44 protein-coding genes (2 of these 44 only partly in view) are annotated in these 57,671 nt (G+C 70.1%); 25 read left to right on the top strand and 19 right to left on the bottom strand.

Translation table 11 applies throughout. The features are described 5' to 3' along the window. A protein-coding gene (locus tag ABD817_RS32125; protein WP_344922031.1) for a glycosyltransferase crosses the window boundary here: on the top strand, positions 1-388 show its 3' portion. Its footprint begins 668 nt before the window's first position; the window shows 388 of its 1,056 coding nt (coding positions 669-1,056); its start codon lies beyond the left edge, outside the window; it ends in the stop codon at positions 386-388. A gap of 235 nt (positions 389-623) precedes the next feature. Next, positions 624-2,108 carry a glycoside hydrolase family 130 protein gene (locus tag ABD817_RS32120; RefSeq protein ID WP_344922030.1) on the top strand — a complete coding sequence of 495 codons (1,485 nt, stop codon included), beginning with the start codon at positions 624-626 and terminating at the stop codon, positions 2,106-2,108. Between the two features lie 105 nt (positions 2,109-2,213). On the opposite strand, the gene ABD817_RS32115 is transcribed toward ABD817_RS32120, so the two are convergent. After that, positions 2,214-3,320: a M12 family metallopeptidase gene (locus tag ABD817_RS32115; RefSeq protein ID WP_344922029.1), complete on the bottom strand. Its 1,107-nt coding sequence runs from the start codon at positions 3,318-3,320 to the stop codon at positions 2,214-2,216. A gap of 124 nt (positions 3,321-3,444) precedes the next feature. Between ABD817_RS32115 and ABD817_RS32110 the strand changes: the two genes are divergently transcribed. Further along, entirely contained in the window at positions 3,445-5,673 is a 2,229-nt protein-coding gene (locus ABD817_RS32110; RefSeq protein ID WP_344922027.1) for a LuxR C-terminal-related transcriptional regulator, read from the top strand. A 67-nt stretch (positions 5,674-5,740) separates the two neighbouring features. On the opposite strand, the gene ABD817_RS32105 is transcribed toward ABD817_RS32110, so the two are convergent. Continuing rightward, positions 5,741-8,368, bottom strand: coding sequence for a CHAT domain-containing protein (locus ABD817_RS32105; RefSeq protein ID WP_344922026.1), 2,628 nt, complete (start codon positions 8,366-8,368; stop codon positions 5,741-5,743). A 171-nt stretch (positions 8,369-8,539) separates the two neighbouring features. Here ABD817_RS32105 and ABD817_RS32100 point away from each other — a divergent pair, with 171 nt between their 5' ends. The 4 genes from ABD817_RS32100 (at position 8,540) to ABD817_RS32085 (ending at position 11,834) form a co-directional block, all read left to right on the top strand. Continuing rightward, positions 8,540-9,988 carry a S8/S53 family peptidase gene (locus ABD817_RS32100; RefSeq protein WP_344922025.1) on the top strand — a complete coding sequence of 483 codons (1,449 nt, stop codon included), beginning with the start codon at positions 8,540-8,542 and terminating at the stop codon, positions 9,986-9,988. Positions 9,989-10,054: 66 nt separating this feature from the next. Next, a complete protein-coding gene (locus ABD817_RS32095) occupies positions 10,055-10,633 on the top strand; it encodes an RNA polymerase sigma factor (protein WP_344922023.1) in 579 nt (192 codons plus the stop codon). Continuing rightward, the gene (locus ABD817_RS32090) at positions 10,630-11,064 is read left to right on the top strand and encodes a hypothetical protein (RefSeq protein WP_344922022.1); all 435 of its coding nucleotides are present in this window, start codon (positions 10,630-10,632) and stop codon (positions 11,062-11,064) included. The genes ABD817_RS32095 and ABD817_RS32090 overlap by 4 nt, the downstream gene beginning before the upstream one ends. A gap of 179 nt (positions 11,065-11,243) precedes the next feature. Then, complete coding sequence (locus tag ABD817_RS32085; RefSeq protein ID WP_344922021.1) at positions 11,244-11,834, top strand: hemerythrin domain-containing protein; 591 nt, start codon at positions 11,244-11,246, stop codon at positions 11,832-11,834. Between the two features lie 310 nt (positions 11,835-12,144). Here ABD817_RS32085 and ABD817_RS32080 read toward each other — a convergent pair whose 3' ends face one another. Continuing rightward, positions 12,145-13,515, bottom strand: coding sequence for an iron-containing redox enzyme family protein (locus ABD817_RS32080; protein ID WP_344922020.1), 1,371 nt, complete (start codon positions 13,513-13,515; stop codon positions 12,145-12,147). Positions 13,516-13,717: 202 nt separating this feature from the next. Here ABD817_RS32080 and ABD817_RS32075 point away from each other — a divergent pair, with 202 nt between their 5' ends. Then, positions 13,718-17,353, top strand: coding sequence for a BTAD domain-containing putative transcriptional regulator (locus ABD817_RS32075; RefSeq protein ID WP_344922019.1), 3,636 nt, complete (start codon positions 13,718-13,720; stop codon positions 17,351-17,353). Between the two features lie 237 nt (positions 17,354-17,590). Here ABD817_RS32075 and ABD817_RS32070 read toward each other — a convergent pair whose 3' ends face one another. Further along, positions 17,591-19,156: an FAD-dependent oxidoreductase gene (locus ABD817_RS32070; protein ID WP_344922018.1), complete on the bottom strand. Its 1,566-nt coding sequence runs from the start codon at positions 19,154-19,156 to the stop codon at positions 17,591-17,593. Positions 19,157-19,221: 65 nt separating this feature from the next. After that, a complete protein-coding gene (locus tag ABD817_RS32065) occupies positions 19,222-24,651 on the bottom strand; it encodes a non-ribosomal peptide synthetase/MFS transporter (RefSeq protein WP_344922017.1) in 5,430 nt (1,809 codons plus the stop codon). Positions 24,652-25,010: 359 nt separating this feature from the next. Between ABD817_RS32065 and ABD817_RS32060 the strand changes: the two genes are divergently transcribed. Together ABD817_RS32060 and ABD817_RS32055 are read left to right on the top strand one after the other, a co-directional pair. Beyond that, positions 25,011-25,466 (top strand): hypothetical protein, encoded by a 456-nt coding sequence (locus ABD817_RS32060; RefSeq protein ID WP_344922016.1) that lies wholly within the window; start codon positions 25,011-25,013, stop codon positions 25,464-25,466. Positions 25,467-25,823: 357 nt separating this feature from the next. After that, positions 25,824-26,294: a MarR family winged helix-turn-helix transcriptional regulator gene (locus tag ABD817_RS32055; RefSeq protein WP_344922015.1), complete on the top strand. Its 471-nt coding sequence runs from the start codon at positions 25,824-25,826 to the stop codon at positions 26,292-26,294. A gap of 120 nt (positions 26,295-26,414) precedes the next feature. Here ABD817_RS32055 and ABD817_RS32050 read toward each other — a convergent pair whose 3' ends face one another. Continuing rightward, on the bottom strand, positions 26,415-27,350 hold the full coding sequence (locus ABD817_RS32050; RefSeq protein WP_344922013.1) for an anti-sigma factor RsbA family regulatory protein: 936 nt from the start codon (positions 27,348-27,350) through the stop codon (positions 26,415-26,417). A gap of 336 nt (positions 27,351-27,686) precedes the next feature. Between ABD817_RS32050 and ABD817_RS32045 the strand changes: the two genes are divergently transcribed. Further along, on the top strand, positions 27,687-28,664 hold the full coding sequence (locus ABD817_RS32045) for an NAD-dependent epimerase/dehydratase family protein (protein WP_344922012.1): 978 nt from the start codon (positions 27,687-27,689) through the stop codon (positions 28,662-28,664). Positions 28,665-28,923: 259 nt separating this feature from the next. Here ABD817_RS32045 and ABD817_RS32040 read toward each other — a convergent pair whose 3' ends face one another. Together ABD817_RS32040 and ABD817_RS32035 are read right to left on the bottom strand one after the other, a co-directional pair. Next, positions 28,924-29,283 (bottom strand): DUF3140 domain-containing protein, encoded by a 360-nt coding sequence (locus ABD817_RS32040; RefSeq protein WP_344922011.1) that lies wholly within the window; start codon positions 29,281-29,283, stop codon positions 28,924-28,926. 430 nt (positions 29,284-29,713) lie between these two features. Further along, a complete protein-coding gene (locus tag ABD817_RS32035) occupies positions 29,714-31,051 on the bottom strand; it encodes a serine hydroxymethyltransferase (protein WP_344922010.1) in 1,338 nt (445 codons plus the stop codon). A gap of 486 nt (positions 31,052-31,537) precedes the next feature. On the opposite strand from ABD817_RS32035, the gene ABD817_RS32030 reads away from it, so the two are divergent. From ABD817_RS32030 to ABD817_RS32005, 6 genes are all read left to right on the top strand, one after another. Then, complete coding sequence (locus ABD817_RS32030) at positions 31,538-32,149, top strand: TetR/AcrR family transcriptional regulator (RefSeq protein ID WP_344922009.1); 612 nt, start codon at positions 31,538-31,540, stop codon at positions 32,147-32,149. A gap of 292 nt (positions 32,150-32,441) precedes the next feature. Beyond that, positions 32,442-34,175 carry an ABC transporter ATP-binding protein gene (locus ABD817_RS32025; protein ID WP_344922008.1) on the top strand — a complete coding sequence of 578 codons (1,734 nt, stop codon included), beginning with the start codon at positions 32,442-32,444 and terminating at the stop codon, positions 34,173-34,175. A gap of 104 nt (positions 34,176-34,279) precedes the next feature. Further along, positions 34,280-36,172, top strand: a complete 1,893-nt coding sequence (locus tag ABD817_RS32020) for an ABC transporter ATP-binding protein (RefSeq protein WP_344922007.1) — start codon at positions 34,280-34,282, stop codon at positions 36,170-36,172. 496 nt (positions 36,173-36,668) lie between these two features. Beyond that, on the top strand, positions 36,669-37,529 hold the full coding sequence (locus tag ABD817_RS32015) for an NAD(P)H-binding protein (RefSeq protein WP_344922006.1): 861 nt from the start codon (positions 36,669-36,671) through the stop codon (positions 37,527-37,529). A gap of 238 nt (positions 37,530-37,767) precedes the next feature. Next, positions 37,768-38,139: a ClpX C4-type zinc finger protein gene (locus ABD817_RS32010; protein ID WP_344922005.1), complete on the top strand. Its 372-nt coding sequence runs from the start codon at positions 37,768-37,770 to the stop codon at positions 38,137-38,139. A 100-nt stretch (positions 38,140-38,239) separates the two neighbouring features. After that, on the top strand, positions 38,240-39,094 hold the full coding sequence (locus tag ABD817_RS32005; RefSeq protein ID WP_344922004.1) for an NAD-dependent protein deacetylase: 855 nt from the start codon (positions 38,240-38,242) through the stop codon (positions 39,092-39,094). 67 nt (positions 39,095-39,161) lie between these two features. Here the strand turns inward: ABD817_RS32005 and ABD817_RS32000 are convergent, their stop codons facing one another. Next, complete coding sequence (locus tag ABD817_RS32000) at positions 39,162-39,437, bottom strand: alpha/beta fold hydrolase (protein WP_344922003.1); 276 nt, start codon at positions 39,435-39,437, stop codon at positions 39,162-39,164. 10 nt (positions 39,438-39,447) lie between these two features. On the opposite strand from ABD817_RS32000, the gene ABD817_RS31995 reads away from it, so the two are divergent. Continuing rightward, positions 39,448-39,855 (top strand): TetR family transcriptional regulator C-terminal domain-containing protein, encoded by a 408-nt coding sequence (locus ABD817_RS31995; RefSeq protein WP_344922002.1) that lies wholly within the window; start codon positions 39,448-39,450, stop codon positions 39,853-39,855. Between the two features lie 75 nt (positions 39,856-39,930). Here the strand turns inward: ABD817_RS31995 and ABD817_RS31990 are convergent, their stop codons facing one another. From ABD817_RS31990 to ABD817_RS31975, 4 genes are all read right to left on the bottom strand, one after another. Next, positions 39,931-40,665 carry an HAD family hydrolase gene (locus tag ABD817_RS31990; RefSeq protein ID WP_344922001.1) on the bottom strand — a complete coding sequence of 245 codons (735 nt, stop codon included), beginning with the start codon at positions 40,663-40,665 and terminating at the stop codon, positions 39,931-39,933. A 90-nt stretch (positions 40,666-40,755) separates the two neighbouring features. Further along, positions 40,756-41,769 carry an endonuclease/exonuclease/phosphatase family protein gene (locus ABD817_RS31985; RefSeq protein ID WP_344922000.1) on the bottom strand — a complete coding sequence of 338 codons (1,014 nt, stop codon included), beginning with the start codon at positions 41,767-41,769 and terminating at the stop codon, positions 40,756-40,758. Positions 41,770-41,943: 174 nt separating this feature from the next. Then, complete coding sequence (locus tag ABD817_RS31980; RefSeq protein ID WP_344921999.1) at positions 41,944-42,402, bottom strand: hypothetical protein; 459 nt, start codon at positions 42,400-42,402, stop codon at positions 41,944-41,946. 620 nt (positions 42,403-43,022) lie between these two features. Beyond that, on the bottom strand, positions 43,023-43,391 hold the full coding sequence (locus tag ABD817_RS31975; RefSeq protein ID WP_344921998.1) for a winged helix-turn-helix transcriptional regulator: 369 nt from the start codon (positions 43,389-43,391) through the stop codon (positions 43,023-43,025). 56 nt (positions 43,392-43,447) lie between these two features. Between ABD817_RS31975 and ABD817_RS31970 the strand changes: the two genes are divergently transcribed. Continuing rightward, positions 43,448-43,843 carry a YybH family protein gene (locus ABD817_RS31970; protein ID WP_344921997.1) on the top strand — a complete coding sequence of 132 codons (396 nt, stop codon included), beginning with the start codon at positions 43,448-43,450 and terminating at the stop codon, positions 43,841-43,843. A 17-nt stretch (positions 43,844-43,860) separates the two neighbouring features. Here ABD817_RS31970 and ABD817_RS31965 read toward each other — a convergent pair whose 3' ends face one another. From ABD817_RS31965 to ABD817_RS31955, 3 genes are all read right to left on the bottom strand, one after another. Beyond that, on the bottom strand, positions 43,861-44,790 hold the full coding sequence (locus ABD817_RS31965) for an ADP-ribosylglycohydrolase family protein (protein ID WP_344921995.1): 930 nt from the start codon (positions 44,788-44,790) through the stop codon (positions 43,861-43,863). 172 nt (positions 44,791-44,962) lie between these two features. After that, the gene (locus ABD817_RS31960) at positions 44,963-45,730 is read right to left on the bottom strand and encodes a MerR family transcriptional regulator (RefSeq protein ID WP_344921994.1); all 768 of its coding nucleotides are present in this window, start codon (positions 45,728-45,730) and stop codon (positions 44,963-44,965) included. A gap of 464 nt (positions 45,731-46,194) precedes the next feature. Next, positions 46,195-46,905 (bottom strand): dihydrofolate reductase family protein, encoded by a 711-nt coding sequence (locus ABD817_RS31955; RefSeq protein WP_344921993.1) that lies wholly within the window; start codon positions 46,903-46,905, stop codon positions 46,195-46,197. A gap of 243 nt (positions 46,906-47,148) precedes the next feature. Here ABD817_RS31955 and ABD817_RS31950 point away from each other — a divergent pair, with 243 nt between their 5' ends. Then, positions 47,149-47,928: a CAP domain-containing protein gene (locus ABD817_RS31950; protein WP_344921992.1), complete on the top strand. Its 780-nt coding sequence runs from the start codon at positions 47,149-47,151 to the stop codon at positions 47,926-47,928. A 169-nt stretch (positions 47,929-48,097) separates the two neighbouring features. Here ABD817_RS31950 and ABD817_RS31945 read toward each other — a convergent pair whose 3' ends face one another. Together ABD817_RS31945 and ABD817_RS31940 are read right to left on the bottom strand one after the other, a co-directional pair. Continuing rightward, positions 48,098-49,129 carry a hypothetical protein gene (locus tag ABD817_RS31945; protein WP_344921991.1) on the bottom strand — a complete coding sequence of 344 codons (1,032 nt, stop codon included), beginning with the start codon at positions 49,127-49,129 and terminating at the stop codon, positions 48,098-48,100. Positions 49,130-49,357: 228 nt separating this feature from the next. Beyond that, positions 49,358-49,675, bottom strand: coding sequence for a hypothetical protein (locus ABD817_RS31940; protein WP_344921990.1), 318 nt, complete (start codon positions 49,673-49,675; stop codon positions 49,358-49,360). A gap of 281 nt (positions 49,676-49,956) precedes the next feature. On the opposite strand from ABD817_RS31940, the gene ABD817_RS31935 reads away from it, so the two are divergent. Then, entirely contained in the window at positions 49,957-51,258 is a 1,302-nt protein-coding gene (locus ABD817_RS31935) for a restriction endonuclease (protein WP_344921989.1), read from the top strand. A gap of 92 nt (positions 51,259-51,350) precedes the next feature. On the opposite strand, the gene ABD817_RS31930 is transcribed toward ABD817_RS31935, so the two are convergent. Then, the gene (locus ABD817_RS31930; RefSeq protein ID WP_344922106.1) at positions 51,351-51,815 is read right to left on the bottom strand and encodes a very short patch repair endonuclease; all 465 of its coding nucleotides are present in this window, start codon (positions 51,813-51,815) and stop codon (positions 51,351-51,353) included. 224 nt (positions 51,816-52,039) lie between these two features. On the opposite strand from ABD817_RS31930, the gene ABD817_RS31925 reads away from it, so the two are divergent. From ABD817_RS31925 to ABD817_RS31910, 4 genes are all read left to right on the top strand, one after another. Continuing rightward, entirely contained in the window at positions 52,040-53,179 is a 1,140-nt protein-coding gene (locus ABD817_RS31925; protein WP_344921988.1) for a DNA cytosine methyltransferase, read from the top strand. 79 nt (positions 53,180-53,258) lie between these two features. Then, entirely contained in the window at positions 53,259-54,242 is a 984-nt protein-coding gene (locus tag ABD817_RS31920; RefSeq protein ID WP_344921987.1) for a NaeI family type II restriction endonuclease, read from the top strand. Between the two features lie 324 nt (positions 54,243-54,566). Continuing rightward, positions 54,567-55,208, top strand: a complete 642-nt coding sequence (locus tag ABD817_RS31915; protein ID WP_344921986.1) for a hypothetical protein — start codon at positions 54,567-54,569, stop codon at positions 55,206-55,208. 231 nt (positions 55,209-55,439) lie between these two features. Further along, a protein-coding gene (locus ABD817_RS31910) for a DEAD/DEAH box helicase (RefSeq protein WP_344921985.1) crosses the window boundary here: on the top strand, positions 55,440-57,671 show its 5' portion. Its footprint extends 2,475 nt past the window's final position; 2,232 of the gene's 4,707 nt are visible here — the first part of the coding sequence; it begins with the start codon at positions 55,440-55,442; its stop codon lies beyond the right edge, outside the window.

Below are 57,671 nucleotides of genomic sequence, written 5' to 3'. Positions count from 1 at the left end.
CCTGCGGATGCTGACCTGGCTCCGCGACATCCAGACCAGGGACGGGCGGCTGTCCGTCGTACCCGTCGCCGGGTGGCGGCGGCACGCGCCGCGGGACCGCTACGACCAGCAGCCGATCGAGGTCGCCGCGCTCGCCGACGCCTGCGCCACCGCGGGCGCCGTCACCGGCGACCCCTCCTGGCGGGCGGGGGTGTGGCAGGCGTCGGCGTGGTTCCAGGGCGCCAACGACCGGGGGACGGCCATGTGGGACATCGCGACCGGAGGGGGTTACGACGGCCTCACCCGGGACGGCCCCAACCTGAACCAGGGCGCGGAGTCGACCCTCGCGCTCATCTCCACCCTGCAGCAGGCCGAACGCCTGACGAGCGAACGGAGTGAGGTCCTCTGAGGGCATCGTGCCCTGGTCACGCAACCGATCGGGATGATGTCATGGATGTCATGGACGTCATGACGGGATACGGCGTGACCCCCACCCGGCGTCGCGGGCCGCCCGCGCCCCCCGGAGGGCGCCGCGCCTCCGCCGTCTCGGCCGCGCGTCCCGGGAGACACCGCGTCTTCGCCGTCTCGGCCGCGCGTCCCGGGAGGCACCGCGTCCCGGCCGCGAGATCGGCGGACGAGGTGCCATGACCGTCCGGGACCTGGCCACCCGGCTCGACCAGAGCCTCGCCCCCGACCCGCGAAGGGTGATCGTCAAGCTGTTCGTGCCCGGCGAGGACGCCGCCGTGGCGCGCGGCCGGGCCTCCGCCCTGATCGAGCGCGTCACGCTCCTCGGCCATGACGAGACCGCCGCGCTGCTGGAGGAGACGCTGCGGGGGTTCGGCGACCGGCACCGCGACCTCGCGACGACCTTCCTGCACCACTACGACCTGGTCCGCGACCGGGTTCCGAGCCACCTCGACCTGCGGCCTGCGGCCCGTCTCCTGGTCGGCGCCTATTTCAGCCACGAGTACGCGGTGGAGGGCGCCGCGCTGTGCAACCCCTCGATGGTCGCCCACCCCGACCAGTCCGGCCTGAGCCCGGGACGGCTGCGCGCGGTGATCAGCACGCGGCAGATCGGCGAGGGCCACCTGTCGTCCATCGGCTTCGCCACGGCGGTGCTCGGCCCCGGTGACGAGCTCGTCGTCGCCGACCGCTCGGGACCGCTGACCACCGGCTCCCGGCACGGCGTCCTCCACCGGCGCGACCTGTTCGCCGCCGCGCTCGCCGACGAGGACCGGGACGACGAGGTCTCCGCCACCGTGCTGGGCTCGCTGCCGGAGCTCTTCGGCGACGATGACTTCGAGCGGGCGGTCGCCCGGCTCCCCGCCGACCTGCTCGCCCGTACCACCACGCACGGCACCGTGGAGGAGCTGCGCCGGGCGACGGCCTCCGACTACGCCGTGACCTTCCCCGCCGACGTCCCCCTTGAGCGGCGGGTGCTCTGGCCCGCCACCGCGGCCGAGAGCAACGGGATGGAGGACGCCCGTTTTGTGAGGTTTGTCGACGAGGACGGCACGCCTTCGTACCGCGCCACCTACACCGCCTACGACGGGCGGCACATCCGCTCGCGCATGCTCACCAGCGACGACCTGCGCACCTTCGAGGTCACCCCGCTGCGCGGGCCCGCCGCCGCCAACAAGGGGATGGCGCTGTTCCCGCGCCCGGTGGGCGGGCGCCAGCTGGCGCTGTGCCGCTCCGACGGCGAGACCATCGGCCTGACCTCCCTCGGCGAGGACAGCAGGTGGCGGCGGCCGGTGCCGCTGCACACCCCCCGCAGCGGCTGGGAGCTGGTCCAGGTCGGCAACTGCGGCTCCCCTCTGGAGACCGAGTCGGGCTGGCTCGTCCTGACCCACGGCGTCGGCCCGATGCGCCGCTACGCCATCGGCGCGCTGCTGCTCGACCTGGACGAGCCGCACCGCGTCGTCGCCGAGCTCCCGGGTACGCTCCTCACCCCCGGCGACACCGAGCGCGAGGGGTACGTGCCCAACGTCGTGTACTCCTGCGGCGGCCTGCTGCACGCGGACGCCCTCTGGTTGCCGTACGGGGCGAGCGACGCCCGGATCGGGTTCGCCCGCGTGGCCCTCGCCACCCTTCTGGGGGCGATGCGGTCCCCGCCGGGAGCCGGGTGAGTCATTCATCCGGAGCACCCGGATGAGGACGCGCGCTCTCCCGCTCCGGGAGGCTCTTCACGAGAACCCCGCGGATCCGGCCACGGTTCCCGGGCGGCGCTGGCCTCACCAGCACATGACGGCGGCCTGGCCGGGTCCCCAGCAGGAGTGCACCCGCGCGCGGAGGACGTAGCGGCGGTCCCTGAGCAGATGGACGCGGAGCGACGCGTTGCGCGGGTGCCCTCCGTCGTCGTCGCCCGCCAGGTAGCGCAGGTCACCGCCGACCTCCTCGAACAGCACCAGCACCGTGTCGCACTCGCCGAAGACACCGACGGTGTAGTCACGGGTCGCGCGAGGGGCGATCACGAAGTCGCGCTGCTCCCCCGTCTCGGTGCCGAGCGGGGCGGAGCGGAACGGCGACAGCTCGGGCGGCTCGGCGCCCGGAAGTGGGTACCAGCGCCGGGCGAACGCGGCGTCGAGCTCGGAGACGGTGCCCGGCGGCGCGATCCCCGCCCGGTAACACGGGGGCTCCAGGATGAGCCCCGGGCCGAACCGGTATCCCATGACGGAGAGCGGGTCCCACACCGGGCCGTTCGTCTCGCTCTCGTCGAGCCTGCGGATGACGTTGTGGAACGTCCGCGACCTCGGCCAGAGGTTCGGCGGCCCCGCGAGGTCCTCGTAGACGGCCTCCTCGTCCCAGAGGATGCCCGAGTACGGGCTCTGGTGCTCGTGGACCATGCCGATGACGTGGCCGATCTGGTGCAGCACGGCGCCCCGGCCGTGCGGCCCGGTGAGATCCCAGCCGAAGTTCACCGTGCGGGAGGCGGTCCCGACGCGGAGCGCGTCGCGTCCCACGGCCGACCACGATCCGGCGTCCCGCCGGAACCCGATCCGCACCTCCGCCTCGGTACGGTCGGCGACCTCGGCGAACTCCAGCCCGATGCCGAGATCCTTCCACTCCTGGAAACCCCGGCGCACGGCCTCGCGCTGCTCTCCGTCATACCGCCCGCCGTCCCCCTGCCCGCCGTCACGTTGCCGGCTCAGGAAGCAGTAGTGCAGGACCGTACCGTTCAGCCACGCCCGCCGCCCCGAGAGCAGGGCCTCGCGCCGCCTTCCCTCAAGCCCGTCCGGCGGCGTGTGGGCGGGGTACGGCGGGAGCGAGCAGTGCCGGACGCGGGTGTCGTCCGCCCTCATCGGCATTCCCGCGGCCTGGAGACCCCCGCCTTCGGGCATGGTGAGGAGATCAAGGAAACCGTGTCCACATGCCACGAGACTGGAGATGGAATCCCGGGCGCGCATGAGTAGGGGGTACTCAATTCCACGTGTATCAAGGACGGGCGGCCCGGCTCATACCGCTGTGAGAAACCCACGGTCCCCCTGGCCGTTCACGGCCAGGACTGAGGAACTCGATCTCGTACGGCGACACCTGGCGGCCGGTCGCCGGGGCGTCGTCGTGACCGGCGCGGCGGGGAGCGGCAGAAGCCGCCTGGTCGCCGAGGCCGTCCCCGAGGCTGTGACCGAGCCGCTCCACGCGCGGATCACCGGAACGCCCGGCATCCAGCACATCCCGCTCGCCGCCTTCGCCCCTCTCCTTTCCCGTCCCCCGCGCCTCGCGGAGCTCTCCACCTCCCCGGGGCCGGCCCCGTACCTCACGAAATCCTCCCCGCGCCCCACGGGGCTCCTCTGCCCACCGGACCCCGTCGAGGCGCTGGACGGGGTGCGCGTGCTCGTCGTGGACGACGCCCACCTCCTCGACGACTCCTCGGCCGCGCTCGTCCTCCGTCTGGCGCTCAGGGGACGCACCCGCCTGCTCGTCACGGTCAGGGAGGGCGAGCCCGTCCCGGAGGACGTCTCCAGGCTCTGGGAGGAGAACCTCCTGCCGCGCATGGCACTGGCCCCTCTGACGGAGAGCGAGTGCGGCGAGCTGCTGTCCCGGGCGGTGGGCGGCTACGTGGACACCCTCACCGTCCGGCGCCTGCACCGGGCGAGCCGCGGCGACCTGCGGCTCCTGCGCGAGCTGGTCGTCGCCGTCCACGCAGGGGGAGACCTGAGCCACGTGTCGGGCACGTGGACCTGGCGCGGGACTCCTCCGGTGACGGCGCGCGTCAGGGAGCTGGTGGAGGACACGATCCGCGACGTCGGCGGGGAGGAGCGGAGGGCACTGGAACTCATCGCGTCCGGCGGGCCCCTCAAGCTCACCACGCCCGGCGGATCCCCGAAGCCCAACGCGTCCGGCGGGCCGCTGGACGCGGACACGGGCACGGGCACGGACGCGGGCACGGACGCGGACACGGGCACGGACACGGGCACGGGCACGGGCACGGGCACGGACGCGGCGGGCGCCGGGGTGGCCTTCGCCGTCCTCGAACGGCTGCGGGCGAAGGGGCTGGTCACCGTGGACGACCGGCTGTCGATCCGGCTCGCCCACCCGCTGCACGGCCCGGTGCTCCGGGCCGCCGCGAAGCGCCCTCGGACGGGCGGGCCGTCCGGCGCGCGACGGCGCCCCCGGGCCACGGCGCTGGAGGCCGAGTGCGAGGAGCTGGCCGTACGCGCGTACGCGGGAAGGCTCTCGGGGATCCCGCGCGGCATCGGCGAGCGGATGGCCGAGGAGGACACCGGCTGGGACGAGCCCGCGATGCCGGAGTTCTGCGCGCGGCGGGCCCGGGTCGCCCGGCTTCGCGGGGAGACCCGCGAGGCCATCGCCTGGAGCCGCGAGGGGCTGCGCCGCGCCCCCCACCACCGCGGCTGCCTGGCCGAACTCGCCCACGCCTCCGCCTACATCGGCGACCTGACGACGGCGTGGCAGGCCCTGTCGCGCGGTCCGGCCCCCGGCGGGGACGTACGAACGCGCGTGTGGCCCGCCCCCCAGGACCGCCCCCCGGCACCCCCGATACGCCCGGCACCTCCCGCACGCCCGGCACGCCCGCTGCTCGCGGTGGCCCCGGGGGACACGTCGTCGTGGGCCCTCGCCACCGAGCGGGCGCGGACCTGGACGCTCGCCGCCGAGGGGGACCTCGACGGTGCCCTGCGGTCCGCGCTGCGCGCCGCCGGAGACGGCCCGCTCGAAGACGACCTCTTCGCCCTGCACGACGTGGTGCGGCTCGGTACCCCCGAGCTGGTCGTCGGACGGCTCGGGGAGCTGGCCGACCGCACGGAGGGGGACCTCGCCGCCCTGCTGGCGTGGCACGCCCGTGCGCTGGCCGGGCGCGACGGGGAGGCCCTGGACAAGGTGGCGCGGGGTCTCGCCGACCTCGGCCTGGTACTGCACGCGGCGGAGGCGTTCGCGCACGCGGCCCTCGTCCACGACGACCGGCGTGCCTCGCAGTCCTCCAGGAACCGGGCCTCCACGCTGGCGGGCGCCTGCCAGGGGGCCCGCAGCTCCGCCCTGGTCAACCTCGCGCTGCCGAAACTGACCGCACGCCAGCGGCAGATCGTCAGCCTCGCGGCGGCGGGCCTGACCAACCGGCAGATCGCCGAGCAGCTCACGGTGTCGATCCGTACGGTGGCCAACCACCTGTGCGACGCCTACGCGCGGCTCGGCAGCAGCGACCGCGCCGGCCTGGGAAGGCTCTTCACCGTCGGCTGACACAACTCACCATCGGCTGACGCACCTCACCGGCGTCCGGCACGACGATTCCGCCCGGCCGGGGGCCTCAGGCCCCGCCGATGGCGGAGAAGGACCAGCCGGTCGCCCGGTTGAGGTCGTCGCCGGGCATCGCCAGCCGCGCGTCGCGCAGGGCCTCGGCCATGCTCAGGCCGCGCCGCAGCCCCTCGTGCAGGGCGAGCATCAGCGGCACCACGGCCTCGTCGTCGACGGGCGACGAACTCGCCACGATCCCGGCCGTGCCCAGCGGCAGCAGCGCCGTGGCGAGGCCGAGCAGCTCGTTCGCGCCGACCGGCTGCAGCCTGCCGGAGTCGCAGCTGGACAGGACGATCCGGTACGGGGCACTGTGCAGCCGTTCGAGGTCGTGCACCGTGAGCGGGCCGTCGTCCATCCTCAGGGAGGAGAACATCGGGCTGTCGGAGCGGAAGGTGCCGTGCGCGGCGATGTGGGCGAGCCTGCTGCCGTCGAGCGCCGCGAGCACGGCCGGGGCGACCGCGGTCCCGGACTCCAGCACGGTCGCCTCCCCGTACCGCGCGGCCAGGAGCGGGACCTCGGCACCGCCGGTCGCCAGCCCCGGCCCCCTGACCAGCACGACCCGCTCCGTGGACGGCGACGGCTCGATCCGCCGGGCGCGGAGCCAGGCGCTCGCGGACGGCGACACGCTCAGCACCCGCTCGCCCAGCACCGGCAGCAGCGCCCAGGGGACGCCGTGCAGCCTGCCCGGTGGTACGACGACCACGGGGCCGTCCCCGAGGTGGCGCACGGCGGGGCCGAGCAGCGACTCCTGGAGGCGGCGCCCGCCCGCCTCCAGGACGGGCAACCTGCCCTCCGAGCCCCCGTACGCGATGCGTCTGAGACCGGCGCGGGCGTGGTCGGCGTCGATCGCCGCGTCGGCGAGCTGCCCCGCGGCGAACCTGCGCACCCTGCCCCGGCCGCAGAGCACGACGTGCAGCTCGCCGTCGACGGCGACGATCTCGATCAGCCACCCGTCGCCCAGCCCGTCGAGCAGCGGACCCGCGTCGAAGCGGTGCCCGTCGAAGCCGCCCGCGCTGCGGGTGCGGAGCGTCCGGGCCCGGATCTCCTTCTCCAGCCGCCGCTGCTCGCGTTCCAGCGCGGGGACCGGCGCGCCTCCCGGCCGTGCCGTCTCGACCCGGCTGCTGATCTCGCGGAAAGCCGTCACGTCGCGCAGCAGTTCGGGATCGTCCGGGGGCCGGGTGGGCGGGACCGCGAGCACGGTGGCGCGCCAGCGTTCGCTCCAGCCGAGGAACCGGCGGGGGCTCCCCCCGGCGAGGGTCGCCCGCTGCGCGAGCACGGCCAGCTCGGCCCCCTGCGCGGTGGCCCGCGCCCGCAGCTCCGAGGCGCCCAGGGTCATCCTGTGCTCGTCCAGCAGGTCGAGCCCCCGGCGGCAGGCGTCCAGCACGCCGCGCGTACGCCCCGCCGCGGCCGCCCTGAGCGCCTGCGCCACCCAGCCGTCCACGCGGGCGAAGGCGGGCCCGCGCGCCCTGGTCCTGGCGGCGGCGGCCAGGTGGCGTTCCGCGTCGGCCTCCCAGCCGAGGGCGAGGGCGGTGCGCCCGGCCAGCAGCGAGGCCTGGACCGCCTCGGGGGAACGCAGCTCCGCCAGCCGTACCGCGACCTCGGCGGCGTCGCGCACCGAGCGGCCGGAGACCTGACCCGCCGCGAACCTGGCCTGGACCAGCACCAGCCGGGCGTGGGCCTGCCACCAGTCGCGGCGCTGGCTGGAGAACAGCCGGATGGCCGTGCTCGCGCGGGCGATCGCCGCGTGCGGCTCCCCCGCCGCGATCGCGGCCCGCGCGGCGATCAGGAGGAGCTCGGCGCTGCGGGTCGTCTGCCCGCCCATCCGGTTCAGCTGCTCCGTGGCGGCGTCGGCCTCCTCCAGCGCCTCGCGCGCCAGCCCTGCCGCCAGGAGCACCCCGCACCGCCGGATGTGCAGGACGAACATGGGCGTGCCGAGGGCCTCGTACCGGCTCGCGGCCTCGTCGAAGAGATGAAGCGCCGCGGGGAGGTCACCGGACCGGAACGCCGCCAGCCCCCGGCTCTCCACGGCGTCGGCCTTGTCGTGCTCCTGGTCGGTGGTGTCCCACAGCTGCTCGGCGGCGACGAAGTCGGCCTCGGCCCGCTCGACGGATCCCATGGCCAGGTGGACGGTCGCCCTGAGCGTGAGCGCCCGCGCGGTCCAGATCGTGTCCTGGGCCCGGCGCAGGGTGGGAATGGCCCGCCGCAGGTCGTCGAGCGCCTCGCGGTGCCCCCCGAGCACCCACCAGGCGTAGCCTCTGCGGAACAGCACGCGGGCCCCGGTGACCCCGCTGCCCCTCTCGACGGCCGCCTCCAGCGCGGCCATCCCCTGCCTGGTACGGCCCGCGTGGATGAGGGCGGCTCCCAGGGTCGCCAGCACGTCCGCCTCGCGGTTCGGGAAACCGGATTTGGCGGCCAGGGCGCGGGCCTGCCGGAGGTGGCCGATCGCCACCACGAGGTCGCCGAAGTCGCGCTGCCAGATGCCGATCACCTGGTGGGCGACGGAGGCGTCGTGCGGGGAGGGGGACGCCGACAGCACGGCCCTCGCCCCGGCCAGCGCGTCCGCGGGGCGGGCGAACACCAGGGGCAGGAGATCGAGAGGGTCTCCCGCGAGCGGCGGGAGCCGCGAGCTTCCCCCGGTCACGGATCGATGTTAGACGTGGTGTGTTCAGGGCGTCCATGCCGAGGAGCCCTCCGAGGACGACCCCCGCTCCCGTCCGCACCGGGAAACTCGCCCGGGGGTGTATCAGCGAGGCGTCCGGTGGCTCTTAACCCGGGGCGACGCCAGGACATCTCTGAGACAAGGATGGCGAATATGGCACCAGACAGGTTCCAGGAGCAGTTCGACCAGATCCAGGACGCCATGGGAGAGGACATCGTGCTCGCGGCGGGGTTCGAGGGCTCCCAGCCCATGTACCTCTACCAGAAGGGCTACGTTCTCGCCCGAGCCGAGGACGCCGGAGAGGTCGTCCGCACGGTCCGGGACGCGTTCTACCGGGAACGCGGGGGCAACCAGACCGAGATCGTGAGGGCGGAGGAGGAGGAAAGTCCGGGCGGCGTGCTCAGGATCCGGGTCGGGGAGCCGGACAGGAGCGAGCGCTACGGCGACCGGGACGTGTCGGACGCGTTGAGGGCCGTCGAGGACCTGGAGCGTGACAACAACCGCCGCATGGTGTCCAGGAACCACATCGTGTCCATCGCGGTGAACTGCTGCCCCGGCGACGAGCCGGTGCCGGTGTCCCGGTGCGAGCCGCCCAACCCGGCGGTGGCCGAGCCCTACGGCCAGGAGGGCACGCCGGTGTCCGTCCTCGTCGTCGACACCGGCCTGGTGGAGAACTACAGGTCGCACCCGTGGATGCACCGCGTCGAGGGCGACGGCAAGGAGGTCGAACTCGACAAGGAGGGCATCCTCAAGCAGTACGTCGGGCACGGCACCTTCATCGCCGGGCTGGTCAGCGCCGTCGCGCCCAACACCGACGTCACGGTGCACGGGACACTCGTCGACGCGGGCGCCATCTCCGAGAAGGACCTGGGTGACAAGCTGCTCGGGGGAATGCTGCCGGCGGGGAGGTGGCCCGACATCATCAGCCTGTCCGCGGGGACGCCGAGCATGCACTCGGAGACGCTCCTGGGGCTCGAACGCTTCATGGACACGCTGATGACCCACCCCGAGACGCTGCTCGTGGCGGCAGCGGGAAACAACGGCAACGACGTGAGGTTCTGGCCCGCGGCCTACTCCGACCACCCCGGCTACGCCGGTGCCGTCGTGTCGGTGGGGGCACTGCGGAAGGACGGCGCGGACCGCGCCTGCTTCAGCAACCACGGGCCGTGGGTGACGACGTACGCACCCGGTGAGCGCCTGGTCAGCGCCTTCACCGCGGTGGACCCCACTCCCGTGGTGTACGACTACCAGCACTCCACCTTCTCCCACTGCCGGTACGGCTTCCAGTACGACTGCACCTGCCAGTTCCCCCCGCACCGGGGCGAGCTCACCGAGAGGATGAAGGAGTCGCCGACCGCGATCCGCGACCGTGTCGTGTTCGACGGCCTGGCGGAGTGGAGCGGCACCTCCTTCTCCACGCCCCTGGTGGTCGGCATGATCGCCAACTACATGACGCGGAACACGGGGATCGACTCCCGGGAGGCCGCCAGAAGACTGCTGGACGAGACCTCCGTCGGCATACTGCGGAGCGTTCCCACCCCGGCCCTCATTCCCGCCACCTGGACACCTCAGAGCGTGCAAAGTGTTCCGGTCACTCGCTGAAAACCAGTGCGGGCGCATCGGCCCTCCGACGTACGATGACAGTCCCGAAAGCAAGGGGACGTCACCGTGGATCGAGACTCGATCGGCATCCTCTTCCGCGCCGCGGTGGAGGGGGACGACGCCGCCGCGTGGAAATCCCTGGTGGAGGGCCTCAGCCCCCTCGTGTGGTCCGTCGTGCGCGCCCACGGGCTGAGGGACGCGGACGCGCAGGAGGTCTACCAGACGACCTGGTTCCGGCTCGCCCAGAACCTCACGCGGATCCGCGAGCCCGACAGGGTCGGCGCGTGGCTGGCCAGCACCGCGCGGAACGAGTGCGTCAAGGTGATCAGGGCCGCCCGGCGGGTCTCGCCGAGCGGCGACGCGGAGATGTTCGACCGCGTCGCCGACGACCGCACGCCGGAGCAGGCGCTCATCGACTCGGAGGACGCCGCGAGAGAGCGGGAGCGGGCGCGGGCGGCCTGGCAGGCATTCCAGGAGCTCGGTGAGAGCTGCCAGCGGTTGCTGCGCCTGCTCACGGCCTCGCCGCCGTTCAGCTACCAGGAGGTGTCGGCGACACTCGGCATCGCCGTCGGGAGCATCGGGCCGATCAGACAGCGCTGCCTGCGACGGCTGCGCGTCCTGCTGGGCAGGCGGGGTTTCCAGTGAGCGACGACGAGCTGGAGGCGGAGCTGCGCCGCGCCATCGAGCTGTTCGATCCCGTTCCCTCGCATCTCCAGCAGATCGCGGTCGAGGCCTTCACGCTGCGCACGCTCGACGCCGAGCTGGCCGAGCTGGTCTTCGACTCCCTGAGCGGGCCCTCGCAGGTGCGGGGTGAGGGGCAGCCGCGCATGCTGACCTTCCAGGGCGCCGGGCTCACCGTCGACCTGGAGGTCACCGTGACCGCCACCGGCGGCCGGGTGGTGGGCCAGCTGATGCCGCCGCGCCACCTGGAGGTCGAGGTCCTCGGGGGCCATCCGGTCACGCTGGCGGCCGACGACCTGGGCAGGTTCATCTACGAGGACGTTCCCCCCGGGCCGTTCAGCCTCCGCTGCCGTCTCGGGGACGCGACGGTCGTCACCGAGTGGATCACCGTCTGACGGCGGCTCACCCGGCGCCCGAAGCTTTTGCGGCTTTTGGATCGCGTGTCGCGGGGCGGCACGCGTACGGCCGGGTGGGGGCGGCTCCCGGCGTGCGCCCGTCCGTGGCACCGCCATGCCGGTCCCCGGGTTTCGGTGCCCGGGTGGGGGTAATCGGCCTGGTAGACGAAGGGGGAGCCATGAACGACCGCCAGATCGTGTCCGAGCCGATGAACGAGAACGACGTCGTGGACCTGCTGGTGCGCCAGCACGCGACGATCAGGGATTTGTTCGACGAGGTCGAGGAGGCCCCCACCGGGGTACGGCGGAGCGATGCCTTCCAGCGCCTCGTACGGATGCTGGCCGTGCACGAGGCCGCCGAGGAGAAAGTCGTGCATCCCTACGCGCGCCTCAAGATCGAGGACGGGAACGAGGTGGTCGACGAACGCCTCGCCGAGGAGAAGGAGGCGAAGCAACTGCTCGCCGACCTGGAGACCCTGGGCACCGAGCATCCCGGGTTCTCCGGGCGTCTCCAGATGTTGCGGGCGGCGGTGCTGGCCCACGCCCGCGCCGAGGAGCGCTACGAGTTCGCCCGGTTGCGCGCCCGGACGAGCGTGGCCGAGCGCCGGGCCATGGCGGCCGGGGTGAGAGCGGCCGAGGCGCTGGCACCGACCCACCCGCACCCGGGTACGGAGTCGATGGTCATGAACCTGCTGTTCGGGCCGCCCCTGGCGATCGTGGACCGGACCCGCGACGCGATCCGCCAGGCCATGCGCGGGCAGGGCGGCTGAGGTACGCCCCTCCTCCGCCGCCCTCGTCGGTGGCGGTCGACCGCGAGACCGGGGGGCGGGCTCGGGGGTGGGGCCGGGGCCAGGGCCGGAGGGCGTGGTCAGGGCCAGGACTGGGGGCCGTGGCCAGGGCCAGGACTGGGGGCCGTGGCCAGGGCCAGGACTGGGGGCCGTGGCCAGGGCCAGGACTGGGGGCCGTGGCCGGGGCCAGGACTGAGGCTGAGGCCAGGGCCAGGGGGCGTGGCCAGGGTTGGGGCTGGGGGCCGGGGGGCCGGAGGCCGTGGCCGGAAGCCGGGGTTGGTGCCGGGGTCGGTTATGACCCCGTCGCCGCGCCCGCCTCCCGCAGCGACGAGGTGCCACGACGCCAGTGGCTCATGACGTGCTCGGCGAAGAGCCGGTCCAGGGTCAGCGCGCAGGCCGCCCCGTACAGGACATCACCGGCCCGCGAGGGGTGTCGCGTCGCGAATTCGCCGCACATGTCGTACGCGGCGACCTGCTCGTGCGCAGCGATCTGCTCATGCGTGGCGACCTGTTCGTGGACGACGGCCTGCTCGTGGACAGCGCGTTGCTCGCGCGCGGTGACCTGCTCGTGGACGGCGTCGGCGCGTACGTGCTCGTCGCGGAACCGGCTCGCCGCCTCGTCCCCGCCCAGCCCGCGCAGGCCCAGGGAGCAGAGGCGGTTGGGCGCCGAGGAGGTCATCTCGAACGCCGCCAGGTGGCCCAGCAGCGCTCCGAGGTGGCGCCGGTGCAGCCCGAACAACGACATCGTGTTGGAGATCGCCAGTGTGATCGCCGGGACCCGCTCCAGGTAGGCGCCGTAGGAGTCGTCCATGCCCAGCTCGCGCATGGTGGGCCGGAACAGGTCGGCACCCCCGCCGCCGTACGCGTCCGCCTGGATCTCCACCGGCGCCGCCTTGGAAGCACCGCTCAGGCGGGGAATCGCCAGGGTGTACGGGTCGGCATCCTTGAGGTGGTGGATCGACCGGTGCGCGACGAACTCGCGGAACTGCGCGAGGTCGGCCTGCCGCTGGAGGAACCCCGCCAGGTCGGGCCCGTCGACGGCGTCGGCCACCAGCTCGGCCAGGACCTGTCGCGTCTGCTCGGGCCGGAAGGCGGGCGGGTACGGTACGGCCCGCGCCAGCCCCTCCTCGAAGCGCGCCTCCAGGATCTCCCGTACCTCCAGCAGGGAGGGGTTCCACTCCCACCGGTCGTCCACGCCCTCGAAGCCCCGGTGGTGCAGCTCGTAACAGACGAAGAGCGCCAGCTGTACGTCCTCGTCCATGAGGACCGGACCCGCGAAACGGGCCGGGAACGACAGGAGCGGGAGCGAGAGGAGGCCGAAGCGGTGCGGCGGGCGTGCCAGCCGTTCGAAGAGCAGGGAGGTGATCGGTCCCCGCACGGCGGGCAGCGCCGGAGCCCTGCCGGGAACCCCCGGGTCCTTGGAGTCTTTGGGGTTCGGGAGGCTCCGCTTCGAGCGCGATGGAGGCGATGGGGGCGATGGGGGCGATGACGAGGACGGGGACGGGGACGGCGGGAATCCGGGGAGTTCCGAGGGCGCCGGGAAACCGGAGGCCGCCAGGCGCCCGTCCGCGCCCCCGGGTGGATCCTTCACCGTGATGCCGTCGTCGTGGACGTCGGCGATGCGCCGCCCGTAGTGAGCGGACGCGTCGAACCCGCGCGTCATGCGTCCCCCCGTTCGATGACCCCAGACCGATCCGATGCCCGCCCCGGAGCCCGCGAAACGCCGCCAAGATCATTGCTTTCTCCCAATGAACTGCGGAAACAGCTAAATACTCAGATATTCCAGGGGTCCTGGAGGTACCCCTGCCGTCCGATCGGAGGGGACCGCACCCGGGGTCATCGCGCGAGAGGAGAATGGAGGACTGATGAGAGTCGGGATCCTGGGGCCGCTGCGCGTGGACGGCGGGCCGCCACACGCGCACGGCACCGAGATCCATGGCGCGCGGCTGCGGATCCTGCTGGTGAGGCTCGCTCTCGACCCCGGCCGCGTGGTCACCGCCGAGCGGCTGATCGACGACCTGTGGCCGGAGGGATCACCCGATCACCCGTCGAACGCGCTGCAGTCACTGGTCTCCAGGATCCGCCGCCGGTTGCCCGGCGCGGTCGCGTCCCATCCCGCCGGTTACCTCCTCGACCTGCCGCGCGAGGGGGTCGACGCCTGGGCCTTCGAGCGGCTGGCCGCCGAGGGCCGTACCGCATCGGGCGATCCCGTCGCGGCGGGGTCCCTGCTGCGCGAGGCGCTGTCCCTCTGGCGCGGCCCGGCTCTCGCCGACGCGTCCGCCCTGCCCTTCGCCGCCGCTCCCGCCACCCGCCTGGAGGAACTGCGCCTGTCGGCGCTGCTGGCCCGCTTCGACACCGACCTGGCCCTGGGACGCGGCCCGGTGGCGGAGCTGGAGGAGGCGGTCGCGGCGCATCCGCTCCGCGAGCCCTTCCACACCCGGCTCGTGCTGGCCCTGCTCACCGAGGGACGCCGTACGGAGGCGCTGGCGGCGTACGAACGGATCAGGCTGCGCCTCGCCGAGGACCTCGGCATGGACCCCGGCCCCGAGCTGCGCGCCGCGCACCTGACCGCCCTGCGCGGTGGATCTCCCCATACGACACCCGGATCCCGGGAGGCCGTCGCGGGCACCCCCGGCCTCGCGGGCGCGCGATCCCCGCGTTCCCCGGAGCGCGGGGAATCCCGGGAGCGCGGGGATCGCGCCGCGCACCGGGACGGCGAGGAGCACCGGAAGCGTGGGGATCGTGTCGAGCACCGGGACAATCTGCCCGCGCGGCTGACGAGTTTCGTCGGCAGGCGGGCGGAGCCGGACCGGCTCGGGGAGTTGCTCGGGAACGCACGGCTGGTCACCCTCACCGGGCCCGGCGGAGTGGGCAAGACCAGGCTGGCGATCGAGACCGCCGCGTCCCTCGACGTTCCGGACGGGGTCTGGCTGGTGGAACTGGCCCCGCTCTCGCACCCGTCCGGTGTGGCGGCGGCCGTGCAGGCCGCCCTGAGCGGGAGTGGCCTCCTGGCGGACCACCCCGCCGCGCCGTGGACCGGAGCGGAGGTCGGGAGCACCTCGGATGAAGGCGAAGCGGGTCCCTCGGGCACCCTCGGCGACACCGGTTCCGCGAGCGCACCCGGCCGCGCGGAAGGCCCGGCGGACGAGACCGGTTCCGCGAACGCACCCGGCCACGGGGAAAGCCCGGCAAACGACACCGGTTCCGCGAGCGCACCCAGCCAGGAGAAAGGCCCGGCAGACGAAACCGGCTCCGCGAGCGCCCCCGGCCGCAAGGAAAGCCCGGCAGGCGAGACCGGCCACCGGGGGGAGCCGGAAGGACACGTGGGCACCCCCGGCCGTCCGCCCCGTCCGCCCCACGGGGAGAACGGCCCCCTGGAACGGCTGGCCGTCGCACTCCGCGGCAGGGCTCCGGTGCTGGTCCTGGACAACTGCGAGCACGTGATCGACGAGGCCGCGCGGGTCGCCGACCGGTTGCTCGCCGCCTCCGGCGGGTTGCGGATCCTCGCCACGAGCCGGGAGCCCCTGGACATCACCGGGGAGAGCCTGTACCCGGTGCTTCCCCTCGGCCTCCCCGCGCCGGGCGCGAGCCTGGAGGACGCGCTGGCGTGCCCGGCGGTGACGCTGTTCGGGGACCGCGCGGCGGCGGCGCTGCCGGGCCTGCGCGTCGACGCCGACACGGTGGCCGACGTCGTACGGATCTGCCGGGAGCTCGACGGCATCCCGCTGGCGATCGAGCTGGTGGCGGCCCGGCTGCGTTCCCTCGGTGTCGGGCAGCTCGCCGACATGATCGGTGACCGGCTGGCGTTCCGCGGGAGCCGTACCGCACAGCCGAGGCACCGCACGCTACGGGCGGTGATCGACTGGAGCTGGGACCTGCTGAGCCCCGGCGAGCGTACGCTCCTGCGCCGGATGTCGGTGTTCTCCGGTGGCGCGACCGCGGACGCGGTGCGGCGGATCTGCGGGTACGGCGTGGACGTGATCACGTCCCTCGCCGACAGGTCCCTGCTCTCGGTCGTACCGGCGCCCCGGGCGGGCGGGGAGGTCCGCTACCGCCTGCTGGAAACTCTGCGCCGGTACGCCGCGGAGAAGCTGGAGGAGGCGGGCGAGACCGGCCGGACGCGGGCCGGGCACGCCCGCTACTTCGTCGGGCTGGCCGAGGCGGAGGAGCCGTCGCTGCGGACCGGTGACCAGCTGCGCGCGCTCGCGGCGCTCGACGTCGAGCAGGGCAACCTGGACTCCGCGCTCGACCACGCGATCTCGTCGGGAGACGGCGACTCCGCCCTTCGAATGATCATGTCCAGGCTGTGGTACTGGATGATGCGGGGTGGTCGCGGGGAGGCCGGGGCATGGGCGTCGGCGGTGCTGGCGGCCGTCGGCGACGAGCCGCCTCCCGGGCGGGAGACGGCGCACGCGCTGTGCGTACTGGCGGCTCTCCCCGGTACGCCGACGGGCGATCCACCCGCCGCGCTGTCGCGGGCCCTGGGGACGTTGCGGGAGTCGGACCACCCCGTGGCACTGGGGTCGTGGGCGATCGCGAACGGCTACCCGGTCGGGACGGCGGAGGCCCACCGGCAGGCGCTGGCCTCGGTCGAGAGGTTCGGCGGCCACCCCGTCCCGTGGACGAGGGCGACCGCGCGGCTGATGGGCGGGATCGTCGAGTTCGAGTACGGGCGGGCGGGGGCGGCACGGGCCGAGGGGCTCCTGTGGCCCGCGGTGGACGACTACCGCCTGACCGGTGACCGGTGGGGGCTGTCGATGGCCTTCTACTGGCTGTCGCTGGTGGCGGAGAATCGCGGCGACACGGCCGGTGCCCTGTCGCTGCTGGAGGAGGCCGTGGCACCGGCCACGGAGATCGGCGGCCTGGAGGCGGTCCCCGGGCCGATCATGGTGCGGGTACGGCTCTGTCAGCTCCGTCTCCGCACGGGGGACCTCGCCGGGGTGGAGGCGGAGCTGGCCCGGGTGGAGGCGACGGTGAGCCGTACCGAGGACCCGATCGCGACCGCCCGCGTCCGGCACGTCCAGGGAGAGCTGGCCCTCCGGCGGGGGGACCCCGAGCGGGCCGGATCCCTGCTCGCCAAGGCGCTGGACCTGCTGCGAGGCCAGGCCATGGCCTCCCCGCAGCTGGTGGCGCTGATCAACGTGGGGATCGCCCGGGTGCACCGGGCACGTGGCGAACCGGACCGCGCCCGCTCCCCGCTGCGCCGCGCGCTGGAGTCGGTCGCCCCGAGTGGTGACGAGACGGTACGCGCGTCGGTTCTGGAGGAGGTCGCCGAGTGGCACGCCTCGACCGGTGACCTGGAGAGCGCGGCCGTACTCCTCGGGACGGCGCTCACGCTGCGCGGAATCGACCGGACGGCCGACCCCGCCGTCCGCGCGCTGGCCGCCCGAGCCGCCGAGGCGCTCGGCGAGGACCGCCACCGGGCGGCGCGCGCCCGTGGCGCCGCCCTGCGCGCGCCCGAGTCGTTCGCCCTGGAGGGGCTCGGCCGCGCGCCGCGATGACAGCGCGCCCACCGCGGGCCGCCCGTCCCGGAGACACCGGGAGGTTCGAGTACGGGCCACCGCGACACGACGCCACCACCGCGAGCCGTGGCGGTGACACCACTGCTCAGCCGTGGGCGTCGTGGCGACGCTCACCCCTGAGTCGTTCGCGGGCGTCGCGGCGACGCTCAACCCTTAGCCGTCGCGGACATCGTGGCGACGCTCACCCCTGAGCCAGCGCGGGCACAGTGGCCCCGCTCACCCCTGAGCCGTCGTGACGACACCCGCGAGGTAGTCCTCAAGGCCGTCCTCGCCGCCGTGGTAGCCGACGTAGCCGTCGGGGCGGACGAGCACCAGGCCCCGCCCGTAGTGGCGGTGGATCCGGCCCTCGACGTCGAGCAGGTCACCGGGCCCGCCCGGCTCGTCTCCCCGGAGCACGGTGTGCGCGCGCACCGTGGGTCCGTACGCCGCGTTGATCTCCTTGACGAGCGCGGCGTGGGCCGTACCGACGGCGAGGAGGGTGAAGTGGGGTCCGCGCAGGACGTCGAAAAGGCGGCCCGTGCCCAGTACCGCGTCCGGGACGCGCTCGCCGCCGCGATCGCCGACGGACAGCGAGCCGTCCCGGTAACCGAGCAGGAGCTGCCGCGTCTCGTCGCCCCGGGTGTGCGCGTCCCGCTCCCCCGCCTCCGCGCGGCGGTGGAGCCTGGTACTGATGCCGAGCACGTCCGCCGCCACCGGGAGCCGCTCCTCCTCGTAGGTGTCGAGCAGCCGCCCGGGAGCGCCGTCGAGGACGGCCGCGAGCTTCCAGCCGAGGTTGTAGGCGTCCTGCACGCCGGTGTTGAGACCCTGGCCGCCCGCCGGGGAGTGCACGTGCGCGGCGTCCCCCGCCAGGAAGACGCGGCCCGCGCGGAACCGTTCCGCCATGCGGATGTTCACCCGGTAGAGCGACATCCAGGAGACGCCGGTGAAGCGGACGTCCGTCCGCCCCGACCCCTCGTCGAAGATCTTCTGGAAGGACTCGGGGGACAGCTCGGGCGTCTCCCCGGTGACCGGCGCGGTGAACTGGAAGACGTCGGTGCCCGGGAGCGGGCAGAGCGCGACGCGCATCGTGCCGGTGGCCATGTCGGCCCAGACGTGCCAGTACTCGCGGTCGAGGTCGGGGGTCTCGACGTCGCCGATGAGCATGCGCTCGGTCTCGAACGTCTCGCCCTCGAAGCCGACGGACAGATGCCCGCGCACGAAGCTGCGCCCGCCGTCCGCGCCGACGAGATAGGCACACCGTACCCGCTCGACACCGCGCCCCCCGGCCCCGGCCCTGGTCCCAGAACCGGAACCGGAACCGGAACCGAACTCAGGGCCAGACCCGGGATCGAGGCCCCGCCCGGTGAGGGTGACCGTGACCCCGTCCTCGTCCTGCTCGAACCCCGTCACCTCGACGCCGAACTCGACCCGCCGCCCCAGCTCGGCGAGCCGGTCGCGCAGGATCCGCTCGACCCGCCACTGCGGCTGCATGAGGACCATCGGGTACGGTACCTCGGCGTCCGGTTCCCTGACCTCGTGCATGCGGCCCTCCCAGACCACCTGGTCCCCCCGGTAGGCGCGCATGGCCGGGTAGACCTCGCCGGTGGCGAGAACCTCCTCGATGACACCGAGGTCGTCGAAGACCTCCTGCGTACGCGGTTGGATGCCCTTCCCGCGCGACCCGACGGCGGGTTCGGGCGACCTCTCCACGATCCTGACGTCCACCCCGCGCCGGGCCAGCTCGACGGCGAGCGTGAGCCCGGTCGGCCCCGCGCCGACGACGAGCACCTGGGTCCGGTTCATCGTTGCCTCCTCGTTGATCGGTTGACCAGGAGGCGAGCATGCCGGGGGGCGCTGCCAGATCGCTGTCAGCGCCCTGCCGTCGCCCTGAGCGCGCTGTCGCGGCGGGCCTCGATCGCCTCCAGGCCCACCTGGTCGTCGGGGAGGGCGTCGGGCATCTCGGTGTCGAGCCGTACCAGCCGCCTGACCCGCAGCGACCCGGCGACGACCAGCACCATCCCGAGGGCGCAGACCAGGTAGAGCAGTCCAATGCCCCGGCCGGGTCCCACCCCGATGACCGTGCCGACCGTCGAGACGAGCGGGCCGCCGGGGACGAGCAGCGGGTCGAGCAGGGCGGCGCCCAGCGGGGCCACCAGTCCCATGCCGATCGGCAGGGTCGACCAGGCGACCAGGGTGTTCAGCGCGAAGACCCTGCCGTGGTAGCGGTGCGGCACCTTGATCTGGACGATCGTGGTGTAGATCGAGTTCATGACCGTCAGGAAGAAGGTCAGCGCGAACGCGCCGATCCCGATCGTCACCAGCGACGGGCTGATGCCGACGACCACGCTTCCCACGGCCATGGCGAGCGTGGCGACCAGTACCCCTCGGAAGCGCCGCTTGGGAGGGCCGCCCCACAGTGCCATGGTGAGCCCGCCGAGCAGTACGCCGAGGCCGCTCACCACCGAGACGCGGCTGACGTCGGCGAGCGTCGCGAAGGAAAGTACCAGCGGGGACACCAGCAGCAGGAGCGGCGACAGGAAGATGTTGAGCACCGCGAAGAAGCCGAGCATCGAGCGCAGGCCCCGCTCGTTCCAGGTGTAGGTGAACCCCTTGGCGATCTCGGTGGTCAGCGGCTCCCTCGGCCGCCACGGCAGCGTGCCGGGGAAGCGGACGAAAAGCACGACGGCGATCGCGAAGACGTAGCTGGCGACGTCGATGGCGACGATGCCGCCCAGCCCGATCCAGGCCAGCAGACCGGCGGCGATCAGCGGCACGACCAGCTGCGCCACCCCGCCCGCCATCTGGGTGACGCCGATCGCGTGGCCGAGGTAGTGCTTGGGGACGAGCTGCGGGACCGCGGAGTTGTAGGCCAGCCGCTGGAAGCTGCTCGCGACCGACAGCGAGATGACCAGCAGGTAGATGTGCCAGAGCTGGAGATCACCGAACAGGATGATCCCGGCGAGCACCGCCTGGATGGCGGCCGAGGCGCAGTCGGCCAGCAGGATCACCCGCCGCCGGTCGCCCCGGTCCACGATCGCACCGGCCAGCGGCGAGATCAGCAGCCCGGCGAGGTTGAGCACGGCCAGGATGGAGAACTGTGTCACCGATCCGGAGTCGATCAGCACCGTGAGCGGCAGCGCCCACCCGACGAGCGCGGAGCCGATCATGGATATCTGCTGGCCCGCGGAGAAGGTGAGGAAACGCCCCATGCTGGGCTGCACGGTGTCCTTCTCCGCCTTCGGGTCCGACGTCCTGGCGACCCCGTGGACCCACCAGGTGTCGTCGGGCCCGCGTTCCGGTGGCGCGTCCAGCCGGTCGTGGACCTGGAGGATCCCGGCCAGCTCCTCGGCGCGGTAACGGAGGAAGAAGTGCCCGCCCTCGTCGAGGACGACCAGGGCCGCGGTGTCGGCGATGAAGTGCCACTCCCTGAACCGCTCCTCGTAGAAGTCGGTCGCCGGGTCGCGCTCACCGATCACCGAGACGACCGGGGCGCGCAGCCGGACGCGGTCGGGGGTGTCGAACAGGTCGGTGAAGTACTTCTCGGCCGCCTTGCCGTCGTGGCGCATCGTCCGGACGATCCGGTCGGCCACCCCCGGGTCGAGCTCCTCCAGGTCGACACCCCGGGCCTTGAGCCAGTTGATGTCGCCCTGGCTGCGGCGCAGGCTCTCGAACTCCCCGATGCGCGACAGGGTACGCATCAGGCCGCGGGGACGGGCGAAGGGGAAGATGGCCCCGATGTAGACGGCCTCGACCTCGCGTCCAGCCGCCTCCACCCGCCTGGCCAGCTCGGTGGCGAGACCCGCGCCGACCCCGCAGTGACCGTAGATCACGACAGGGCCCTCGACGGTCCGCAGAATCTCCTCGGTGCAGCGCCTGGCGACCTCGTCGAACTCCTCGGGCTCCTCGTCCAGCCCGACGTCGTTGCCCGGGATCGCGACGGCGTAGAGCGCCTGGTCCTCGGGAAGCGCGTCGGCGAGCGGCTGGTAGACGATCGCGCTGCCCGAGCCGTACGGGACACAGACGTAGCTGCGCGTCACCGTACGGCGGGGGGTGAGCCGCTGGAGCAGCGGACGGGCCCCTCCGCCGCCGGGGCCGCCGACGAACCCGGCCAGCTCCCGTACGGTCCGGAAGGAGAACAGGTCCACCAGGCCGACCTGGAGGCTGCCCTCGGGCAGGGCCCTGCGCAGCTTGGCCACGACCTGGATGGCGAGCAACGAGTTGCCGCCCAGGTCGAAGAAGTCGTCGCCCGCGCCGACGCGCTCCACCGAGAGCACCTGCTCCCAGACGGCGGCGATCGCCCGCTCGGCGTCGTTCTCCGGCTCGACGTACTCGGCGGCGCCGGGGCTCTCCGGGACCGGCAGGGTCTTGCGGTCCAGCTTGCCGTTCGGCGTGAGCGGCAGCGCGTCCAGGGTGACGAACATCGAGGGGACCATGTAGTCGGGCAGGGTCGCGCCGAGGGCGACCCGCACCCGGGCGATCTCCGGTGGCTCGTCCGCGACGAGGTAGGCGACGAGCCGCCGGTCCCCCGGCACGTCCTCCCTGACGATCACCGCGGCGTCGCGCACCCCCGCGCGCTCCCGCAGCGCCGCCTCGATCTCTCCCAGCTCGATCCGCAGGCCGTGCAGCTTGACCTGGTCGTCGAGGCGGCCGAGGAACTCGATCGTGCCGTCGGGCAGCCACCGGGCGGCGTCGCCGGTCCGGTAGACGCGGTCGTCGCCGAGGGGGAAGAACCGCTCGGCGGTGAGCTCGGGCCGCCGGTGGTAGCCGAGGGCGACGCCGACCCCGCCGATGTGCAGCTCACCGGGTACGCCCACCGGGACCGGGCGGCGACGCGGGTCGAGCACGTGGAGCGTGATGTTCTGGATCGGCGCGCCGATCGGCACGCTCGTCCTGCCCGCGAGCGCCTCGGCGGTGCAGTGCCAGGAGGAGACGTCGACGGCGGCCTCGGTGGGGCCGTAGAGGTTGTGCAGCTCGGCGCCCGGCAGGGTCTCAAGGCAGCGCAGGGCCAGGTCGACCGGGAGTTCCTCACCGCTGCAGATGACGCGCCGCAGTGAGGTCAGGTCCCGTACGCCGTCCTCCGACAGGAAGATCCCCAGCATCGAGGGGACGAAGTGCGTCGTGGTGACGCCCTCCGAGGCGACCAGGTCGCGCAGGTAGGCCGGGTCGCGGTGCCCGCCCGGCTCGGCCAGCACCATCCTGGCGCCGGTCGTGAGCGGCCAGAAGAACTCCCAGACCGATACGTCGAACCCGGCGGGCGTCTTCTGCAGGACGACGTCGTCCGAGGTCAGGCCGTAGCGCTTCTGCATCCAGTCGAGGCGGTTGACGATGCCGCGGTGACTGTTCGGCACGCCCTTCGGCCTGCCCGTCGAGCCGGAGGTGTAGATCATGTACGCCGCCGCACCCGGCTCGTGCGCGCCACCCGGCCCGTCCACACCTCCCGGTCCGTCCACACCTCCCGGTCCGTCCGCGGCCCAGACGATGGGGTCGTCCAGTACGAGGACGGTGGCGTCGTGCCCGGCCAGCCGGTCCGCCAGGTGCCGCTGGGTCAGCACCATGGCGGCGCCCGCGTCGGAGAGCATGAAGGCGAGCCGGTCGGCGGGATAGTCGGGGTCGAGCGGTACGTAGGCCGCCCCCGTCTTGAGCACGCCCAGCAGCCCGGCCACCAGCTCCGCCGACCGCTCCGCGCAGACCGCGACCAGCGATCCCGGCCCCGCCCCGGAGCCGCGCAGCACGCGGGCCACCCCGGCGGCCCGCTCGTCGAGCTCCCGGTAGGTCAGCGACTCGCCCCTGAAGGTGACCGCGGGGGCGTCGGGGCTCCGCGCCACCTGGGCCTCGACGAGGCCGTGCAGCGTCGCCCCGGAGGGGAAGTCGGCCGCGGTGGCGTTCCACTCCTCGGTGAGAAGGCGGCGCTCGGCCTCCCCCAGTGGCTCCAGCTCGCTCACCGGGACGCCCGGCCGGGCGACGGCGTCCCGGAGGAGGTTCTCCAAGTGCCCGGCCATTCGTTCGACGGTCGCCGCGTCGAACAGCGCGGTCCGGTAGGTGAAGGTGGCGGTCATGCCGCCGTCGGCGGTGGGGACCAGGTAGAGCTCGATGTCGTAGCGCGCCGAGCCCGGCGCCATCGCGAAGTCCTCGGCCGCCAGGTCACCGGCGGCGCCCCCGGCGACGGCGAAGTCGTGCATGGAGAAGAGCGCGTCGGCCAGCGGCTGCCTGCTCGGGTCCCGGGGCACGTCGAGCGCCTCGACCAGCCGCGTGAAGGGCAGCTCCTGGTGGTCGAGGGCGTCGACCACCACGTCACGGGTACGGGTGACGAGGTCGGCGAAGCCGGGGTCGCCGTCGAGACGGGCGCGGAGCACGAGGGTGTTGACGAACATGCCGACCACGTCGTCCAGCCCGTCCCTGGTCCGCCCGGCGACCGGCGTGCCGACGGCGAGGTCGCCCCGGCCGCAGTAGCGGGCGAGCAACACCTGGAAGGCGGCGAGCAGGGTCATGAAGCGGGTCGCGCCGCGCTCGGCGCCCAGCCCGGTCAGAGCGGTGACCAGCTCGGGGTCGAGCCGGTGGACGTGGGAGGCGCCGTCGACGGTCAGCCGGGGCGGGCGGGGCCGGTCCGAGGGCAGCTCGGCGCGGGGCAGCCCGGCCAGTTCCCCGCGCCAGAAGGCCAGCTCGCGCTCGAACGACCGCTCACGCTGCCAGAGCGCGAAGTCCCCGTACCGGACGGCGGGCGCGGCGGGGGCGTCTCCCCGGTACAGCGCGAGGAGGTCGGCGAAGAGCAGCTGCGTCGACCTGCCGTCGGCGGCGATGTGGTGGACGAACAGCGCCAGGACGTGCTCGTCGTCCGCGATCCTGATCAGGGTGGCGCGCAGCAGCGGCCCCTCGGCCAGGTCCAGCGGCTTGGCGCTCTCCGCGCCGATCAGCTCGGCGGCCTCCGCGTCCGTGGTGGCCTCGGCCAGGCGCAGCGGCACCGGCGCGGCCGGGACGACGTGGACCGCGGGCCGCCCGTCCTCCGTCGCGGGGAAGCGGTGGCGCAGGCTCTCGTGCCGGTCCGGCAACGTGGCCAGCAGGTCGCGCAGCCGGTCGATGTCGAGCGGGCCGCGCAGCCGCACCGCGACCGGGAGGGTGTAGGTGGAGGTGCCCGGGGTGAAGTGCTCCATGAACCACAGGGGTTCCTGGACCGGGGAGAGCGGCGGAGGCGTGCCCTCGGGCCTGCGTGGGATCTCGGGGCGTTCGGTGCCGGCGGCCTCGCCCCGCAACCTGCGCCTGAGCAGGTCCCGCCTGGCATCGGACAGATCGGCGACGGACATGGCCTCATCCCCCTGTGACGATGTCTCCGCGGGTACGCCGGGACGGCGCGGCGCCGGGGTGAGGGGGCGCGACGCGCTCACGATGAATCCACAGAAACCATCGGACGCGCACCCCAGTGTGCGCAGAACAGGAGAGAAGGTATCCCAAGGAAATCAACGACTCCACCAAGGTCCACTGGCCACTTCCGGCAGCGGAAAAGGGGTGACGGCCCCCACCACGATCCGGTGAAAACACCGATGAGGACATGACGCCCCGGCGCATGGGAACAGGGAAGCTCTGGCCTCCCGGCAATGACGCCCCGGCACGCGGGAACGCGAGGAAGCTCCGGTCTCCCGGTACGGGAAGGTACGGTCAGCTCATGTCCGAGCGCAGCATGCCGCACGACCTCGCCGCCTGGGCGTGCCCCCACGGGCAGGACGCTCGCCGGGGTTGCACGGCCTGCTACGAGGAGTCCAGTGACGCCGACGCGTCTGGTCCCTTCTGGGAGGTCGCCGCGTGGTTCACCACCTCGCGGCCGATCCCGATCAGGACGCTCCAGGACGCGCACCACCACGGCCGCCATTTCGCCCTCGACCAGCCGTCCACGCCGCTGGTCTACCTTCTGACCGGTCACGCCCGCGCCGGCGACAGCGTGCAGGCGATCGCGGGCGTCGTCGGCTTCCTGCTGCACAACCGGCACGTGGTGGCGGACTTCACCGTGACCGAGACCCGCGCCACCCGCCGCTCGCCCGGCACCGCCGCCGCGCCCAACGCGACCCGCCAGACCGACACGTGGCTCCAGGACCAGCGCCACCCCGACGGACGCGCACAGTAGGAACGCCACCCGGCCACCCCGACGGACGCGCACAGTAGGAACGCCACCCGGCCACCCCGACGGACGCGCACAGTAGGAACGCCACCCGGCCACCCCGACGGACGCGCACAAGAGGAGCGGCGCCACACCCCGACGGACGCGTACGGGGGGAACGCCACCGCCGCGCCACGGACGACGAACGCGGTGACCGCCCGATCCTCTGTAACGCACGCGCCTTCCCCCGCCACGGACGACAAGGGACGGCGACCGCCACGCCTCTCGGCGAGGGATGTGCCGCCGCGCCGCGGATGACAAGGTACGGCGGCAGTCCCTAAGCTCGACAACACCATTGTCGAAGCGTCGAACCGGGAGGCGATCGTGGCGTCCGATCCTCCGGGCTTCGAGCTCCCGCTCCGGCTCTTCCTCGGCTTCCGGGTGCTCATCGACGAGCTCCACGCGGAGCTCGCCCGCCAGGGGCACCCGGACATGCGGCCGATGCACGGCTTCGTCCTACAGGCGATCGGCCCCGAGGGCACCACAGCCGTGGAACTCGGCCGACGGCTGGGCGTCTCCAAACAGGCGGCGGGCAAGACGGTCGACACCCTGGAGCACCTGGGCTACGTCGAGCGCGGCTCCGACCCCGCCGACGCCCGCCGCAAGATCGTGCGGCTCACCGAGCGGGGCGTCGACAGCCTCGTCCGATCGGCGCGTATCTTCGAGGACCTGCGCGCGGGCTGGGCGAGGACCCTCGGCGAGGACCGCCTGCGCGCCCTGGAGTCCGACCTGCGCGCCGTGACCCCGGAGGACGTCTTCCGCCTCGACGTCCCCGGCTGGTTCGGCGGCCACTGACCGTTCGCCGTCTGGTGCGGTGTCCACCCACGTTCACCGGGTTCGACGGCGCGTCGCTTCAGAGATGCATCCGGACCGGGGTCGGCCCTGGAAGCCCGGCCAACGTTCATGGCCGGCGCATCAGAGGACGTCGAAGTACACGCGGACGGTGGTCCCTTCCCCCCCGGTGTGGACGCGGACCAGGTCGCCGAGGAGGTTGGTCACGAGCAGTCCCCGCGAGCCCCGCTGCCGGGAGTCGGCCGGGCGGCGTCCCGCGAGGGGATCGGCGATGTGGCCGGAGTCGCTGACGTCGAAGACGACCCGGCGGCCCTCCGTCCAGATCCGTACGACTCCGGAGCCGCCTCCGTGTTCGAGACTGTTGGCGGCCAGCTCGCTGGCGATCAGCCGCAGGTCCTCCAGGCGTTCCCCCGACAGGCCCGTCCGCCCGGCGTACCGGACGGCGAAGGCGCGCACCCGCCACAGGTCGTCACCGCCGAAGGGGAGGACCTCGGCGTCCAGCGGCTCGGGCAACGGCCCGCCGCACTCGCTGATGACGCGTTCCGGCGCGTAACCGGCGCTGACACGCGACCCCGAGCCGTCCACGAGGACGGGATGGGCCGCCTCGGCGAGCCCGATGATCCCGGCGCCCAGCCCGTCGGCGTCGTACGGGCACAGGATGGTGGCGTCCCGCCCCGAGAAGGCGAGGTTGATCAGCGCCTCGTGCTGCAGGCACGCGTCGTGCTCCGCCGACGACCGGTCCGGCCAGACCGGCTCGCCGACGACGCGGATCCTGCGCCCCGGGTGAAGGTCGGCGAAGGTCCACATGACGGCGGGGATGATGCGCCCGGGGTTGCGGCCGACCTCCTCCATGTCGAGGAAACGCACCTCGGCCGCCAGCGCGCCCAGCTCCGCCCGGATCAGCTTCAGGTTCTGCCCCGGTACGGCGACCGTGACCGGCTCTCCGGCCTCGACGCCATCACGGACGAAGGACACGGTGCCGTCCAGATACTGCTGGATACCCCGGTAGAACAGTGCCGGATGAGCGAACGGCTCCACCTCGGCGGTCGTCGCACTCACGGCGTCTCCATTTCGATCAGGATCGGGGAGGGATCAGATCCGATCAGGGCGAGTATGGATATCAGGCAGTATGGCGAGCGGTACGGGAACCGTCTGCCCTTGGGGAAGGTCACCCGAGGCCCGCGCCGGTAACCATGCCCTCTCTCACGTCGATGAATGTCACCCCGGACCGGCGAAGACGCCGATCCCGCCGCCCGCGACCGGCCTGTCCGGCTCGTTCGGCCCGTCCAGCTCCTTCGGCCTGTCCGGCTCGTCCGGCCCGTTCGGCCCGTTCGGCCCGTGGAAGTGTGGGACCGCGATGTGACCTCCGTCACCCGGCTCGGAACAATGGTGGGTATGCGAATCCTGATCATCGGCGGTACCCGGTTCGTCGGCCGGCACATCACCGGGGCCGCGATCGCGGCCGGGCACGAGGTGTCCCTGCTGCATCGCGGCCGGACGGGCCCCGGGCTGTTCCCCGAGGCCGAACACCTGACAGCCGACCGCGACGGCGACCTGTCCGTCCTGCACGACCGGCAGTGGGACGCGACGATCGACGTCAGCGCCTACCTCCCCTCACAGGTGACCTCTCTCTCCGGTGCCCTCTCCACCGGTCAGTACGCCTTCATCTCCAGCACCGCGGTCTACCGGACGCCCGAGGCCCGGGGCTTCACCGAGGACTCACCGCTGGCGGAGATCGACGGGCCGGTCCCCGAGACGGTGACGGGCGAGACGTACGGGGCGCTGAAGGTGCTGTGCGAGCGAGCCGCGGCGGAGGCGTTCGGGTTCCCGACGCTGGTCGTGCGGCCCACGTACGTCATCGGCCCGCACGACCACACCGGCCGCTTCACCTACTGGGTCAACCGGATCGCGCGGGGCGGCGAGGTCCTCGCGCCCGGCGACCCCGGCGACCCCATCCAGGTCATCGACGGCCGCGACATGGCCGCCTGGATCGTCTCCATGGTCGAGGGAACGCACCCGGGCACCTTCCACGCGGTCAGCCCTCCCCCGCCGTTCTCCTTCGGCGACATGCTGGAGGCGATCGCCGCCGAGGTCGGGCCGCCGGGAACCACCCTGACCTGGGTCGGACAGGACTTCCTGCTCGCCGAGGGCGAGACCGGCCGGTCGCTGCCCCTGTGGTCCGAGGGCGATCCGTGGATGTCGGTCAACACCGCCGACCCCACCGCCGCCCGCGCCGCGGGGCTCGACCCGCGCCCCCTGGGGCAGTCGATCCGCGAGATCCGCGAGGCGGAGTCGTCCTTCTCGACGGACGCCACCATCACCCCCGCCAGGGAGGCCGAACTGCTGTCCCGCTGGTCCGAACGCGGTGCCTAGGGCAGACTCCCCGGCCATCGGCCCCTGCCCGTCGACTTCGGGCCGCCGGACCTTGACCGTCGGACCTTGGTCCTACGAGTCCCGGCCGTCGACTTCCGGCCACCGGATCTTGGCCCTCGGATCCCGGCCGTCAAGTCCTGGCCCTTGGCCGTCGGACCTTGGCCCTACGAGTCCCGGCTGTCGACTTCCGGTCACCGGACCTTGGCCCTCGGATCCCGGCCGTCAAGTCCTGGCCCTTGGCCTCCGACCGCCTCCGAGGTCAGCCTCCCAGCCTCGACGGCCGGAGCGGGTTGTGCCCGACCTCCAGCAGCGCCCGCCGCCGGTCGTCGTCGTCCTCGTCGACGATCCCCTCGGCCAGCGTGTCCTCGACGCGGTCGACGGCCTGCCGCATCGTCTCGACGTCGTCGGCGGTCAGGTCGGCCTTCCGCTTGCCGAGAACCTGGAGCACCTGGCGGCCGAGCGGCGGCATTGCCGCCTCGGGGCTCACGGCGTCGGCCCCGTCCCCCGACGCCGCGGCCGAGGCCAGCAGGAAGGCCCTCAGCTCCTCCGACGTCATGTTCACGACCTCGTGGAACTCCTGCCACACCAGATCGAGGATCAGATCCGATTCGTCGGCCACCGTTCTCTCCTCTCATGCCGGGCCGGTACGGCCACGCCCCGGACACGAACCGGCCACCGGCAGGACCTCCCGCTGACGGGAGTGCGCGCGGCGGCGGGCGCACGGCCCGCCCTACCCCGGCTTCCACCCCGTTAACACGCGAACCGTGGCACGGGCGGGGAAAGAGGCCCCAGCCTCAGGCAAGCCCCCTCGGACGGGGACTACCCACCGGCCGGGTCATCCCCCTCTCGGACAGGACCGCCCACCGACCGCCCGAGCACTCCCGGACAGAGCCGACCGCCGACCAGCCACACACTCCAGACAAAGCCCGACCACTGACCGGCCACGCACTATCAGACGCGGCCGCCCCCTGACCGGCCACGCACTGTCCAACAGGACCGACCGGCCACGCACTCCCAGACAGGGCTGACCGCCGATCGGCCACGCACCGTCAGGCGGGGTTGTCCACCGTGAAGCGCACTCCGGAGAAGCGGCTCCGCCACTCGGTGACCTCGGGCGCCACGGTGCCCGGGTCGACGTTCTCGTCCAGGCCCCGGGCGATGAACGAAGCCAGGTCGGGCATGTCCGCCTCGGTCATCCCGAGCCTGACGAGCTCCGGCGTACCGACGCGCAGGCCGTTCGCGTCCCCCTCGACCGCCTCCGTCGGCAGGCCGATGCCGCAGGCGAGAAGGTTGGCCTCGCGCAGCCGCCGGGCGGCCCGCTGGCCGCCACCGTAGCGGTGGGCCAGGACGGCGAACTGGTGGGAGCGGGTACATCCGCGGTCGGCGGCGAAGATCGGGACTCCGAGGGCGAGCAGCTCGTCCGCCAGCCGCCGCGCGGTCGCGACCATCGCCCGCGCGTAAGCGGGTCCCGCGGCCTTCCAGTCGAGCATCGTCATGGCGAGCGCCGCGGTCTTGCCCGCGTCGAAGTTCGCGGTCAGCCCCGGGTAGGCGATCGCGTCGAGCCGCTGGGCCAGCTCGGCGTCATCGGTCACGATGAGCCCGCCCGCGGGACCGCCCAGGCTCTTGTACGTGCTCATGGTGATCAGGTGGGCACCCTCGTCGAGCGGCTGCGGCCAGGCCCTCCCTGCGATCATGCCGCACAGGTGGGCGGCGTCGAAGAGCACGCGGGCGCCGACCGAGTCGGCGATCTCGCGGATGCGCGCCACGGGGTGGTGGAACAGGTTGAGGCTGCCACCGATGGTGATCAGCTTAGGCCGTACCCGCCCGGCGAGCTCGCGCAGGGCGTCGACGTCCACCGTGTAGCCGTCGGAGGTGACGGGGGCGGGAACGGTCCTCAGCCCGTACAGGCCGGCCGCGCCCGGCTGGTGGTGGGTGACGTGGCCGCCGATGGTCGCCGGGGGAGCGATGATCGTGTCACCGGGTTCGCAGGTGGCCATGAACGTGTAGAGGTTCGCAAGCGCCCCGGAGCCGACGCGCACCTCGGCGTAGCCCGCGCCGAAGACCTCCGCGGCCAGCTCGGCGGCGACGATCTCGATCTGCTCGATCGCCTCCAGGCCCATCTCGTACTTCTCGCCCGGGTAGCCCAGCGACGGCCGCGACCCGAGGTTGGCCGAGAGCAGGGCCTCGGCCCTCGGGTTCATGATGTTCGTGGCCGGGTTGAGGTTGACCGACTCGATGTCGTGGATGCGGTGGTTGTCGGCCACCAGCCGTTCGATCTCGCTCTGGACGGAGGAGGCGGTCTGGTCCGTCACGGCCTTCAGGACGGACCGGACACGATCCTCGGTGACGGCGGGCGCCCAGGGGCGGTGGGCGAGGGCACGGGGCATCGGGTGTTCTCCTGGCCGACAGGCAGACGGCTGTCGCGGTGATGTCAGGGTGTCTGCCACACGACGTTAGATCGCAGACGACGCCCGGCGCATCGGGTGAAAGACGGGCTTTCTAGCTGCTTTTTCCTACATTTGCCGGAAAAAGGCAGCCCAATTCTCCGGGAAAGATCACTTCTTCCACAGGGGTCTCAGACACACCTTCCGCATCCCCCGAACCGGCACCCCCGCAAGCCGCACGACCACGCCACGCCAGAGCCGCGCAACAGAAACACACCGGAGCCGCGCAACAGGAGCACACCGGAGCCGCACGACCAGACCACACGAAGACCACACGACCGGCCCGCACCAGATCCACATGACCAGACCGCATGACAGCCGCATGAAGACCCGCACCGGATCCACATCACCAAACCACACGAAAGCCGCACAATCAGGGCGCATTAAATGAGTGAGCTACTCACTCACTCCTCGGCTAGGATGCCCGACGTGACCTCGACCTCCTCCCAGCGGGCCGCCCCCCTGCCCCCCGACGAGCGGCGCGCGGCGCTCGTCGCGTCCACCCTGTCGCTCGTGCTCGCGGAGGGCCCCGGCGTGAGCACCCGGCAGATCGCGCAGGCCGCGGGCGTGGCCGAGGGGACGATCTTCCGGGTCTTCACCACCAAGGACGAGCTCGTGAACGCGGCCATCGCCAGCGCCTTCGACTCCTCCCCGCTGCTGGGCGAGCTGGAGGCCGTCGACCGTACGACTCCCCTGGACGTCCGGCTCGTCGCGGCGGTCGAGATCCTGCAGCGGCGCACCGCGCGCATCTACCGCCTGATGGACGCGATAGGGCTGAAAGCCATCGAGGCCGGTCGCACCCACAAGAACCTCTCCCAGGAGAGCGCCCTCATCCGGCAGGCACTCGCCGACCTGATCGAACCCGCCCGCGAGCGGTTACGGTTCGAGCCGCGCGAGGCCGCGCGCCGGCTGCAACTGCTGACCATCGCGTGCACCCATCCCCGGCTCGTCGAGAACGCCCCGATGACCGCCTCGGAGATCGTCTCCATGCTGCTCGACGGAGTACGCCTGCGCCCCACCGCCCCCGAACCGCTTCCCTGACCCAACCGGCCCCGACGCCCCCGGCAACCTCGCAGACCCCGACGAGCCCGACGAGCCCGACGAGCCCGACGAGCCCGACAACCTTATAAACCCCGGCGACCCCCACCTCCCGACCCTCCTGCCTCGACGTTCTCCTTGACCTCAACCAAGGTTCACATCGCAGGCTGATCCTCACCACTCCCCTGGAGGAGATCCCCATGATCCCGGTTACCGGGGCGACGGGCGAGACCGGCCGGCGGCCGGATCCCCGGCACGACGCCCCTCCCCCGGCCACCCCACGTGAAGAGTTCCCATGCTGACCCGCCTGCTCCGTACGTACCTGCGCCCCTACTCGTGGGTGCTGACCGCCGTGGTGGTGCTGCAACTGGTCGGCACCATCGCCTCCCTGTACCTGCCCAGCCTGAACGCCGACATCATCGACCGGGGCGTCGCCACCGGCGACACCGGCTACATCCTGTCCGCCGGCGGCTGGATGCTGCTCGTCTCCCTCGTGCAGATCGCCTGCTCCGTCGCGGCGGTCTACTACGGCTCCCTCGCGGCCATGGGGTTCGGGCGGGACGTCCGCTCGGCCGTCTTCCACCAGGTCGGCGGGTTCTCCGCCAGGGAGGTCTCCCAGTTCGGGGCCCCCTCGCTGATCACCCGCGGCACCAACGACGTGCAGCAGGTCCAGATGCTCGTCGTGATGACCTGCACGATGCTGGTCGCCGCTCCGATCATGGGCGTCGGCGGCATCGTGATGGCACTGCGTCAGGACCTCGGCCTGTCGTGGCTCATGCTGGTCTGCGTCCCCGCGTTGCTGGTCTCGATCGGCCTGATCATCGTCCGCATGGTCCCCCAGTTCCGCGCGATGCAGGACCGCATCGACCTGGTCAACCGGGTGCTGCGCGAGCAGCTCACCGGCATCCGCGTGGTGCGCGCCTTCGTCCGCGAGCGCGAGGAGGTCCGCAGGTTCGCCGAGGCTAACCAGGCGCTGACCGACACGTCACTGCGCGTCGGGCGGCTGACCGCGCTCATCTTCCCCACCGTGATGCTGATCCTCAACGTCTCCAGCATCGCCGTACTGTGGTTCGGGGCCGCGCGGGTGGACAGCGGTCAGATGCAGATCGGCGCCCTCACCGCCTTCCTCATGTACCTGATGCAGATCCTCATGGCGATGATGATGGCCACCTTCATCTCGATGATGATCCCGCGCGCCGCGGTCTGCGCCGAGCGCATCGTCGAGGTGCTCGACACCGACTCGTCGGTGACACCGCCCCGCGACCCCGTACGGCAGGTGAGCGAACGCGCCGAGCTGGAGATGCGCGACGTCGAGTTCCGCTACCCGGGCGCGGCGGCGCCGGTGCTGTCCGGCATCTCCTTCCGCGCGAGCGCGGGACAGACCACCGCCGTCATCGGCAGTACAGGCTCCGGCAAGACGACGCTGATCTCACTGATACCCCGGTTGTTCGACGCCACCTCCGGCACGGTGTCGGTCGACGGCGTCGACATCCGCGACCTCGACCCCCAGACGCTCTGGACGCGCATCGGCCTGGTGCCGCAGAAGCCGTACCTGTTCAGCGGGACCGTCGCGAGCAACCTGCGGTACGGCAACCCGGACGCGAGCGACGCCGAGCTGTGGGAGGCGCTGGAGGTCGCCCAGGCCCGCGACTTCGTCGAGGCGATGCCGGAAGGTCTGGAGGCACCCATCGCGCAGGGCGGCACGAACGTGTCCGGCGGGCAGCGGCAGCGGCTGGCCATCGCCAGGGCACTGGTCAGCAAGCCCGAGATCTACCTGTTCGACGACTCGTTCTCTGCCCTCGACCTGGCCACCGACGCGCGGCTACGGGCGGCCCTGCGCCCGCACACCGCCGAGGCCGCCGTCGTCATCGTCGGCCAGCGGGTCTCCACGATCGCCGACGCCGACCAGATCATCGTGCTGGACGACGGCGTGATCGTCGGCCTGGGGACCCACGACGAGCTGCTGGACTCCTGCCCCACGTACCTAGAGATCGTCGAGTCCCAACTAGCCGCGGAGACCGCAGCATGAGCGACCGGCCCACGACGACCACCCGACCGCGACCTCCGGTCGGAGGCGGAGGCTTCGGGCGTGGCCCCTTCGGGGGAAACGCCGGGATGCCCGCGGAGAAATCGATGACCTTCGGGCCGTCCGCGCGACGGCTGATACGGCGCCTGGACCCCGACCGCCCGAAACTGCTGGCCGTGATCGCCCTCGCCGTGACCAGCGTGGTGCTGAACGTCGTCGGACCGAAGATCCTCGGTCACGCGACAGACCTGATCTTCGTCGGGGTGATCGGCAAGCAGCTGCCCGCCGGGACGACCCCCGAGCAGGCGATCGCCGCCGCCCGCGCGTCGGGCAACGACAACTTCGCCAACCTGCTCGCGGGGATGGACTTCGTACCGGGCCGGGGCATCGACTTCGGCGCGCTGGGCACGGTCCTGCTGTGGGTCCTGGGGATCTATCTCGCGGCGTCGGCCTTCGCCTGGCTCCAGGGGTACCTGCTCAACGACGTGGTGCAGCGCACCGTGTTCCGGCTGCGCGAGGACGTCGAGGACAAGCTGAACCGGCTTCCCCTGCGGTTCTTCGACGGCCAGCCGCGCGGCGAGCTGCTCAGCCGGGTCACCAACGACATCGACAACGTGTCCCAGACCCTGCAGCAGACGATGAGCCAGCTGCTGACCTCGCTGCTGACCGTGATCGGCGTGCTCGCGATGATGTTCGTGATCTCGCCGCTGCTCGCGCTGATCGCCCTGATCACCATCCCGCTGTCGATGATCGTCACCGCACAGATCGCGAAGCGCTCGCAGAAGCACTTCGTCGCGCAGTGGGCCCACACCGGCAGCCTGAACGCGCACATCGAGGAGGCGTTCACCGGCCACGAGCTGGTGAAGGTGTTCGGACGCCGCCCCGAGGTCGAGGAGGTGTTCAGGCAGCGGAACGAGGAGCTGTTCAAGGCCAGTTTCGGCGCCCAGTTCGTCTCCGGGATCATCATGCCGATGATGATGTTCATCGGGAACCTCAACTACGTCGCCATCGCCGTCGTCGGCGGCGTGCGGGTCGCCACCGGGTCGATGACCCTGGGCGACGTGCAGGCGTTCATCCAGTACTCGCGGCAGTTCACCCAGCCGCTGACCCAGGCCGCCTCGATGGCGAACCTGCTGCAGTCGGGGGTTGCCTCGGCCGAGCGGGTCTTCGAGCTGCTCGACGCCGAGGAGCAGGCACCGGACCCCGCGGCTCCGGTGCCTCCCACCGTCAGGCAGGGCCGCGTCGAGTTCGACCACGTGTCCTTCAGCTACGACCCGGAGCAGCCTCTCATCGAGGACCTCTCCCTGGTGGCCGAACCCGGGCACACGGTCGCGATCGTCGGTCCGACGGGCGCGGGCAAGACCACCCTGGTCAACCTCGTCATGCGCTTCTACGAGCTGGACTCGGGACGGATCACCCTCGACGGCGTCGACATCACCGCGATGCGCCGTGACGACCTGCGCTCGCACATCGGCATGGTGCTCCAGGACACCTGGCTGTTCGGCGGCACCATCCGCGAGAACATCGCCTACGGCAACCCCCAGGCCACCGAGGAGCAGATCCAGGCCGCCGCACGGGCCACGTTCGTCGACCGGTTCGTCCGCACCCTGCCCGACGGCTACGACACCGTGATCGACGAGGAGGGGAGCAACGTCAGCGCCGGGGAGAAGCAACTGCTCACCATCGCCCGCGCCTTCCTCGCCGACCCGTCCCTGCTCATCCTGGACGAGGCGACCAGCTCGGTCGACACCCGCACCGAGGTCCTGGTGCAGCACGCCATGGCCGCCCTCCGCTCGGACCGCACCAGTTTCGTCATCGCCCACCGGCTGTCCACCATCCGCGACGCGGACCTCATCCTGGTGATGGACGCGGGACGCATCGTCGAGCACGGTACCCACGACGAGCTGCTCACCGCCCGGGGCGCCTACCACCGCCTGTACTCGGCGCAGTTCAGCGGCGCCGCGGTCACGGACGAGGAGGAGGCCACCGCCGTACGCTGAACGCCGTCGTACGCCCGGTGAGTCCACCCGCGCGGGTGGACTCACCGGGCGTACGGCGTGAAGGACATCGCGGCATACCGAGCACCGTGCCGTACCGGGCGCCGCGACGTACCAGCAGCGAACCGCGAACACCACGCGCGAACCTGGACCGGACCACGCGGACCTGGACCGGACGGACCTGGACCGGACCGCGCGGTTCGGGGCCCTCCGATCCCGAACCGCGCGGCCGTTCACCCGGTCGGATCCGCCGCCGGTTGGGGCCACTCGGGCGACGGCGGACCGCCGGGAGCCTGACGGCCCCTCGCCGGAGATCCGTAGCCGCCACACCGGCGGATTGGTCGATCCGGAAAAACATCTCCCGCGCCCGGCATCGTGCCAGGACACACCGGCGGAACGGCCCACCCGGAAGTGCCCGACCCGTGCCGCGCCCGCTTGACCTCAACCAAAGGTGAAGTTGCAGGCTGATCAGGACATCCCACCGATGAAGGAGATCCGCATGATTCTGGTCACCGGAGCGACCGGCAAGGTCGGCGGGCAGGTCGTGGCCCAGCTCCTCGACGCGGGCGTCGCCGTGCGCGCGCTGGCCCGCGACCCCGCGTCCGCCACCCTCCCGGAGGGCGCCGAGGTCGTACGCGGCGACCTGGCCGATCCCGCCACGCTGGACGACGCCCTGGACGGGGTCGAGTCGGTGTTCCTCGTCTGGCCCACCCTCTCGGCCGACCACGCGGCACCCGCGGCCGTCGAGACGATCGCCAAGCACGCGCGCGGCGTCGTCTACCTCTCCGCGCGCGGCGTTCCCGACCCCGCACCAGGCGCGCCCGAGCAGGACCCGAACTCGATTCTCGGCTCCCACGCCCTCGTCGAGCGGCTGATCGAACGGTCCGGGCTGGAATGGACGTTCCTGCGGCCCGGCGGGTTCGCCGCCAACACCCTGATGTGGGCCTCGCAGATCCGGGACACCGGCACCGTCCGCTGGCTGCACGGAGCCGCCTCCAGGGCACTGATCCACGAACGGGACATCGCCGCCGCCGGGGTGAGCGTGCTCACCGGCACCGGCCACACCGGGGCGAGGTACGTGCTGAGCGGCCCCGAGACCCTGACCCAGGTCGAGCAGGTGACCGCCATCGGCGAGGCCATCGGCCGGCCGGTCCGCTGGGAGGAGCTCCCACCCGAGATCGCGCTGCGCGGGCTGCTCGACCAGGGCTGGTCACCCGCGGCGGCGGAGGAAATGATCGACGCGTACGCGCGGATGGCGATACACCCCGAGTCGGCCACCTCCGCGATGGAAGAGCTCACCGGGAGACCGGCCACTCCCTTCCGGAAGTGGGCGGCCGACCACGCCGACGACTTCCGCTGACGCGTCCCGCCCGGCTGGTCGTCCTCGATTCCGGGCAACACCGAGAAAGAGACGAGCCGACGGAGAGAAGGCCGTGTTCCGCGAATGTCGAGATCGCCGGTGGCGGTGATTCGGGTGGCCGCCGAAAGCCCCAGGGGAGATCCGCTCCTCAGAGGCGACCTCCTCTTGTCAGGCTACTCCTGACGGCATAGATTTTACGTCAGGCGTACCCTGACAACCATCACCCCGGGAGGACCACATGCCGGCCCCGTCTCTCGCCGATCAGGCGATTCACTGCTCTTTCTGCGCGAAGGCGAAGGCCGACGTGGACCGGGTCGTCGCCGGCCCCGGCGTGTACATCTGCAACGAGTGTGTGGAGCTGTGCAACCACGTGCTCGGTGAGGCGTCCGAGTCCTCGACGGCCGCCGAGATCCCCTGGCCGGACCACATGACCGACGAGCAGATTCTCGAACTTCTGCCCCGCATCGCGTCGGTGAGCGCCCAGGTCGACGCGAACCTGCGGATCTGGGTCGAACGCCTGCGTGACCGTGGCGTCACGTGGTCCAGGATCGGCTCGGCCCTGGGGATGGCACGGCAGTCAGCCTGGGAGAGGTTCTCCGGGGAGGAGTGAAGGATCTTCGCACGGAGACATCAGGCGCCGGTTCGGCAGCGGATGTCTCCGCACCACCCCGGCGCCGCGTCCGGTACACGAGGTGGGGCAACATGGAGGGGTGAGCGAGGGTACGAGCACGCTGGCGGAGCTGCTGACCGAGGGCGATGTCGTGGTGCTGAGCGGCGCCGGGATATCGACGGAGTCGGGGATCCCCGACTACCGGGGGCCGGGCGGGACCCTGACCCGGCACACCCCCATGACCTACCAGACGTTCACCGGCGACCCGGTGGCCAGGCGACGTTACTGGGCCCGCAGCTACCTCGGGTGGCGGGCGATGACCCGGGTGGCGCCGAACAGCGGCCACCACGCGGTCGCGTCCCTCCAGCGGCGGGGCCTGGTCTCCGGCATCGTGACGCAGAACGTCGACGGCCTGCACCAGGCGGGCGGCGCCGGAGCGGTGGTCGAGCTGCACGGCAGCCTGCGGGACGTGGTCTGCCTGGACTGCGGCGACTCCACGCCGCGCGAGGAGCTGGACCGCCGCCTGACCCGGGCGAACCCGCGCTTCGGCGCCCTGCCCACCGCGATCAACCCGGACGGCGACGTCGAGCTGCCGGAGGAGGAGATCGATGGTTTCCAGGTGGTCGGATGCCGGGCGTGCGACGGAGGGATGCTCAAGCCCGACGTCGTCTTCTTCGGGGAGACCGTCCCGCCCGAGCGGGTGCGCGAGTGCTTCGCCCTCGTGGAGGGGGCGCGCCTGCTCCTGGTCCTCGGGTCGTCGTTGACGGTGATGTCGGGCCGCCGGTTCGTGCTGCGGGCCGCGAAGCTCGGCATCCCCGTGGCGATCGTCAACCAGGGCCCGACCCGCGGTGACGGCTACGCGGCACTCACCATCGACGCCCCCCTGGGTACGGTCCTTCCAGAACTGGTCCGCCTCATCGACACCGGGGCGGTGCCCACCGGCTCACCTCGCTGATCCGCGCCGATCCGCCGGTGAGCGCCGCCCGCCACCGTCTCCCCTCCCCAGACCTGATCAGACCTGGTCAGACCTGGCCGGCCGTACGGTCGACGAAACCGAGAACGCGGTCGGTGACCAGTTCCGGCGCCTCGAGCGGGATCGCGTGGCCGATGCCGGGCACGATCTCCCCGTGGCGCAGGGGCAGGAGCCGCCGAGCACGGGCGAGTGCCCGGCCCGGCCGCATCAGCGTGGTGCGCGCCGCGAGGACGAGCTGCGTGGGAACGGTCACGCGACGAAGCTCGTCGTCGGTGAACCGCCGCGCGGGACTGCGGTACGGGCGGAAGGCGCGGGCGCTGAGCATGATGGGATCCATGGTCTCGGAGCGCTCGACCAGCGCGTGCACGGCCAGCAGGCGAGCCAGCGAGGTGCTGGAGGCCGTCCTCGCCGAATCGATCCCGACCGACGAACGCAGCCGGACCTTCCACCTCGCCTACACGTCCTACGCGGTGCTGGCCGTCACCGACAGAGCGCTGGCCGCGCACCCCCTCCTGACCGCCCCGGACGCGATGGAGACGTTCGTGGCCGACCGGCTCGCCCAGGCGCGGGACGACGGCGACATGGCGGCGGACCTCGACCCGCGTACGGAGGCGATCGTGCTGCTGGCCACCGCGGCCGGGCTGGGCATCGCCGTACTGGCCGGGCAACGCGACGCGGAGAGCGCCCTGGCGATACTGCGCGAGCGCCTCACCCGCCTCATCCCCGCGCCCCGCCCGAACTAACGATCATCGCTCGCCCGAACCAACGGTCGCCGCTCGCCAGGACTAACGGTCACCGCCCGGGCTAACGATCGCCACTCACCCGGACCAACGATCGCCACTCGCCCGGTCCGGCACGCCCAGCACGGCCCGTACGACGGCGCCGGTGTCGGCGAGATCCCCCAGCACCAGCTCGGGACCGGCCTCGCCCAGGACGCTCGCATCGTTGAAGCCGGTGGCGACCGCGATCACCCTCGCACCGCCCACCTGACCGGCGCGGACGTCGTTCGGCGTGTCACCGATCAGCACGGTGTTGCGTATGGTGAAAGACTCCCCATACTTACCGGCGGCGCGCCTCTGCGCCAGGGCCACCAGCGCGGCGCGGTCCTCGTGGTCGGTGCCGTACGCGCCCACCTCGAAGTCCACGAAGCCGTCCAGCCCGAACACCGTGAGCTTGCCGACCGAGACCGGCTCGGTGTTGCCGGTGAGCACCGACTGCACCACGTCCCGGCGTTCCGCCAGCGCCACGAGCACCTCGCGCGCCCCCGACAGGGCCCGGCCGCGCTCCCGCATGACGGCCTCGCGCACGACGAACGCCTCGGCGAGAGCGACGTAGAAGGAGTCGAGGAGCCGGTCCGACACCTCGACGTCGTGCGCCCGCAGGATCTCGGTGATGATCGCCCGCTCGGTCCGCCCGGCCACCTCCACGGGCCGCTCCATCCGCCGGCCGGTGGTGGCGTGCAACGCGTGCGCGTAGGTGTCGGCGGTGACACCACCCGCGTCGATCAGCGTGTGGTCGATGTCCCACAACACAAGCGTTCTCGGGGAGCTCACCGCCCGAGCATAACGAAGCCCGGATGCCCCGACCTCGACGGCTCGGCTCCCCGGAAGGACACCGGAGCCCGGAACTGACGGCACCGGGTGTCAGAGGTCGACGCGGGCCATGAGCGGTAGATGGTCGCTGCCGGTGGCCGGCAGGGTCCAGGCGGCGACGGGGGTCGCCGCACGGGTCATGACGTGGTCGATCCGGGCGAGAGGAAAGGTGGCGGGCCAGCTGAAACCGAATCCTTTCCGCGTCGAGACCATCCGGGAGGTGAGCGGGGTCAGGCCACGGTCGTCGAGGGTGCCGTTGAGGTCACCCAGCAGGACGACCCTGTTCAGCGCTTCCGAGGCGACGGCCGCACCCAGTTTGGCGGCGCTCTCGTCCCTGCGGCCGGATCCGAAACCGTCCGACGGCCGGATGCGGATCGAGGGAAGGTGGGCGACGTACACGGCCACCTCACCGTGTGGTGTCCGCGCCGTGACCCGCAGTCCGCGGTTCCAGTCGGGCCCGACGTCCGCGGGCCTGATGTCCACCGGTCGCGAGTCCGCCAGCGGATACCTGGACCAGAGGCCGACGGTGCCCACGACCGCGCGGTGGGGATGGCCGGACGCGAGGACGTCCTCGTAGACGGGCAGGACCTCGGGCGTCAGCTCCTCCAGGGCGACGAGGTCGGCCCCGGCCCGTACCAGGGCTCGCGCCGTTCCCGCGTGGTCGGGATTCTCCTCGCCGACGTTGTGCTGGAGCACGGTCAGGTCGCCCGTCGCCCCCCGGTCGGCGGGCAGCGACCGGCCGCCGAAGACCACGCCCCAGACCGCCGCGGGCAGCACCAGGGACACCGCCGCGAGGGCCGAACGGCGCAGCAGCGCCAGACCCAGCAGTATGGGAACGGCCAGGCCACCCCAGGGCAGGAAGGTCTCCAGCAGGCTGCCGAGGTTGCCCACGGCGTTGGGCACGACGGCGGGGAACGCCAGCAGCCCCGCCACCGGCACGGCCGCCGACGCGAGAACCCGCCCGCGCGTCCAGGGCGTTCCGAGGGGTCTGTCCGATGCGTCCCGGTAGCCGGTACGACGGGCGCTCCTCTCCGCCCCGCCGGTCTTCCGATCTTCGATGCTCATACGCCCGACCGTACGGTCACCGCCACCCCTCCCGGGTCTCCTGCAGCGAACGGAGCCGGGCTTTCTCCTGAGACCGGAACGGCGGAAGCGCCGCGCCTTGGCGGCGTTCGTCGCGAAGCCCTGCGATGACGCGCGTTTCACGTGGCACCGGCCGGGAGGACGGCGATCGAGTCGTCAGGCCGTCCGCAGGCGCTCGGCGAGCCGGTCGAGTCCCTGCCTGATCATCTGCCCGTAGCCGTCGTCACCAAGTACGTCAACGGTGGCGTGTCCGCGTTCGAGGTGGTCACGCGCCCGATCGAGATCACCGAGCCTGCGGTAGGCGTCACCCAGGTTGAGGTGCAGAGAGGGATAGAAACCGCTCACGGGACCGACGACACCCGCCTGCCGGGCCCGCTCGTCGGTGACCAGGTCGGCCGCCTCCAGGGCGCGAAGGTCCCAGAGCAGCTCCTCCCTCACCTCATCCTGGACGTCGGCCATCGAGTGGGCGAGAGCGCACCGGTGCAGGGGATCGCCCTTCACGCCGATCTCCTCCCACAGCTCGGCGAACAGCTCCCGAGCGGCCTCTCGCTCACCCCGCTGGCCCAGCTCGACACCTTGGCCGATCCTGACCATCGTCACATCGGGCTCGGTCATCCGGTCTCCTCGGCGGAAGGGCAACAGTGATCGGTGACTGTAACGGCCACCACCGACACAAATCCGCACCGTACCGACCCGACCCCCTCGACCGCGCCGGTCGGAAACGACTCAGAAACGGCGCAGAAACGGCGACGCCCGTTCGCGAGGCTGCGCTCACCGACCACGCGGCCACTCTGAAGTGCCTGCTCTCCGGCCTTGCCCCGGAGGACGCCGCCACGCTGGCCCGGATCCTCCGCACCATGCTGGACGCCGTCGCCTGAGGCCCCCGAACGTGGTCCCAGCCACGTTCGGCACCCGGCTCAGATGGACGCAGGTGTGGACGCGGCCCTCCGGATCGCCCGGCGAGACGGCCCTCCGGGATGTCCGATAAGACGGACCAACGCTCCAGCGGGTTCGCGGGCATCGGCCCTCATGCCGTCGGAGATGTCGGAACCGGACCCGATGGACGTCAGCCGGCCGATCGGCGGGATCTCGGCGGTGACGATCGAGAGGATCCCAACATCACCGAGACAACGGTGAGCCAACCGATCAGTGGCGATCGTGTCGGTACGGCGGCAGAAGCAGAGGTAGAGGTGGTGGGAGCAGAGGTAGAGGCGGCGGTAGAGGTGGTGGCGAGCTCACCGCGGCCTACGTTCCGCGCCCCAGTCCCACAATGCCTGGAGGACGGGGCCGAGTTGACGCCCGCGAGGGGTGAGGCTGTAGCGCACCCGGGGCGGCCAGCCGGGTCGGCGGTGGCGATCGAGCACACCGGCCTCGGTCAGATGCGCCAGCCGATCGGACAGCACCTTGTCCGACAGTGCGGGCAGTGCCTGGCGAAGCTCGCTGAACGTACGGTCACCCCGCAGCAGTTCACGGATGAGCAGGGTCGTCCAGCGCCCGTGCAGCGCCGCCAGGGTGATCTCCACCGGACACGACGGGGTGGGTTCGGTGACGTTCGCGCGAGGGTCGTCGGGCAGGCCCGGACAACCAACCGTTTGGTAAGCCACGAGGGCGCCTCCTAGCGTTGCCGCGTCCAACCACTGGAACGGAATGGAACGGGTCAATGATGCGACAACTCGCCGAACGTCCCGAGGACGTACCCGCGGTCTTCGCCGAGCGGTTCAACCACGGTGACGCGGAGGCCGTGGCGGAGGTCTACGAGAGCGGGGCCGTGTTCGTCCCCGAGCCGGGCACCTCGCTGACCGGGCGGCGGATCGACGCCGCCAACGGCCGCTTCCTGGACCTGGGACTGCCGATCACCGTCCGGCCTCGGCACGTCTACACCACTGGCGACCTCGCCCTGCTGATCGTCGACTGGGTCATCGACGGCACGGACCGCGACGGCCGGCCCGTACACATCCGGGGCACCGCCACCGACGTCGCCCGGCGCGGGCAGGACGGATACTGGAGGTACGCCATCGACAACCCCTTCGGCGTACGGACGGAACCCGACGACTGACGGCCGCCGTCGTTCGTTCACCCCGCCAGACGGCGGGCGAGGTCGGTCAGTTCCGGCAGGCGCAGCACCCGCTCACCGGAGCCCGGCAGGGGGACGTGCAGAGGTTCGGTCCAGCGTACGGGGATCGCGTCGGCTCCGTAGACCGCACCGGCGAGGCCACCGGTGACCGCGGCGACGGTGTCGGTGTCGCCGCCCAGGTCGATCGCGGCGCGTATCGCGTCCTCGTAACCGGAAGTCGTACGCAACGCCCAGACGGCCGAACCGAGGCAGGGCCAGACGGCACCGTTGAACTCGGTGGCGTCGTCGGGATGCCACCGTGGCGCGAGAACCGTGGAGTACCGTTCTCGGTGGTCGGGGTCGACGAGGGCGAGGCTGCCCGGGAGAGCGGCGACGGGATCGTCCCCCTCCAGCGCCACGCGCAGCAGGTCGTGGAAGACGGCCGTTCCCTCCCAGGTCGCGGGGTCTCCGTGGGTGAGCGCGGCGATACGGCGGGCGGCGTCCATGGTGGCGTCCTGTCCACGGCCCGCGAAGTAGACCGCGGAGGTGGTGGCCCGCATCAGTGAGCCGTTCCCTGCGGCGCGGTGGTTGGTGCGGAAGTGGGTGGCGGCCGCGCGGTCCCAGGGCATGCCGTTGGTCAGGACGTCCTCGGTCTGCAGCCCGATGTCCTTGGGGTCGCAGGCCGCCCATCGCTGGAAACGGGCGAAGACGTCCGGCAGGTCCAGTCCCCCGCGCTCCAGCAGCGACTCTGCCAGGTGCACGGCCATCTGCGTGTCGTCGGTGGCCTCACCCGCGTCCCAGCCGCCACCACCGCACATCTCGTTCTCCGTGGCCGGAACGGGAAACCGAGTGGAGAACACCCCCGCGAGGCCGAACTCGAAAGGGGCACCCAGCGCGTCGCCCACCGCCGATCCCACGACAGCGCCGACGGCCCGCCGAGTACGGTTCATCCCGGCAGCCTATGACCATCACCCCCAAAAAGCGGGCATGGTCCGACAGTGGAAGGGAGACGCCCCGGACCCTCTGAGAGGATCGCCCTTCCACCGCCTGACGGACCGGGTGAAGCCCCATTCCGGATCGGGATTCCCCTGCGGGAACCGACGCGGCTCCCGCTCAAGCGGTTCAGCTCAACCGGGCGTGCGCGTACGCGGCCATGGCGTCGCGCATGTACGCGGCCAGACCCTCGGCGATCCGCTCGTAGTTCGCCCTGAACCGCTCATCGTCGACCTGCATCTGGCCGAAGTACGCGTACTCCGCCGCGGTCGGCTTCCAGAATCGGGTCATCTGCCGGTAGTGAACGTCGAGCTCGGTGAGAACGACCGGGTCGTCAGCGGGTGTGCCGGTGGCCATGAGCTTGGCCATCCGGATCATTCCCGCCGTCGCCTCCCGCCCCATGCGGTCGATCTCCTGCGGAGTCGCGGTGTCCAGGAGTTCCTGCTGCCCGGCCCGCTCCCAATGCCCCGGCCACCGCTCGCGGGCCTCCGCGCCGTAGCGCGCCCCGTCGAACCCCTCGAACAGATTCTCCGGCCTGCTGATTTTGGGCATGTCACCCTTCCCTTCGTTCTCCTGAAGTTCGGTGATGGTGCGGGCCACCACGCGGGCCACCGCGTCCAGCCGGTCGCGCTCCCCCAGAAGCCGCCGGTGGTGCTCACGCAGTGCCGCCACCGGGTCGGTGTGCCGGTCGACGATCTCCTTGATCTCGGCGAGGCCGAGGCCGAACACCCGCAGTACCAGGATCTGCTGCAGTCGTAGCAGCTGATCCTCCTCGTAGTGGCGGCAACCGTTCCCGCCGACCCAGGCGGGTGTCAGCAGCCCGATCTCGTCGTAGTAACGCAGGGTCCTCGACGTCACCCCGGACATCCGCGCCACCTGTGCGATCGACCACGCCATGGCCCCCACCTGTTTTCTCACCATCACCGAGCCGGTTCTTCCGGCTCGTTCACGACGGTAGATATTGACGCGACGGCAAAGTCAAGCCGGGAGGCGGCGACGACGCCACCTCCCACCGGTCGCCGTACTCGGTGGCCCTGACGATCGGAGCGATTCACGTCTCCGACGGCCGAGGCCGCGCGGGCACGATCGTGTGCCACTCGACGAGCACCGGCTCGTCATCTCATGGGCCGCAGTGGACGGGGACGGTCGCCGCGAACCCGTGCCACTGTTCGGAGGATCCCGGGCCGCTGGACGAGCCGCCACTCGGAGACATACTTGAGCTGCTTTCGAGTGGCCGGTCTGTCACTGTGCGCCCCCTCTGTCCTGCGCGACAGTCTGATGCCGGCGCGGGTGCCTGAACAGCCCGCGCCGGTACTGATCAGGGTGTCCCTGTCAGCAGCGTTCGCGACGATTCCGGAGGACTACGGGGTTCCCGGGCCGAAGACGTCCGTTCCGCTACCGCGGTCGTCGAGGACGAGGGCGGCCCGCCCGTTGACGGTGTAACGGATGTGCGTGACCTCGGGGGTGTGGATCACCCTGGTGGGCGTGAGCTCGATCGCCTCCTTCTCGGCGAGATCGAGGCCGGCGTCGAGCAGGCGCATCCCCGTGCCGAGCACGGCCGGGACGACATGCAGTTCCAGCTCGTCCAGCAGACCGGCCCTGAGCACCTGGCGCAGCAGGCTGCCCCCTCCGGCGACCGCCACGTTCTTGCCCCCCGCGGCGGCGCGTGCCTGCTCCACGGCACTGGCGATGCCGTCGGTCACGTAGGTGAAACTCGTCCCACCCTGACGCACCAGGGTCTCGCGGGGGCGGTGGGTCACGACGAACACCGGCGCGCGAAACGGCGGCTCGTCACCCCAGGGAACCTCACCGCCGTCCGCCATGTTCCGCCCCATCACGTACGCCCCGGCGGCCTCGAACGACTCGGCGATGATCTCGGAGTTGACGTCCTGCTCGCCGCCCGCGAAGCCCTGCCGTTCGCGCCAGGACATGGCGTCGATCACCCAGCGGGTGACCCGGAAGAAGCCCGCGGCCTCCGCCGACCCCAGCCAGTCTCTCGCCTCGCCGCTGTGTCGCGGACCGGCGTAGTGGCCGTCGAGGGACACCGACATCTGTGCCGTCACCTTTGTCATGTCGCTTCGCTCCTGTTCCGGCGGTCCCCGGATGGGACCTGCTCAGTAGGGAGTCGGAGCCGCGGACCGGATCTCTACCTGACCGCGTCGACATCTCAATGCCACCGGATGACGCGGCCTCGCGGCCGGTCGGTTCAACTCGCGGATCGAAGAAAAAAGACTTAAGGGTCTTTAAAGGCATCGCAAGGCGCCTGCAAGACCCCTGGCTTATCACTGAAGGACACCGACGCCGAGGAGCCCCCCATGAGCAGCCTCCTACAACTCTCCCGCAAGCAGCAGCGACTCGTACCCGATAGCCCCGCGTCGTACCGTCGGCAGGCCGCCGTCACCGTGGCCGGTGCCATCCTGCTGAGCCTGACCGGCGCCGTTTCACCGGCACCGTCGGCAGCCGCCACGGCCCCGTCATTGAAGGGCGCCGGAGCCTGCGCGAACATCGACGTCGTCTACCGGCCCCAATCCGCGTTCCCGAACACCGCTCGGGGACGCTTCGACTTCGGGGCACAGACGACCACTATCGAGAGAGCGGTTCTGTGTCTCGTCAACGCCGAACGAACCAACCTGAAACCGCTGAAGAGATACGTCTCGCTGGGCAAAAAAGGGGTGCCCACACTCGGCTCCGCCGCAGCCGGACACGCCGCGGACGCCGTCAAACTGCGCTGGTGGGGAAAGGTGGAGCCGGGTAAGAACTGCCGTCCGGTGAACGGCAACCCCGGCCAGTGCGACCCGCACATCAATCCGCAGACCGGCTCGACCCCGCTGAGCCGCGCCCAGGCGGTGGGCTACGGCCGCCGCTGCACCTCGTTCTCCATCGGAGAGAACACCTATACGGGGTGGGGAACCTCTTACGTCACCCCGCGGGCGGCCGTCACGTGGTGGATGAACAGCAAGCCGCACCGCGACGCCATCCTCAACCCGGCTTTCACCGAGGTGTACACCAAAGCGGTCTGGGGAAGCGCGGACCCGGCCGCCGGATCCACCACCCCGGCCGCGACCTACGTGCAGATGTTCGGGCGCTGCGGCTGACGTCGTCCATCACCTGAGCCATCCGGCGAGGAGCGAGCGGGAGGGCGCCCACCAGCGCGCCGTCCCGGATCGACGTCATGTGACAGCTCGGTTCCCCTCTTCGGCGGTTCCGATAACCGGCCCGCGCTCTCCATCGGCTGTCCCCTGAGCCACCGATGGAGAGCGCGGCTCAGGGGGCGGCCGTCCCGGTCGAGACGCATAGGGGCCGGGTCCGGAGCTGATAGGAGACGGCGGCGATGGCCAGTGCCCAGCCGTATCCGCCGAACGCCAGCGACGCCGCTCCGCCGATGCCGAACAGGTCGTCGCCCAAGAGACCGGCGCCCGCGAGGATCCCGCTCGCAGTGCCGTACACGGCGAGGGTCGGTGCGACCACCCAGACCGGTGTCAGCGGCAGGAACCGGGGCACCCGTCTGCCCGCCAGCCCCAGCGTCCAGCGGGGAAAGACCATGCCCCACGGCCGGACGAGTCCCAGCAGCAGGAACACGGCGAGCCCGATCCCGCAGACCCCCGCGAGCAGCATGTACCAGGTCGGCCGGAACCCGTTGGGCTCGATTCCGGGGACACCGGCCGCGCCGAGGGCGTGCAGGATGAGGTACGGAAGCCACGCGCAACCGCCGACGTAGGCGATCCGACGCACCACGGAGGGCGCCGCGTGCGGCGTGGGATACCACCGGTCCGATTCCTGCGGCGGATGCGCCCGGCCGCACCGGGGGCAGACACCGGCGGTACGGCGGGCATGCGACAGCGCGGTGGCCACGAACAGAACTCCGAGGACGGCCAGGCACAACCGTTCGGCGAAGCTCACCCAGTCGCTGTCGCCCTGGCGGTCGGTGACGGTACCGGTCAGGACCAGCTGGATCAGGTTGAGCAGCACCATGCAGCTCCCCACCAGGGCCAGCACCGCCACGCCCCACGCGCCCACCGACAAGGCCCGGGACAGTACCCGTCCGCCCCATGGGCGTACGGTGGCGGCCGCGATCGCGGATCCGGCGAGGAGCACCGCGACGCCCGGCCACGTGAGGTCGGGAAGGCCCACGTCCGTGGCGCCGATGAACGAGCGGTACCCCATGAGTGCGGCCACCAGCAGCACGCAGCCGTACACGGCTGCCGCTCCGCCTGCGGCATGCCCCACCCACGACGGCCACCGCCGCCACCATCCGACCGACGACGCGATCGCGTGATCATCGGAGCGGCTCCTCATGCGGACTCCCGGGTTGGTGAGGACCCTGGAAGTCTGCTTCGCCGGACCTTTGATTTCGCTGAGAGGCACTGAGAATCCCCTCAGCCAACCGACGACCTTTCTGTTCGTGTACTCCAGATCCAGCCATGTGGGTCCGGTTCCTGGAGGAGGGGCTACCGCTGATCTCGTCTCTCCAACGCGGAGAACCCCGTAAGCACCGCTTCGCTGGTATCCAGCGCGGCCAAAAGGTCAGTCGTCAGTCGTGCGGGGAGTATCTGGCTTCCCAGCGCGCAGGCGTCCAGCACTTCGGCAGACGGACAGACCCAGGCGCATGCTGAACACCACCAGACCGGGCGCGAAAACGAGCTGCCGGTAGCACTCCAGCATCGCCGCGAGATCCGCCTTCACCAGTTGGTAGGTGCTGCGGCGGCACAGCGCGTTCAGGCATGCGGTCACCGCGTTCTCCCAGGGTTCGCCGGGAAGGGTGTCCGCGAGCAGGGCCAGGGCGCCGTCCGCGTCACCAGCGGTGGTGTCCGCGATGACCGCGACCTGGCGGCCGTCGAGCATCCGCTGGCCGACGCGTGTTGGCGCTGGAGGTGGGTGAGCGCGTCGTGCCAGCGGCCCACGCCGGTCAGGGCGCGGGCGCCTTCGGCCGGCAGGACGCCCCACAGCCACCGGCGTACCTCTCGGTGGTCTTCTATACCGTCGCCGCCGCGGATGTGCAGAGCGAAGCAGGGCCGATGCCTGGCCTGAGGGCCTCTAAAGCTTTGAGTGAATAACCGAACTTCGACCTCCTTAAGACAACCTGTCAGTATCTATACGGACATGAGTCGATCTTGGAGTGTGGCATGGGACAGTCGCTGCGTGTAGGTCAGGTTTTCCGGTATACCAGCGCCAAAGAGACGACAGCATCAGTCGTTGACGGTTTCGACAACTTCTACTACGCCACGCACTCTCCCGGCCGTCCACGTGCGCTGCTGGAGGCCGGCATCAACCGCGTAGCCGTCGTACGAGCACCTGACGGCCGGCGTCGTCCGGTCGTGCTGATCCGATCCAGCCCGTGGAAGGCAGGCAGCACGCAGACTCCCTGGCACGACGTCTTTGATCTCGACAACGGACATGTGCGCTATTTCGGCGACCAGAAAGCGTCCTCACCTGGCACTCCCGGCAGCACACCGGGCAACGCCGCACTTCTCGACGTCTTCGACGGACACCGTGCACCCACACCCGATGAGAGAATTCACGCGGTTCCTCTTCTGCTGTTTCGATCGGTATCAAGAAACAACAAGGTCAAAGGTCACATCGAGTTCTGCGGCTTGAGTGTCATCGAGCGTGCCGAACGCGTGGTTCAATGGGCTGGCCGCGAACATACCACGTTCACCAACTATGCATATGACATGGCGATACTCGATCTGACCTCCGAAGGCGATCAGATCGACTGGGACTGGATCAACTCTCGACGCGATGAGACACTCACCGCCAAAGACACCTTAAAATTGGCACCCACATCCTGGGCACAATGGGTGAACCAAGGTAATACAGCACTTCCCCGTTTACGACGACGTGTAGCTCGCGCACGAATAGTCAAGGTACGAGATCAACGTCCTAGCGTAGGAAGTAAAGATGCTGCAGATCTTCATACCGTTTACAAACGCTTCGACGGCAACAAGCATCAATTCGAAGGGCTTGCTTCTGCCGTAACAGCTCGCGTGCTACGCGGGGGCGGTTCCGCCTACCACGAAGGATGGCTGACCAAAAGGTCCGGAGACGGCGGGGCCGACTTCATCGGACGACTCGACCTCGGAGCCGGACTGGCAGGCACGAGTCTTGTGGTGCTCGGCCAGGCTAAATGCATAAAGCCCGGCAGCCTGATATCCGCCGAGCAGATCGCCCGCATAGTCGCACGCCTACGCCGCGGCTGGATTGGCGCGTATGTGACCACTGGATCCTTCTCCGATGCGGCTCAACTTGAGATGACAGAAGATCAATACCCTATAGTTCTGATAAACGGCAAAGACATGGTGCGCGTGTTGCGCACCATTGCCAACGAGAATCATGCAGGCGACCTCACAGCTTGCCTTGAACACATCCTGGACCGACAGTCCATCCCCATAACACATCGCCGCCCGGAAGAAATTCTTCTGTCATGATATATTTAGTTAGCGCGAGATGAGCGATCTAGACAAAACATTTTTTACACTTAAGTCACCAGAAGGATGTCGCCGAATATACAGCATGAAAATTAATTCTTATCGCTGACGGTTTTCACCCGCACCCGATATCCCATGGCCTCTCGGCGAGCCATCACGGCATCAGCGATGAGAGACGCGGCCTCAGCCGGATTCTCATGCTCCCAAACCCGAATCACCGCCCAACCGCTTTCAACGAGGAGGCGATCAGTCTCCATATCGCGCTCCTTCGTCCGCCGCACCTTCTCTGCCCAGAAACCGGCGTTGGTCACTGCCACGGTGTGGTGTTCAGGGCATCCATGCCAGAAGCAACCATCCATGAAGACCGCGATCTTCACTCTGGTGAAGACGAGGTCCGCGGTTCGACGGATGGCCCTGAGAGGCCTCACCGAGACCTGGTAGCGCAAACCAAGCGCATGCACTGCACGTCGCAAGGCGAGCTCAGGCTTGGTGTCCCGCCCCTTGTTGGACCGCATACTTGCTCTCGTGGCTTCACTGGAAGCCCATGATCCAGACATCTTGGTCACAGCTCCCACGGTACGGCCGACGCGCAGGTCATGTAGATCATTTCGACGACTACCCGGTCCGAACAGTTGCTCGATACTGTCAGCGAAAAGGTGTTAACTGTCCCTGGAGCCCCCTCCGAACACGGAGGAGGCTCCAGGCGCTGAGGGCACTGGTGGCTCATCCGAGACACCAACCGCCTATAGTTACGCCGGTGTAGTTCCGTGGGGAGGAACCGATGGACAGCCAGGCCATACGCATGATCGATCTGTTCGCCGGATGCGGTGGCATGACTGCAGGGTTCGTCAAAGCGGGCTTCACTCCGGTCTTGGCCGTGGAGTGGAACATCTACGCCGCAGCTACATATGCGGCCAACTTCGGCTCCGAACATGTAGTTGCCGGTGACATCGCCGAGGTGACCGAGGATCAGATCCCTGAGGCAGACGTGATCATCGGCGGCCCTCCGTGCCAGGGCTTCTCCAACCTGGGTAGCAAGGACATCAATGATCCACGCAACCAGCTTTGGAAGGAATACGTGCGTATAATCATGCACGCAAAGCCAAAGGTCTTCGTCATTGAGAATGTCGATCGTTTTATGAAGAGCAGCGAGTTTGCCCTCCTCCTTCAAGAAGCCGACAGTGGTCTCTTGAAGGACTACGACCTATCCTACGACGTTCTCAATGCCGCAGACTATGGCGTCGCCCAGCGCCGCAAGCGCACTATCGTTATTGGTTCACGAATTGGCAAGATTCCTCTACCTAAGCCGACTCATGCAAAGATTCCCGAACTCGACCCAGAGATCAAACCTTGGTTGACGACTACCGATAAGATCTGGGGCCTACCTACGAAGCCAGACACCACCGAGCTCCCAGACTCGAAGGTCGAGTTCTTTGGCCAAAAGATGCCCGGGACCTTCAAAGGCCTGGATATTCACATCGGCCGCAAGCCGACAGAAATGTCATTGAGGCGATATGACTACATCCCCCCTGGCGGTGGGCGATTTGACCTTCCAGATGAACTTTTGTCACCATGCTGGCGCAGGAAGAAGACCGGAACCACAGATGTAATGGGTCGCATGCGCTGGGATACGCCGTCGGTTACCATCCGCACGGAGTTTTTCAAGCCGGAGAAAGGGCAGTACCTACACCCTCAATGGGATCCGGACGACCCCTCGAACCGAGTGAACCGCCCGATCACACACCTGGAAGCAGCTCGACTTCAGGACTTTGATTATGAGTTCCAGTGGTGTGGGTCGAAGATCGAAATAGCCAAGCAGATCGGCAATGCCGTACCCGTTGGTCTAGCGCAGGCGATTGCAAGGCATCTCAAGCCATTCCTCACAGGGGAGAAAACAGCTGGCGCCAGCCAGGGCCTATGAGCTTCCAGTAGATCCTGCTTGGGCAGCTATTTCGGACATATCATTTGTGATCGAGCCATAGTGCTCCTAGACTCCGCCTATGGTCGACACTCCCGAGCCCCTGTTTCCCGATCCCACTGACACGGTCATGTGGAGGACTTCCCCCGGATCCGACGATGAAGGTCTCAGCTCTGTAGCGTCATGGTTTCGAAGTCAGTCGGAAATGGAGATCCGGTTCGGCGAGATTTTTCGCCAGTCGATCGACGAGGTGCTAGACGGTCAACGCACAGGACGGTTCGACCTAGCAACTACGGCTAAGACCGAGAAAACATACCTTGGCACCAAGGTCGAAATTCTCTGCCAAGTCGAATTTAATCTTCAACGCGGCACCCGCATGGATTACCTTGTGAATGGACATGAGGTAGATGCAAAATTTTCCAGCGACGGCCCAACGAAGCAGTCGATTCCCCGCGAAGCGGTCGGGCATATCTGCCTTCTCATGCATGCCGACGACGCGGATCAGTTCTTTTCTGTTGGACTGCTCCGCGTCACCAGTGACGTTCTTAGTCCCGGCAAAGGCAACCAAGACGGCAAGAAGGCCATTATCGCAGCCGGTCGCCCCAAAGTTCTTTGGCTCGTTCGTCAGGGGCAACTTCCAGAGAATCTGCTGCTCAATCTCCCGGAAGTAACCCGACGAGCCATCTTCGACGTTCCCGTTCCGAAGGGTCGAGGCAAGGGAGGCCAGAAAAGAGTGAACCAACTGTTCCGTCTGGTTCAGCGGAGAGCTATTCGCCGCGAGGTTGTCTTGGCTGTGGCCCAGCAGGACGACGGGCCAAAACGCGTCCGTGACGCCCGCAGTCATCTGCGCCCAGAGGGAATCCTCGTTCTCGGCCACCAAGACGATCATCCCAGGATCGCCCGTGACCTAAAACTGCCGGTTCCCAACAAAGGGCAGTGGGTTAGCGTACGAGTTGTTCCTCAAGGAGAAGACTTCTCTCGTCCGGGTACTCTGATTCAAGGAGTTCGATACGTGGTGGCCATGCCCGACGAGGCTCCTGTTCCAGGCCCGACCAAGATCTATTAACAGACACCCGGCGGCCTGCGCCTACCACCTGGATCGGACGGCGGATCGAGCCCCGCAACGCTCTGGCGCCTCAAGGGCGCCAGAGCACGGCTCAAGATCTGCGAGGCGTTCCTGCAACTCTACGAGTGGAGCCATCGATGTAACTGTGACGGCCTCGCCTCAGACTCGTCTGATTCACAGGAAGGACAGGAAACGGGTTCCGTGTCCCGCAGAGTACTGTCACAGATTCTGTCGGGCCCATCGCCTAACCTGACCGCGAGCGTCCGAAATACATCGACACTCACACAGAGAACGGAAAACACGTAGCTTCCGAGGAGTGATCGTATGGACTCAGCACGGGAACACAGAGTACAGCTTGACGAACTGGAGAAGTCTTTAGAACAAGCACTCGAATTGGTCCGAGCCACACCTAGGGACGGCCTGACCGCAATCGAATGGCTGGAGACGGCGGCTAAGCTTGGAGGTTTCCTTTCCGAAGCACGAGACGCCTCTTCCGAAGTGCGTCAGACCCTCTTGGGTGGAGCCCGCAGCGCACTGCTCCTATACCTCCGCGGCCACGTTGGCGAGACAGTTCCCCCTCACGCTCTAGAGGGTGTCTCCGGCATCCGCGAGTGGGCGCGGCGGATCCGCGAACTGCGAGCCATCGGATGGGACATCAACTGCCTCGGTGCCGGTCCGAGTGCCCCGTATCGACTCGACGATGTCCAACTCGCCGAAGAGGTAGCACAGAGCCAGCAGATCATCGATTCGATCAAGGGTTCCAAGCCCAAGGAACGGATCATCGAATACCTGCTGCATCTCACTCCTTGGCCTGCGGGCCCCAAGCAGCTTGAGCGCGTAGCGGGAGTGCCGACATGGCGTCAGGAGATCCGGGATCTGGTAGACGAAGGATGGCTCATCCTTTCGCATGAGACCGACCCCGAACTGGCCCCTGGGTTCTATCGCCTTACCAGGCTCGAGGATTAGGGCTCACACGTTTTTCGATCAAACATTCGATAAAAAAGCCAACATAGAACATAAAGTCGATTTAGAATATCTTAGGGAAAATGCGAGGCCAACAAGAACTCCCTCTGCCCCGATGATTCAGCAGGCAAAGACCACATCCGGTGAAAGGATTGGATAGCCGACCGCTTCGGAGCTCTATCGGCATGTCCACGCTCTTCCCAACATTTCGTTCCAGCACAAGGAGTCAGATCAGTGGCTACCGGCCGTCCCTCACCCGCTGTCGGTTCAAATGTTGCACGGCCATGGGCAGGCGCGGAAACTCCGGTTTCACAGATCGTCATCCGTCAATCGGAGATGTGTCTACGCTCCTACGAGGCCAACCCGACGCTGATCGAAGAGCATGCGAACATCGAGCGGTCGACCACTCAGGGTGGGTACGGTCGCCGCCAGCTGTACGAGCTCGTCCAGAACGGTGCGGACGAGCTTCAGAACGAGCCAGGCGGAGGGATCCAGGTTGTCCTGACGGAAGAAGCTCTCTACTGCGCCAATCTCGGCACCCCTGTCAGCCCCGAAGGCGCGCAGACGATCCTGGCTTCCCACCTCTCGCGTAAACGTGGCACAGAGATCGGCCGTTTCGGACTCGGCTTCAAATCCGTGCTGAGCATTTCCAATCGCCCACAGTTCTTCAGCAGGACCGGATCATTCGGCTGGGATGCAGTTCAGGCCCGGCAGAGCATCGCGAGCAGAGTTGAGTACAACGGCCCGACACCCGTCCTTCGGATCGCGCACCTCCTCGACCCCATCGCCGAACGTCGCAAAGATCCCGTTCTCGACGAGCTCATGATGTGGGCCACCACGGTGGTGAAACTTCCTCTTACCGGTGACCACGCCGCGCGGCTCTCTCGCGACCTCAGAGACTTCCCCTCCAAGTTCGCGATCTTCTCTCCACACGTCGGTGAGGTGATTCTCGAAGATCGCAGGAATCCTCTGGGTGTGATTCGCCGTGAGATCTATGTACAGGGTGAAGGAAACAGGCGCACGCTGTTCACCGACGACGACGGCGGCACGAGCACCTCGGAGTGGGTGGTCTTCGAAACCATTCACACACCGACCGCCAAGGCTCGGCAGGACGCAGGCGAATACCACGATCGCACCCAGATCCCGTTGGCGTGGGCGGTTCCCACATCTGGCCAGCAGGGCCCCGGCCAGTTCTGGGCGTTCTTTCCGACCACGTACGAGACAACGCTCCGAGGCGTGCTCAACGCTCCCTGGAAGACCAACGAAGATCGACAAAACCTGCTCCAGAACAACACTTTCAACGAAGAGTTGATGGAGGCCGCCGCCGAGCTCATCGTCAGGTCCTTCTCCGAGTTGTCCATTCCGGGGGACCCTGCTCGTCACCTGACTCTGATCACCGCTCGCGGCAAAGAGGCCCGCAACTGGGCAGACGGCATGCTGACCAACCTCGTCTACGGTTTTGCGGCGAAAAACCCCTCACTCCCCGATCAAACCGGACGACTCAGGAAGCCCTTCGAGATCAAGCTGCACCCGGAGAAGCTTGACAAGAAGTGGCTGACCATGTGGGCCGGCTACCCGGGCCGTCCTACTGACTGGTGTCACGAATCGATTGAAGAGACCGTCCGGAGATCCCGTGCCGAGATCATCTTGGAGCGTGCCGGCAAGAAGCCCGGAACCGTTCGCGTATGGTTGGAAGCCCTTGTCTCGGACGGGAGCACCGCGGCATCGGCGGTAGCACTGTCGATCGTGGCCGACATGGTGCACAGAGAGTCCGCTTACGCCGATCAGGCTCGACAGGCACGGATTCTACGGACGGAGACAGGCGAGATGGTGGCGCCTCTTGCGGACACCGTTTTCAGGCGCACCGCGATGGACCTCTCCACGGACGAGCTGATCTTTGTTGACCCGGCGTTGGACGAGGATTCGACGACCTCGTGGGCTTTGGGAGTTCTCGGGATCCGGGAAGCGGATGCATTGGGACGGTTCGCCGCCGTCGTCAAGCAAGGGTTCAGAAATTATCAGGACTCCGACTGGGAGAGATTCTGGCATCTCGCTCGCCAGGCAGGAGCCGAGCGAGCCGTGGGACACCTTCGCGAGCACGGAGTAAGCCCTCGTCAGCTCAAAGTCCGAGTACGGGCGAGCAGTTTCATCTCCTTGAGCAACTGCCTGTTGCCCGGCCGTGTGATCCCTGAGGGCTCGACCACCGACCACGCCGTCGTCGTCGACACCGCATTCCACCACGCCGATATCGGGATGCTTCGCACATTAGGCATGCTGGACGGCCCGCATGTCTCTATGGACCCATCCCAAGAGGTCTGGTTTGTGGCATACCGGGAACAGGTGCTCGACATCTACTACAAGAAGCTTCCCTCCAATGTGGGACGGCCGAACGAACAGAGCATCGTGTTGGAGGGCACGAACCCTTCCGGACCGTTGGGTCTGCTCCCACGCTTAAGCAAGGAGGCC

Origin of the sequence: Streptosporangium oxazolinicum (assembly GCF_039537505.1) — a bacterium.
In the GTDB taxonomy this organism is placed as follows: Bacteria; Actinomycetota; Actinomycetes; order Streptosporangiales; family Streptosporangiaceae; genus Streptosporangium; species Streptosporangium oxazolinicum.
This window is presented reverse-complemented; position numbering and strand designations above follow the sequence as displayed.

Excerpts from the sequence above, each read along its gene's own strand:
- ABD817_RS32120 (WP_344922030.1), top strand. The coding sequence starts at position 624 with ATGACCGTCCGGGACCTGGCCACCCGGCTCGACCAGAGCCTCGCCCCC.
- ABD817_RS32115 (WP_344922029.1), bottom strand. The coding sequence starts at position 3,320 with ATGCCCGAAGGCGGGGGTCTCCAGGCCGCGGGAATGCCGATGAGGGCG.
- ABD817_RS32100 (WP_344922025.1), top strand. The coding sequence starts at position 8,540 with ATGGCACCAGACAGGTTCCAGGAGCAGTTCGACCAGATCCAGGACGCC.
- ABD817_RS32085 (WP_344922021.1), top strand. The coding sequence starts at position 11,244 with ATGAACGACCGCCAGATCGTGTCCGAGCCGATGAACGAGAACGACGTC.
- ABD817_RS32080 (WP_344922020.1), bottom strand. The coding sequence starts at position 13,515 with ATGACGCGCGGGTTCGACGCGTCCGCTCACTACGGGCGGCGCATCGCC.
- ABD817_RS32075 (WP_344922019.1), top strand. The coding sequence starts at position 13,718 with ATGAGAGTCGGGATCCTGGGGCCGCTGCGCGTGGACGGCGGGCCGCCA.
- ABD817_RS32070 (WP_344922018.1), bottom strand. The coding sequence starts at position 19,156 with ATGAACCGGACCCAGGTGCTCGTCGTCGGCGCGGGGCCGACCGGGCTC.
- ABD817_RS32065 (WP_344922017.1), bottom strand. The coding sequence starts at position 24,651 with ATGTCCGTCGCCGATCTGTCCGATGCCAGGCGGGACCTGCTCAGGCGC.
- ABD817_RS32060 (WP_344922016.1), top strand. The coding sequence starts at position 25,011 with ATGTCCGAGCGCAGCATGCCGCACGACCTCGCCGCCTGGGCGTGCCCC.
- ABD817_RS32045 (WP_344922012.1), top strand. The coding sequence starts at position 27,687 with ATGCGAATCCTGATCATCGGCGGTACCCGGTTCGTCGGCCGGCACATC.
- ABD817_RS32035 (WP_344922010.1), bottom strand. The coding sequence starts at position 31,051 with ATGCCCCGTGCCCTCGCCCACCGCCCCTGGGCGCCCGCCGTCACCGAG.
- ABD817_RS32025 (WP_344922008.1), top strand. The coding sequence starts at position 32,442 with ATGCTGACCCGCCTGCTCCGTACGTACCTGCGCCCCTACTCGTGGGTG.
- ABD817_RS32020 (WP_344922007.1), top strand. The coding sequence starts at position 34,280 with ATGACCTTCGGGCCGTCCGCGCGACGGCTGATACGGCGCCTGGACCCC.
- ABD817_RS32015 (WP_344922006.1), top strand. The coding sequence starts at position 36,669 with ATGATTCTGGTCACCGGAGCGACCGGCAAGGTCGGCGGGCAGGTCGTG.
- ABD817_RS32010 (WP_344922005.1), top strand. The coding sequence starts at position 37,768 with ATGCCGGCCCCGTCTCTCGCCGATCAGGCGATTCACTGCTCTTTCTGC.
- ABD817_RS32000 (WP_344922003.1), bottom strand. The coding sequence starts at position 39,437 with ATGCTCAGCGCCCGCGCCTTCCGCCCGTACCGCAGTCCCGCGCGGCGG.
- ABD817_RS31995 (WP_344922002.1), top strand. The coding sequence starts at position 39,448 with ATGGTCTCGGAGCGCTCGACCAGCGCGTGCACGGCCAGCAGGCGAGCC.
- ABD817_RS31985 (WP_344922000.1), bottom strand. The coding sequence starts at position 41,769 with ATGAGCATCGAAGATCGGAAGACCGGCGGGGCGGAGAGGAGCGCCCGT.
- ABD817_RS31980 (WP_344921999.1), bottom strand. The coding sequence starts at position 42,402 with ATGACCGAGCCCGATGTGACGATGGTCAGGATCGGCCAAGGTGTCGAG.
- ABD817_RS31970 (WP_344921997.1), top strand. The coding sequence starts at position 43,448 with ATGATGCGACAACTCGCCGAACGTCCCGAGGACGTACCCGCGGTCTTC.
- ABD817_RS31965 (WP_344921995.1), bottom strand. The coding sequence starts at position 44,790 with ATGAACCGTACTCGGCGGGCCGTCGGCGCTGTCGTGGGATCGGCGGTG.
- ABD817_RS31960 (WP_344921994.1), bottom strand. The coding sequence starts at position 45,730 with ATGGCGTGGTCGATCGCACAGGTGGCGCGGATGTCCGGGGTGACGTCG.
- ABD817_RS31955 (WP_344921993.1), bottom strand. The coding sequence starts at position 46,905 with ATGACAAAGGTGACGGCACAGATGTCGGTGTCCCTCGACGGCCACTAC.
- ABD817_RS31950 (WP_344921992.1), top strand. The coding sequence starts at position 47,149 with ATGAGCAGCCTCCTACAACTCTCCCGCAAGCAGCAGCGACTCGTACCC.
- ABD817_RS31945 (WP_344921991.1), bottom strand. The coding sequence starts at position 49,129 with ATGAGGAGCCGCTCCGATGATCACGCGATCGCGTCGTCGGTCGGATGG.
- ABD817_RS31940 (WP_344921990.1), bottom strand. The coding sequence starts at position 49,675 with ATGCTCGACGGCCGCCAGGTCGCGGTCATCGCGGACACCACCGCTGGT.
- ABD817_RS31935 (WP_344921989.1), top strand. The coding sequence starts at position 49,957 with ATGGGACAGTCGCTGCGTGTAGGTCAGGTTTTCCGGTATACCAGCGCC.
- ABD817_RS31930 (WP_344922106.1), bottom strand. The coding sequence starts at position 51,815 with ATGTCTGGATCATGGGCTTCCAGTGAAGCCACGAGAGCAAGTATGCGG.
- ABD817_RS31925 (WP_344921988.1), top strand. The coding sequence starts at position 52,040 with ATGGACAGCCAGGCCATACGCATGATCGATCTGTTCGCCGGATGCGGT.
- ABD817_RS31920 (WP_344921987.1), top strand. The coding sequence starts at position 53,259 with ATGGTCGACACTCCCGAGCCCCTGTTTCCCGATCCCACTGACACGGTC.
- ABD817_RS31915 (WP_344921986.1), top strand. The coding sequence starts at position 54,567 with ATGGACTCAGCACGGGAACACAGAGTACAGCTTGACGAACTGGAGAAG.